Origin of the sequence: Desulfovibrio cuneatus DSM 11391, from assembly GCF_000430005.1 — a bacterium.
GTDB classification, from domain to species: Bacteria; Desulfobacterota; Desulfovibrionia; order Desulfovibrionales; family Desulfovibrionaceae; genus Frigididesulfovibrio; species Frigididesulfovibrio cuneatus.
Genome location: NZ_AUCY01000020.1, coordinates 1 through 57671, shown reverse-complemented (window position 1 = coordinate 57671; position 57671 = coordinate 1). Strand labels below are relative to the sequence as shown.

Here is a 57671-nt window from a genome sequence, read left to right as displayed (position 1 = left end):
GGTGTTGAGGAGGACGAATAATCATGTACAACGCAAAGTATATCTGGCCGGGCATCGTCATCTTCATCGTGCTGTTTTCCATGCCGTTCTGGATGAACACAGGCCAGGAACAATACACCCGCCCACAACTGGCCCTGCCAGCAGGGGAAAAAGAATGTGTTGAACCTGCTGAATGGATGCGGGCCAACCACATGCAGCTACTGAACACCTGGCGCGACATGGCCCTGCGTGAAGAGCAGCGCGTGTATGTTTCTTCTTCCGGCAAACAATGGGAAGTAAGCCTGCAAAACACCTGCATGAAGTGCCACAGCAATTATGTGGAATTTTGTGACAAGTGCCACGTGAGCAACAGCGTGAGCCCATACTGCTGGGATTGTCACGTTCTGCCAAAGGGGAACCAGTAATGAAAAAAGATAGACGCCAGTTTTTGAAGGTAGCCAGCCTTTCCTTCCTTGGCGTGGCTGGCTCTGCGGCCCTTGGGCCTGTGTGCCAGGCGGCAGCCCCCGGGGAAGGCTCCTTTACCACAGCAAAAAATGCCCTGCATGCCAAAAAATGGGGTATGGTTATTGATACCCGCAAGTTTGCCGAAAACCCGGAGCTGTACAACGCGGTCACTACCGCCTGCCACAGTTACCACAACGTGCCCACCATTGTGGAAAACGGAATGCCTTCCAAGCGGGAAGTAAAATGGATTTGGACCGATGGCTACCACCAGACGTTCACAGACCAGGTAGACAACTACCCCTCCCATGAAATTGAGCAGCGCCGTTACCTTATGCTGTGCAACCACTGCGAAAACCCCGCCTGTGTGCGCGTGTGCCCCACCAAAGCCACCTTCCGCCGTAAAGACGGCATTGTGGTAATGGACTACCACCGCTGCATTGGCTGCCGTTACTGCATGGCCGGTTGCCCCTTTGGTGCGCGTAGCTTCAACTTTATGGACCCGCGTGACCACATTGCCCAAGTAAACCCCACCTTCCCTACCCGCATGCGCGGCGTGGTGGAAAAGTGTACGTTCTGTTCCGAACTTCTGGCTGTTGGTAAAATGCCCCTGTGTGTTGAAGCTTCCGATGGGGCCATTGCCTTTGGCGATTTGACCGACCCTGAATCTTCAGTGCGCAAACTACTGGCGGAGAATTTTACCCTTCGCCGTAAACCCACACTGGGTACCGAACCCAGCGTGTACTACATTCTGTAGGGAGGCCGGCAATGATCGAAAAAGTGCTTAAAGGCTCTCCGCCTTTCTACATTTGGCTGCTTTCCCTGGGTGCCTTAGTGGGCCTTGGGGCCACCGTGTATCTGTTCCAGCTCTTTTTGGGCTTGCAGGTAACGGGCCTTTCCCGCGACGTTTCCTGGGGCTTTTACATTGCCCAGTTCACCTACATGGTGGGTGTGGCGGCCTCTGCTGTTATGCTGGTGCTGCCCACCTATTTCCACCACTATAAAAAGTTCAAGAAGATGATAATCCTTGGCGAATTCATGGCCATTGGTGCGGTTATTGTCTGTATGCTTTTTATTGTGGCTGACATGGGCCAACCCCAGCGCGTAATGAACGTTATTCTGCACCCAACGCCCAACTCTGTTATGTTCTGGGACATGATGGTGTTAAGCGGCTACCTGGTGCTGAACCTGCTCATTGGCTGGGTTACCCTGGAAGCAGAACGCCACCAGGTGGACCCGCCAAAATGGATTAAGCCCGTCATCTACCTTTCCATTTTCTGGGCGTTTTCCATTCACACCGTTACAGCCTTTTTGTATGCTGGCCTGCCTGGCCGCCACTACTGGCTCACGGCCATTCTGGCTGCCCGCTTCCTGGCTTCAGCCTTTTGTTCAGGCCCGGCCATTCTGCTGCTGCTATGCCTTTTGCTGCGCCGCCTTACCGGCTTTGACGCTGGCAAGGAAGCCATTCAAACCCTTACCAAGATTATTGCCTACGCCATGGGCATCAACATCTTCTTTTACCTTTTGGAAGTGTTCACCGCGTTTTACAGCGGCATTCCCGGCCACCAGCACCCCTTTGGGGCGCTCTTTGGCGGCGGGCATGGGCACCCCTTGTGGGTAACAACATGGATGTGGGCCGCCGTGGTTATGGCCATTGTGTCCTTCCTGCTCATCGCCTTCCCTTCCACCCGCGACAACAACAGCATTCTGCCCTTTACCTTGATTATGCTGGTTATTGCTTCATGGATAGACAAGGGCCTGGGCATGCTCATTGCCGGCTTCACCCCCAACCCGTTTGAGGGCATTACAGTTTACGCCCCCAGCTTTGCGGAACTCACCATTTCCCTGGGCATTTACGCCGTGGGTGCCCTGGTTGTTTCCCTGCTGTGGAAAATTGCCCTGGATGTGAAAAAGGAAGCTGGCACGTTTTAACAAAGCGCTGAGCTGTTCAGCGTTATCCGTTCCATTTCACGTATTCGCCTTGCACAACAACACCCGGCATTGTACAATGCCGGGTGTTGTTTTATTACAAACACACAGGCAAACAAATTTCCACACAAATGAGATAACTTGGTATATCACCCATCTATTACCCAAAAACAAGCACAAATTGTATACATAGGCATATATTTTGCATATCATCTATGTCACTAAACTTTGGGTGTTATTTGCCGATATGAACAATGACCAGCAGCACAATGAATATTATTTTTTCAGGAAACAGGCACATGAACAAAACGGTTAAACAATACACACTGTTCGGTGTGCTCTTTGGAGCAATGTTTCCACTTATGGCGTGGATTTTTCAGTTTTGGTACACAGAACTGCCCTACAGCTTTGGCAACTTTGTCGAAATCTACATCCGGTGCCCACTGCTGTATATGATAAGCTCCGCGCCTATTTTTCTTGGCCTTTTTGCCTATGTTATGGGCCGGTATAAAGCTGCTGCCGAAACCTACAATACGCAATTGCACGATCTGGTGGACGAACTGGAAGAACGCATTGCCCTGGAAGAAGGCCGCCGCCTGGAAGCCCTGCACCAACAAAAACTGGCAGAAACAGCCCGTCATGAAACTGACATGGCCAAAGCCCGCACAGAAGAAAGTTATGGCATTATTGTGGAGGTGGCTTCCAAGGTGGAAGGTGCCGTTGAAGGCCTGCTGGATGCGGGCAAGCGTATTTCCACTCAAATGGAACACCTGCTGGCGGGTTCTTCCGTGCAACAGCAAAAAATTGAATCATGCCTGCATTCCATGGAACACATGAACAGCAACCTGCTGGAAGTCACCCAAAGTGCCGGGCTTGTTTCCGATGCTGCCAACCACTCCAAAGGCACTGCCCATGAAGGCGACACCGTGGTGCGCCGCAGCGTGGACGCCATGGATACGGTACGGGAAGACATTGCCCGTATGCGCCAGCATATTGAAGATTTGGGAACCCAAATGCATGGCATTGGCACCGTTATTACCCTTATTGACGCAGTGGCTGACCAGACAAACATGCTGGCCCTGAACGCAGCCATTGAAGCGGCACGGGCCGGGGCGGCAGGCAAGGGTTTTTCCGTTGTGGCGGGGGAAGTAAAAAAACTGGCTACCCGTACCATGCAAGCTACAGACGAGGTGGAATCTGCCATTGCCGCCATGCAGCAAAACACCAGCAAAAGTATTGCAGCAGCCGAGCAGGTAGTAAAAAACCTGGAATATGCCACCGGGTGCATCAGCCAGTCCCGCGAGGCCCTTACCGCCATTGTCACAGAATCCTCCAAGGTGAACGACCAGATTCACACCGTGGCAGAAGCTACCCAGCGTCAAGCCGTGGAAAGTGGCACCGTTACGGCCATTTTAACGGAAATTACTGCCCTGGCAGAAAATACTACCCTGGCCATGCGTGAATCAGACAAGGCCGTGAAAGAAGTATTCCACCAAATTAACACCCTGCACGTTTTGGCGGGGAACCTGCGGGTGCATAATAAAGAGTAAATAGGCATGATGCCTGGGAAGTAAAACATGACCTGCATACTGCGGTTAGAGGAAATAGAATGGAGTAGTTCATCAAACTTGATCTGACAATCGGCTCCGTTTTGCTGGCACCTCTGTCCGATTAGTTAAGCTGTCCGACTTTTTCCTTCCAGATAGATTTTCCATCAAGAAGAGTTTGCATTTGAAGGTAACCTGATACAACTCTTGCAAAATGGTGTTGTGGAACACCTAAAAATACTGGTTCCCCGCCTGCGCGGGATGATGGTGTGGTCGCGGCGGCACGCCGCACAATTCCTCAGCGCTCCCCCACTGTTCTAAAACTCTCCCTTTCCCCTCACCCTCCCCCGGCAGGGGGAAACACCACCACCTCATCCTCCGCCTTCAAGGCAGTCCCCAACCCTTGCAGCAGCAGTACATTCTTCCCATTCACCAGAATCATCACCCCGCGCAGCAGTTCCCCTTGCGCATTCGTCAGGTGGGCCAGCACGGGCTGCCCCAGCGCTTCCTCGCATTGGGCAAGCACATCTCCCACCGTTGCGCCTGGGCGCTCCACCTGCATGGTATGCACCCCAAGGCTACGCCGCAATGTTGTCTGAAACGTGATGGTGACCATGGTATTCTCCATTGCATCATAACAAATAACCACCCGACCAACCGCATAGGCTGGCCGGGTGGAATTGTACGCTTACCGATAGGTTCCCAAATTGCTATGCGCCGTATAAATCCCGCGCTGCTTCAGGCAGGTTCAGGGCCAGCAGGGTTTCCTTTGTGGGGGCAGAGGTAGTTTTATCCCACCCGCGCACCGTGTAGTATTCATCCAGCATAGTGTCCAGCTTTTCCGGGCTTATCACCCCACCCTTGGAAAGGCCTGCCTTCAAGGGTTCGTGCATCACGCGCCAGGGCAGGGTGTCTTCCTTGCGGCTGAAGCCTTCACGGCAGTTAAAGGCCTTGGCAAGGTTGTTCACCCGTTCGCCAATGCGCCACACGTCATCCGCCGTAAAGGTAACCCCAGTAAGGGCGGTAGCCATGGCTGCCGTGCATTCCACAATGGTGTCGGGCATGGCAATGGTCAGCATGAAGGCGCAAATGGTGGCGCAATCACAGGTGCCGGTGCCAATGTCCTGGTTCCATTTGGTCAGGGCCCCTTTGCCTTCAATACTGTCTTTGTCCACCGGGTAGGGCACGGGCACGCTGAATATTTCCTGAATGGCATAGCCCCGGTTGTGGTCTGCCCCGGTGAAGGAGGTGGCGTAATTCAGGCCGTGGGCCATGGCACCGCGCACATCGTAAGCAGGCAGCTCCAGCCCCTTCACGTGCATGGCATATTTCCAGGCCTCGCCCCCCAGCTTTTTCGCAGCCTGCCGGGTGCCGTTGGTAAGCAGTTCCCCAAGGCCCGGTTCACGCAGGGCCATGCGGCGAATAAGTTCGTACTGTGTTGTGGCATTGCCAAATGAAAGGTCCAGGCCTTCATGCTGTTCTTTGGGCAACAAGCCTTTCTGAGCCAGCTCCATGGCAAACCCCACGCATACCCCGGCGCTCATGGTGTCTAGCCCAAGTTCGTCGCACAGGCGGTCGGAAGCGCTTATTTCCCCAACATCGCTTACCCCGGTGGTGCTGCCAAGGGAGTAGAAGGATTCATATTCCGGCTCGCCCAAAATGCCAGCGCGGGGACCTTTGCGGGTAATCAGTTGCTGGGTGCAGCCCACAGGGCAGGAGTGGCAATGCTCTTTGCCCACCTTCAATTCTTCCTGCTTGGCTACCCCAATGTTCTCTTCCACGGGGGCGGTGCCTGTTTCGCTCCAGTTGTTCATGGGCAGCATGCCCATGGCGCTTAAGTGGTCCACCACCATGGCGGTGCCCAGCTTGGAAAACTGGGGGTACAGCACCGGGCTGGCCTTCATAGCTTTTGCCATGGTGCTGCGGGCTTCTTTCAGGGCTTCGGCATTGCTAATGGGCACTTGCTGGTTGCCACGCACCACAATGGCTTTCAGGTTTTTGGAACCCATAACCGCTCCAAGGCCCTTGCGGCCTGCGGCGCGGCGTTCATTAATAATGCACGCCATGTGGCTGAGTTTTTCCCCGGCAGGGCCAATGCAGGCAATGCGCACGTTCTGGTCCCCCAGGTCGTGCTTTATCATTACCTGGCAGTCGGAAGTGGTGCTGCCCCACATGCGCTGGGCATTACGGAACAACACTTTTCCGTCTTGAATAAAAATATAGGTGGGTTTTTCTGCCTTGCCTTCCACAATAATGCCGTCAAACCCGGCAAACTTCAGTTCCGCCGGGAAATACCCGCCGGAAAGGGCCACCCCAAGGGCCCCGGTGAGGGGCGACTTGGCAGCAAAGGCAATGCGGCTGGAACAAGGCACATTGGTGCCTGTGAAGGGGCCAGGGAACACGGCCAGTTTGTTTTCAGGAGAAAGGGGGTCTATGCCGGGGGTCAGTTCCTTGTACAGGTAATGCACGGCAAACCCCATGCCGCCAAGAAACTGGTTGGCTGTTTCGCGGGGTAATTCTTCAACAGCATACGTTTTGTTCGTCAGGTTCACGCGGAGTATTTTACCCCAATAACCGCCAGCAAACATAGGCTCCTCCCAAGAGATACAGGTTGGAAAACAGGTACAGGCATACTGGTAAAAGGAAGGCCATTGCCAGGCCTGTCTTGCCATGCAGGTGCCTGTGCAGGCATCTGGTGGCGTTGTGCAGGAAGCAACTGCGGTGAAAGAAAAAAAATGTCCTAAAAGTAACATATCATACATCAAATTTTTGGGCAAGAAAGCGGTGTTGTTTGGTAGTTTCCTGATATGTATCGACAAAAAAGGTGAGTTGCTTGTGCGCCTTGGTGTTTAAAAAATGGCACCATGAAGGCGTATTGGTACACGATAAATTTTATGCCAATGGCGATATCTGCCAACGGTTACGATGGATCCTCTGCATTCTTGGGCGCAGTTTTATGCAACCCCCGCACACCCACAAACGTAAGTGCTGCCAGCAGCCCACACGTACCAGAAAGCAGCAACGCGAAGTTGCCCGGAACCGTTATGGCCATGCTAAACAGCATGGGGGCAAGGGCCTGGGCAAAGCGGGCAGGCATAAGCAGCCAGCCTATGCGCAGGCCATACCCTTCTGCCCCGTAAAGCTCCAGGGGCAGCGCCCCCTTCACAATGGTAATTATGCCATTGCCAAGGCCGTGCAGTATGGAAAAGGGGAATATGGCGGCAACCCCGCCAAGCCACAGGGTAAGTATGCCCAGGGGGTGCCCCATGGCAGCGGCAATGGCGGTGGGCAGGGCACCTTTGCCGCGTAGCATTACTACCTGGAACAGCCTGCCAGCAACTTGGGCCGGGCCAATAAGCATACTGGCCCAAAGGGCTGCCCCTTGGGTGGCCCCAAGCCCCACAAGCAGGGCAGGCATGTGGGCTGCCATGGCGGTGGCGGTGAAGCTGGTAAGCATAAAGGCAAAGGCCAGCAGCGGGAAAATGGCTGGGTGGGGCGGCGTGGCAGGGGTGGGGTGGGGTTGCAAGGTGGTTTGTGCAGGGCTGGGCTGCGGTGCTGGCCCGGGGGCAGTTGGGGGAAGTGCCACAGGGGAAGAAGAAGCCACCAGGGGGGCCAGGCGTTTTGGGCGGGGCAGCAGGGAAGGCGTGCGCCCTGTTGGTTCTGGCAGCAGGTAGTTTAAGGGTAAGGCGATGGCAAGCTGTATGCCTGCCCACATATACAGCGTGCCTTGCCAGCCCAAATGGTCATGGAAAAAGGCGGTAAGGGGCCAGCTTATGGTGCTGGCAAAACCTGCCACCAGAGTTATACCGGAAATAATGGCAGGTGCCTCTTGCTCGTGCAGTTGCACCACCGTGGCAAAGGCTGTTTCAAAAAGGCCAATGCTCATGCCTGCGCCCATAAAAAGCCAGGCTATGCATAAAGAAACGGGGCCCGTGGCCCAGGCCATGCTCACCAGGGCTGCCGCCAGTACAATGTTGGAAATAACCAGCAGGGTTCGGCCGCCGTAGGTGTCAACCGCTCTGCCTGCTACGGGGCCGGCCAGGGCTGTAACAACCAGGCCAAGGGTGAAGGCGGTGAACACCATGGAGGGGGAAATACCCATGGCCTGGGCCATGGGGGCTGCCAGCAGAGCCGGCAGGTAGTAGCTGGCACCCCAACCCATAATTTGAGAAAACCCAAGCTGCACCACAAGGCGCGTTTGGTGGGGAGGGAGCGGGGAGAGGTGCATGGGCGTGCCTTGGCAATGGGAAACGCTGATTTATTTCGTTTGGCGGCGTTGCTTGCATTTTTGCAACGGGGGCAGGGCCAAAGAGCCCTGCCCGCCCTTGCAAAAACACTGCGCGCCTTGCCAAGCGAAATAACTGCGCGTTTCTACAATATTATTTAATCAGCGTTTCCTAAAACAGAATATTTTCCGGGGGTCTGCGCTCCGGCACAGTGGTGTGGGGAATGCTGCCTTCGTTCCATTCCTTGGAAGCGTAGAGCCCGCAAAAGCACACGCCGTATTCGCGCACGTCTTCTTCGCGGTATACGCAGGGGCAAATAATATCGTTATCTGCTTCCCTGGTGCCATTGGCCAGACGGCACGGGCATGGGGCATAGCCCATGCTTTTGCGCAAGGCAATAAGCTGCTCTATCAGCCCCTTGGCTAAGGCTGTGTCTTTGTTGAAGTAGTAACCTTTGGGTTCTTGCAGGGTGCGCAGCTTTTCAAACAGGGCGTCAACGTCCTGCGGGGTTACCCCGGTTTCTTCATGGCTCATAGCTTAAGCGCCTCCTTCAACTCCGTTTCCTGAAAGCCGATAACCACATACTCGCCATCGTCAATGACCAGAGTAGGGAAGGAAAGGCGCGGGTTGTGGCGTTTTATGGTGGTAATGGTGGTACTGCGTTCTTCGCCTTGCAGCTTGTCCACATACACGCAGTTGTAGTCAACACATTGGCCTTGTAGAAATTCCATGGCTTTGCGGCAGTGCAGGCAACTGCTTAAGGCATATACGGTAACAGAATGGGTGTTCATGGCTTCCTCAGCAAAAAAGAGGGTGCCCGTGCATAAGGGGGCGGGCACGCGGTTGTAAAATGTTCAGGCTGAACGTGTTGCAGGACAATAAAAAAATGGGAATAAAAAGGGTTTTGAGTGTGGCTTGTGCCCTGTAACCATAGCCGAGAGGCCAAGCGTTTGGCAACAGATAATCGCCTGATTAGGGGCAGTGTGGGGCACGAATTTGGGCTGAACGAGGGAAGGTGCAGCTATTATGCATGCTGCCTAGCTCTTTTTAGGTTTCATACCTTGACAATAAAGGGAATGCCTCTTTACAGTACCCATAAGGCTACCTGCCCTCTTCGTTCTTCCAACGCAGCGCGTTCACCGCGCAGGGTAGTCTTCCCGCATTTGAGGCGTTTCGAGTTAATAATCCTTTCTGGCAAAGGACTCGCTGTGACACTCTTACGGTAGGGAGTTTTGTATGTCTCAATCTCTTCATTCACAAAGAACCTATGCGATTGTTGGCACTGGTGGGTGTGGCAAAACCACGCTGGCAGAAATGATGCTGCTGAGCGCGGGCGCCCTTACCCGCCAGGGAAAAGTGGAAGAAGGCACCACTGCGCTGGACTATGAGCCGGAAGAAGTGAAACGCCGCGGCAGCATTCAGCCCGGTTTTGCCACCTTTGCGCACGGCGGCTCCAGGCATTTTCTGGTAGACACCCCCGGCGACGGTAACTTTATTGGCGACCTTGACATGCTGCTGGCTGGCATGGACGCCTCCCTGTTCGTGATAGACGCTGTAGACGGCGTGCGCCCCCTGACCAAACGGCTATGGAGCTCGGTACGCAATGCCGGGTTGCCTGCCGTGTGCGCCATTACCAAGGTAGACCGCGACAGGGCAGATTTTTTCGCAGCACTGAGCGGCCTTTCCGCCGTGTTGGGCATGCGCCCGGTACTGCTGTTTGCCCCTATAGGGGAAAAAGAAGCCTTTGCCGGAGTTGTGGATGTGCTGGGGCAAAAAGCCCTTGTGTTTAAGGAAGACGGCACCACAACCGAGCAGCCCATTCCGGCAGATATGACCGATGAAATGACCCTGCTGCGCGACACCATTGTGGAAAACATTGCAGAAAGCAACGACGACCTCTTGGAGCTGTACCTGGAATCGGGTGAGCTTTCCGAGGAAGATATTCAAAAAGGCCTGCGCGCTGGGGTGCTTTCCGGTGCTTTGGTGCCTGTGGTGGCTGTTTCCGGGCTGGAAGGCAAGGGCGCAGCCCCGCTGTTTCAGTGTATTGAAGCCTTGCTGCCTTCCGGGCTGGAGCGCGCCCCCTTTACCGGGAAGGAAGGCAACGCCCTTACCCCGGCGGAAAAAGGCCCTGCGGCCTTGTTTGTGCTGAAAACCCTGCAAGACCCGTTTGCCGGGCAACTTGCTGTGGCCCGCGTGCTTACAGGAAGCGTAACAGCCGATCTTTCCTTAAAAAATATGACCACCGGAGAAATGGAGCGGCTGGGCGCGCCTGTGCTTATGCTGGGCAAAACCCAAACCCCCACCAAGGAAACCCTTGGCCCAGGGGCTGTGGTGGCCCTTGCCAAACTCAAAGGCACCCGCACAGGCGACACCCTTTCGGATTCGGCCCTTGGCTTTGTTCTGCAACCCCCAACCTTACCTGCGCAGCTTATTTCCTACGCTTTGGCCCCCAAAGAAAAAGGCGATGAAGATAAAATTTTTACCGCCGTGCAAAAACTTCTGGAAGAAGACATTACCCTGAAGCTTTCGCGGGAAGAAGAAACAGGCGACATTCTGCTTTCCGGCATGGGGCAGTTGCACATTGAAACGGCAGTGGAAAAGGCCAAGCGCCGCTCCAAAGTGGAAATTGTGCTGAAAACACCCAAGGTGCCTTACCGGGAAACCATTCGCAAAAAAACCGAAGTGCAGGGACGCCATAAAAAGCAAAGCGGCGGGCGCGGGCAGTTTGGCGACTGCTGGGTGGCCTTTGAGCCCATGTCGCGCGGTTCCGGCTATGAATTTGTCGATGCCGTTGTGGGCGGGGTAATTCCCCGGCAGTACATTCCTGCGGTGGACAAAGGCATTCAGGAAGCTTCGGTGCGCGGCTGCCTTGCCGGGTTCCCCATGGTGGATTTCCGGGCAAAAGTGTATGACGGCAGCTACCACACGGTGGATTCTTCGGAAATGGCTTTTAAAATTGCGGGCTCCTTGGCCTTTAAAAAAGCCATGGAACAGTGCAGCCCTGTGCTGCTGGAGCCTGTGGTCATTCTCACCATATCCATTCCCGATGAATACATGGGCGATGTTATTGGCGACCTTTCCAGCCGCCGGGGCAAGGTTTCCGGTTCAGACAGCCTTGCAGGCCTAACAGAAATAAAGTCCCTTGTGCCCATGAACGAAATTCTGCGCTATGCACCGGACTTACGTTCTATGACAGGCGGGCAGGGCAGCTTTACCATGGAGTTTTCCCACTACGAAGAAGCACCACCACCTGTGGCAGATAAGGTGGTTGCGGAGTACGGTAAACCAGCAGAATAGTAACGATGTTTTGAATATATGCACAAAACGTGGGAAGGGGAGTACCCCCCTTCCCACGTTTTGTATTTGCAGCCGTGGCTATTAATAATTACTTAGTTCCAAGCGTCGCAGCAGCTTTTGGCGTTGCTTGGGGGAAGTACTTTTAACATTACCACAATGCAGCCACTGGAATTTTTTCACGCCAATACTTACCAGCACTCTGCGCACGGTGCCTGCCACCGGGTTGCCGCAAAAAAAACGAAGGTACCATTTTGGGGCTCCGGCTGTTGTAACAACCGTTGCTTTTTCAATATTCGGGAGCAAGCCAGTTAACAGGCCCAGTTTTCCTTCCTCGTAGGCAAAATGAGGCAGGAACACCTTGTCAAAAAATCCTTTGAGCATGGCAGGCGGAAAAGACCACCAAATAGGAAACAGAAGCACAAGCTCGGTGGAGCGCTTGAGAATGTCATGGTACTTCTTTACCAACGGGTCTGTGCTTTCCCCTTTGGCAAAAAGGGCCAGCTCCCCTTCTGTCATCACCGGGTTAAAGCCGTCCTTGTACAGGTCAATAATGGTATATTCTTTCTGTTGGGCGGTTATGCCTGCTATGGTGGCATCTAGCAATGCCTTGTTAAAGCTTCCGTGCCAGGGGTGGGAAAGGATAATGGTAATCATGGATACTCTTTTTTAGTCAAGAAGTGTATGTGGTTGTGGGGTATGTATACGAAACAAATATAAGAATAAATAGGATATTAATAAAGTCCAGCTTCAAGGATTCAGAAAAATAATCTGGTTGTGGGGCGGTAGGTTCTGTCCCTCTTGCTTGTGCAGGTATGGCAAGTGCATTAGTCAACAGAATGCTAATGCATTTCATTGTATTGCCGATATGATTCTTATGCATTGATGCATTGAAGGACGTATGGAAACTATGGAGGGCCGTATGGACATTATGGCGTTGGTGGGTGGCAGTGGCCTGGACCTTATGCGCATGAAAAAAATGATGCGCAAAGGAAATAAAGAGGAAGGTATGCTTGCTGCGGGTGATGCAGCCCCGGCAGAAACCCCTCTTTCAGCTGTGCAGGCAGACAGCCTCATGGCCAAAAATGGGGAGCAACCGCCACAGGACGATGCAAAAGATTATGCCCAGAAAAAGCTTGAGGGCATGCAGGCTGCTTCGGCCCTGCAAAGCCGGCAGGACGCCATTTTAAACGCGGGCCTGAACCAGGTGGGCAATGGCACTTCCTATGCCACAAAAACGCTGGCAGGCAACAAAGCTGCCAGGGTCATGATGCAGGACATGCACAGAACTGTGCAGGAAGAAGCTGAAAAGATTTTGGAAGAGAATAGAGATGATCTTGATGCCGCAGCAGAAAAAGCAATGCAGCAGGATGCAGCTTCAGCAACTGAACCCGTGGCAGAAGAAGTTGCCGTGCCTGCCCCTGATGGCAGTGGAAGCATTACTGCGCCTGCCAGTGAGTCTGTTGATATTATTGTATAGGCATATTCCGCAAAGGTGCATCGAATACGAAACGCTCTGTTTTAGCAGGGCGTTTCGTATTTGCAGGGGGCTGCTCTGGGTGCCCCGCTTCTGCGTATTTTCTATGCCGTATAACGCTCCCGCAGCAAGGCAATTTCCGCCTTGTACCCCGGCAGTTCATTGGGGGTTTCCAGAAAAAAGGGCAGGCCGCGCAGGGCGGGGTGGTTAATCACCCGCACCACAGCTTCCAGCCCAAGGCTGCCACCGCCAATAACGGCGTGGCGGTCTTTAAAGCTGCTTATGGGGTTCATGCTGTCATTCAGGTGAATGGCCTTCAGCCTTTCCAGACCAATGGTGGCATCAAACTGGGCCAGCACGCCGTCCAGGTCGTTCACAATGTCGTACCCGGCAGAATAGACGTGGCAGGTGTCCAGGCACACCCCAAGGCGCTGGGGGTGCTGCACCCCGCTGATAATGGCGTGCAATTCCTCAAAGTTGCGCCCTACCTCACTGCCCTTGCCAGACATGGCTTCAAGCAGTACCCAGGTGCTCTGGTCCGGCTTCAGGGCTTCGTCCAGGGCCTCAATAATCAGGCGAATGCCTTCTTCCGCGCCCTGCCCCACGTGGCTGCCTGGATGAAAGGTGTAGTAGTTGCCCGGCAGGTATTTTTCCAGCGTGGCAAGGTCTTCTTGCAGCACCATGTGGGCAAAGTCGCGCACTTTCAGGTCGGCGGAACAGGCGTTGAGGGTGTAGGGCGCATGGGCCAGCAGGGGGGCAAAGCCGTTGGCCTGCATCAGGGCCACCAGGGCGGCTGCGTCTTTGGGGTTCACCGCCTTGGAACGGCTGCCGCGCGGGTTGCGGGAAAAAAACTGGAAGGTGTTGGCCCCAATGGAAAGGGCGGTTTCACCCATGGCCTTGAAACCGTCAGCAGTGGAAAGATGGCAACCTATAGTAAGCATGGTGGGTATCCTTGTGGGAGTTGGGTGGCGGAACCGGGCAACGCAGCGCTGCCATATGCTGGCCCTTGGGGTATTGTTACTGTTTTTTGCAGGCAAGGCAAGTGCCCTGGGGGAAAGAGCAGAACCCGTGTTTTGGTGCCCAGAATAAAAAAGCCTGCCCAAGGAAACTTGGGCAGGCTATGGCAGCAATGCAGTAACGGTAAAACTTAGGAAGAAGCGCGCAGGGCAATTCCCAATTTTTCTATTTCGTCCAGCAGGGCCTTATGGTTGATGGGCTTGATGATGTAGCTGGTGGCTTCCCCCAGGAAGAAGGCGTCGTGCACTTCCTTGGAGTCGTCCAGGCCGGAAATAATTATGGCCCGTACCTGCTTGGCTGTGGGTGTGGCCCGCTCTTTTTCAATTTCACGAATTTCGCGCAGGGCTTGTTGACCATTGCTGTTGGGCATTAAAATGTCCATGGTCACAAGGTCGTATGGTTCGTTGTCTTTCAACGCGGCGCAAAAGGCTGCCACGGCTTCTTCACCGTCTGCGGCGGTGTCAACCGTGCCAAAAGGGCGCAGCAGTTTTTGCACCAGCAAACGTGTTTCAAAGTCGTCGTCAACAACAAGAAAACGCATAATGAACTCCTCTCACCAAGCTGCGGTGCAGCAAGTAGGGGGATAGGGTGTAGGCAATGAGAATTGCTTCCTAATACTACCGCTCATGGTGTTTTGGGTCAAGCTGGAAGTTAGAGAACCCCCACCTTGCCACCCGAAAATAAACACAGTTTTTTCTGGCCTGTGTTGCAAGGCCTGCACAGCGCACAGCGGTTATTTGCCCGTGCTGCTGCGGCGCATTGCCGGGCATGCGGGTTTTGTGTATACTGTTTTTCGCTCATGGGCGGCTGCCTGTGGTGGCTTTCGTGCGTGTGCGTCCTCTTTGTTTGCCCTGTGCCCCAGGGCTTTGGTGCCAAATGTCTGTATTTGCCCTTTCCCCTGACCCCCTGCTTTTTCCCCAGCCGCACTGGGCAGAGCCTGATGGCCTTTTGGCCGTGGGGGGCGACCTTACCCCCCAGCGCCTTGTGGCAGCCTACCACCAGGGCATTTTCCCGTGGTATAATGAAGATTCCCCCATACTGTGGTGGTCACCCGACCCGCGCTGCGTGCTGTTGCCCCGTAACCTGCATGTGCCCCGCTCCCTGGAACGTACCTTGCGCCGGGGAACATTCCATTTTACCTTTGACCATGACTTTGCCGGGGTTATTCGCCAATGTGCCGCCCAGCGGGAAGCTTCCGGCACGTGGCTGTTGCCCCAAATGCAGGAAGCGTATTGTGCCTTGCACGGCCTTGGGTTTGCCCACTCCGTGGAAGCATGGCACCAGGGCAGGCTGGTAGGCGGGCTGTATGGCGTTAGCCTTGGCAGGGCGTTTTTTGGGGAATCCATGTTCTACCATATGCCGGAAGCTTCCAAGACATGTGTGGTGTTTTTGGCCCGCGCCCTTGCCGGGGCGGGGTTTACCCTGCTGGACTGCCAGCAGACCACGGCCCACATGGTGCGTTTTGGCGCACAGGAAATGCCCCGCAAACAATTTTTGCACCTGTTAACCCAGGCGCTTGAAGCGCCCACCCCGTTGCAAAGCTGGAAGGATGGAATACCGCATGAGCACGCATAAACTCCCCGCAACCCCTGCGGTTTTTTCCCTGGAAACAGAGTACTCCCCCCGCGGTGACCAGCCTGAAGCCATTGCCATGCTACTGGAAAACCTGGAGCAGGGCGTGCGCGACCAAGTGCTTTTGGGGGTTACCGGTTCTGGCAAAACATTTACCATGGCCCAAACCATTGCCCGTTCCGGCAGGCCTGCCCTGGTGCTGGCCCCTAACAAAACCCTGGCGGCGCAGCTTTACAGTGAATTCAAGGGCCTGTTCCCCCACAACGCCGTGGAATATTTTGTCAGCTATTACGACTATTACCAGCCGGAAGCCTATGTGCCTTCTTCCGACACCTATATAGAAAAAGATTCAGCCATTAACGACAACATCGACAAACTGCGCCACGCCGCCACCCATGCCCTGCTCACCCGTTCCGATGTTATCATTGTGGCGTCAGTTTCTTGCATTTACGGCCTTGGTTCGCCAGAATATTACGCCCGCCTGGTTATTCCGGTGGAGGTGGGCCAGCGCACCAGCATGGATGCCATTATGCAGCGCCTGGTAGACGTGCAATATACCCGCAACGACTACGACTTTCACCGGGGCACCTTCCGGGTGCGTGGCGATGTGCTGGAAATTATTCCGGCCTATGAACACGAACAGGCCATTCGCCTGGAATTTTTTGGCGATGAAATTGAATCCCTCAGCGAGGTAGACCCCCTGACGGGTGACGTACTGGCCCGCATTGGCAAAACCGTTATTTACCCTGCCAGCCACTACGTTTCCGACCGGGAAAACCTGACCCGCGCTATTTCCGACATTCGGGTGGAATTACAGGAGCGTCTGGCGTTGCTCAAAGCGGAAAACCGCCTGGTGGAAGCCCAGCGCCTGGAACAGCGCACCATGCTGGACCTGGAAATGATGGAAGAAATGGGCTACTGCACAGGCATTGAAAACTATTCACGCCAGTTAGATGGCCGCGCCCCCGGTTCTGCCCCTTCCTGCCTGCTGGACTATTTCCCCGACAATTTTCTGCTGTTTGTGGACGAATCGCACATCACCATTCCTCAGGTGGGGGCCATGTTCAAGGGCGACCGTTCCCGCAAGGGCACCCTGGTGGAGTTTGGCTTTCGTCTGCCTTCTGCCCTGGATAACCGCCCCTTGAGTTTTGAAGAATTTCTGGAGCGCATTGGGCAGAGCATTTATGTTTCCGCCACCCCTGGCCCGTGGGAACGCGAAAGGGCCCAAGGCATTGTGGTGGAACAAATTATTCGCCCCACAGGGCTTGTAGACCCACAGGTGGAGGTGCGCCCCACCAAAGGCCAAATGGAAGACTTGCTGGGAGAATGCCGGGCCAGGGCGGAACGGGCCGAGCGTGTGCTTATTACTACCCTTACCAAGCGCATGGCAGAAGATTTGACGGAATATTGCAACAGCATGGGGGTGCGTACCAAGTACCTGCACTCCGACATTGACACCATGGAGCGCATGAGCATTATCCATTCCCTGCGCAAAGGGGAATTTGACGTGCTGGTGGGCATTAACCTGTTGCGGGAAGGCCTGGATATTCCTGAAGTGACCCTGGTGGCTATTTTAGATGCCGACAAGGAAGGTTTTTTGCGCTCGGCTGGCTCGCTCATTCAAACTTTTGGCCGGGCAGCCCGTAACGCTTCCGGCAGGGTTATTCTGTATGCCGACGCCATGACCAAATCCATGAAGGCCGCCATGGGGGAAACCGCCCGGCGCAAGGCCCGGCAGGAAGAGTATAACGAAGTCAACGACATTACCCCCATAACCGTGCGCAAAAATGTGGATTCCGCCTTTGATACGCTGTTTTCTGCCAATGAAGGCAGCGGCAAAGGCCGGGGCAGAGGGCGCGGCAAGGGGCAAAACCTGGCCGCAGCAGAGCCGGAAGCCGCACCAGCCTACTCCTCCCCCCGCGAGCTGGCCCGCCTCATTCAACGGCTGGAACGCGAAATGCGCGAAGCTGCCAAAGAACTTGAATTTGAACGGGCCGCAGAACTGCGCGACCGCATTCACCACTTGCGGAGCCAGTTGTTAGTGGCTGACACGGATGGGAAACGCTGATTTATTCCGTTTGGGCTTCGTTTCTTGCTTTTTTTGAGGCGGGGCAGGACCGAAGAGTCCAGCACCCGCCTCCAAAAAAGCTCGTGCCTTGCCAAACGAAAAAACTCACCGTTTCCAAAGCGAGTAACTACACATTTCTCTATGCAATACTCTCAATGAAGGAGTGCAATATGTATCATCATGTAATCCGACAATTTCTGTGTATTGTGCTTGCCGCCCTTGGTGTGGGCAGTGGCATGGGGTTTGCCCGTGCCGCAGGACAGGAACTGCGTACTGCCCAGAACAGGGGTAATGCGGTGGAAATGCAGGTTGGCCCCAATACCACCCATAGCGATGACGACAGCGCGGATACCATGCGCGTTGGGCCGGGGAGCAACAGGTCACGCAATGCAAACCGTAACGAGAATAACCGCAATCTGTACCCGAATTTTGCCAATGACGTACGGGTAGAGGTGCAGATCCAGCCGGATATGCCCTTCTGGCATTGGGGGCAAACCCGGCCTGATAACTCCCTTCCCCCGGCCACTCCAATGGCCCCTGAACGACGGCGTTAATTTTGGGGGGAATGCTCTCCCCATACAACAGGAATGAGCAATTGATTATCTTATGAATACTATGGAAAACCAGAAAGAACCCACAGCGGCACAAAAGGCCCGCGCCCAGGAATTACACACGGTGCTGGAGCATCATATTTGGCGGTACCATGTGCTGGACAGCCCGGAAATTACCGATGCCCAGTATGATGCGCTGTTCCACGAGCTCAAGGCGCTGGAAGAAGCATTTCCCGGCCTGCGCAGTGCCACTTCCCCCACCCAGCGGGTGGGCGGAGCGGTGCTGGGGGAGCTGCCTTCCATGCGGCACACCCTGCCCATGTACAGCCTGGACAACCTGTTCGCCCCGGCAGACTGGAACGAATTTGTGGCCCGGCTGCAACGCCTGATGCCCGCTGTGCACCCCGCTGCCATGGACTTTTGGCTGGAGCCGAAAATGGATGGCCTGGCCATGGAGCTGGTGTATGAGCAGGGCCAACTGGTGCGTGCCCTTACCCGTGGGGACGGGGAAACAGGCGAAGTGGTTACGGAAAATATCCGCACCATTCGCAACGTACCCCTGCGCTTGCGGGGGGAGAATATTCCAGAAATTCTTGAGGTGCGGGGCGAGGTGATTATTGCCCGGCAAGATTTTTCCCGGCTGAACCAGCGGCAGGAAGAAGAAGGCAAAAAAACGTTTGCCAACCCGCGCAATGCGGCGGCAGGTTCGGTGCGCCAGTTGGATTCCCGCATAACCGCCAGCCGCCCCTTGCGCTTTATTGCCTATGGGGTGGGTCAGGTGGAATGGCAGGAGACGCTTGAGGGCAATGTGGCTGACCCGTGGGATACCCAGGAAGCCACCATGCAGGCCCTTGGTACGGCGGGTTTTTCCTTGGCTGAAGGCGCTACCGTGTGCCACGGGGCCGAGGCTGTAGTGCCGTGGCTACAGGCCCTGGAAGCACAGCGCCACTCCATGCCCTATGATATTGACGGCGGCGTGGTAAAGCTGAACCGCCTGGACTGGCAAGAAGAGCTTGGCTTTACGGCCCGTGCCCCGCGCTTTGCCGTGGCCTGGAAGTTTGCAGCGGAACAGGCCCAAACCACGTTGCTGGATATTCAGGTGCAGCTTGGCCGCACCGGGGTGCTTACCCCAGTGGCGGTGCTGGAACCTGTGGAAGTGGGCGGCGTGACTGTTGACAGGGCCACCCTGCACAATGAAGACCAGATTGCCGCCAAAGACGTGCGCGTGGGCGACACCGTTATTGTGCAGCGGGCAGGCGATGTGATACCCGAAGTGGTGGCCCCGGTGCTGGAAAAGCGCCCGCAAGGGGCTGTGCCCTATCGCTTTCCTTCCCACTGCCCGGAATGCGGCACGGCAGTGCGGCAGGTGGCAGGGGAAGTGGCGTGGCGTTGCCCCAATGCGGGGTGCCCTGCGGTGCTGCGCGAAGGGGTGAAGTATTTTGCTTCCAAGGGGGGGCTGGACATTTCCGGCCTTGGGGCCCGCTGGGTGGAGCTGTTCATTGCCAATGGGCTGGTACGCACCGCAGCAGACCTGTTCCGGCTGGACATGAAAGCCCTGCTTTCCCTGGAGCGCATGGGGGAAAAGTCTGCCAGCAACATGCTGGAAGCCTTGGAAGCCGCCCGCGTAAAAGCCACCTTGCCGCGCCTGTTGTGTGCCCTGGGCATTCGTCACGTGGGGGAACAAACGGCCAAAGCCTTGGCAAGGCAGTTTGGCTCCTTGGATGCCTTGCAAAACGCCACGCTGGGGGCGCTGTGCGCCGTGCCGGACGTAGGCCCGGAAGTAGCCGGGGCCGTGCAGGACTATTTCAGCCAGCCCGCCAACAAGGCCTTGCTGGAAGATTTCCGCAGCCTTGATTTGTGGCCTGTAATGGCAGCGAAGAAACCGCGCCCTGTTGCGGCTGTCAGGCCACAGGCAGGACAAAATGCCGGGCAGGCTATTTCTACCACCCAGCAGGGCAGCCTGTTTGGGTTGCTTGGGGCACAGGGCACCCAGCAAATTCCTACTGAACAGGAAGATGCCAGCGAAGCGGCCCCCCTGGAAGGCAAAACCTTTTTGTTCACCGGCAGCTTGCCCACCTTGAAACGCTCGGAAGCGGAAGCCATGGTGGAAGAAGCCGGGGGCGAGGTACTGGGCAGTGTGTCCAAAAAGCTGGATTTTCTGGTGGTGGGGGAAGCTCCGGGCTCTAAACTTGCCAAGGCGGAAAAGCTGGGTATTGCCGTGCTTTCGGAAGAGGCCCTTTTAGCCTTGCTCCGGGGCTAGTTTGCACGCACTTTGCTGTTGGCCTTATCAACGGGAACAGTGCCCTTTATATCGCTCGCAATTTTTGGGGAACGCGTTGGAATTTGACAGTGCTAAGGGGTACGCGGCGGCACCCCGCACCCCCCTCCCCTCTAAACAGGTAAAGGCGGCTTGCGCCGCCTTTGTTTCTACGATTTCGCCAACGCCGAAAGCGCCGCAAAACTCTGCTCCAATGTGGCACCATCCTCCACATCTTGCTGCAAAAATTGATTAATATCCGGCATACTCACAATGGCCTTGTCAATTTCCGGGTTGGCACCCGGCACATAAGCCCCAATGTTCACCATATCTTCCACTTTACGGAAGGTCGCCATACGGGAAAGCACAATACGGCTGGCATCTCTGTCTACTTGCTGGCAAATATCATTCCGCAATCGGCTAATGGACCGCAACACGTCAATAGCAGGAAAATGCCCCTGATCAGCAAGGTCGCGGGTCAGCACAATGTGCCCGTCCAGAATGGAACGCACGGCATCGGCAATGGGTTCGTTAAAGTCGTCGCCATCGACCAGCACGGTATAAATGCCGGTAATGGTTCCGTGCGCGTTTGTTCCTGTACGTTCCAGCAACCGGGGCAACTGGGCAAACACCGAAGGGGTGTACCCTTTTGTGGTAGGGGGTTCCCCCACGGAAAGGCCAATTTCCCGCGCAGCCATGGCAAAGCGGGTGACGGAATCCATCATGAACAGCACGTCTTTGCCCTTGTCGCGGAAGTATTCGGCCACTGCCGTGGCAGCATAGGCGGCACGGGTACGAATGAGGGGAGACTGGTCAGACGTTGCCACAATAAGGACTGAGCGGGCCAAACCTTCCGGGCCTAAATCTTTTTCAATAAATTCAACAACTTCTCGGCCTCGTTCACCTACCAGGGCAATCACGTTCACATCAGCCTTGGTGCGCCGGGCCATCATCCCCATAAGGGTAGATTTACCCACACCGGAACCTGCCATAATGCCCATGCGCTGCCCTTTGCCAAGGGTAAGCAAGGCGTTAATGGCCCGCACGCCCACGTCCAAAGGTTCATGAATGCGCGGTCTTGTCAGGGCCTGGGGTGGGTCGGCAAAAATGGGCTGCACGTCGGAAGAATCCAGCACTTCATCTTCCTCCCTGCCTGTTTGCAGGGGTACGCCAAACGCATCCAGCACCCGGCCCAGCAGGCCTTCGCCCACAGGGAAAAGGGGAGGCAGGCTGGAGTTGCGCACAAGGCTGCCGGGCTGCACGCCGCGCAAATCGCCATAAGGCATAAGCAGCAGCTTGCCTTCACGAAAGCCCACCACTTCCACGGGCACCCCTTCATCCATTGTGGTGGGGTTGGAATGGGCGCTTTCTTCGGGTAAAATATGGCACAAGGAACCAAGAGGGGCTTTAATACCACTGCTTTCCGCCACAAGCCCCACCACCTTGCTCACCTTGCCAAAGGCGGTCACAGGGGAAATGTCTTCAAGCATGCGGCGTATGCCGTGTGGGTCTGGGCTCATGGCATTTCTGGCAGTGAAAGGTGACGAAGGACGCTATCTACCGCAGCAAGGCGGCTTTCCACAGTGCTTTGGGCCATGGAAGAACCCGTATCAAGCTTCAGGCCCCCTGGGGTTATGCTGGCATCTGCCACCACCTTCCAGGTGCCAATATCCGTGCGGCGCTCGGTGGTGGACTGCATAATGTCTGTAATGGCGGGCTCGTCTTCCGGGTGAACACACAGGGTAATAATGCGGTGGTCTTCCAGGGCGGAGAGGGACTGCTCAATAAGGCTGCGCAGCACGGCTGTGCGTTCTTCCGAAATGGTAATGGCTGTGGCTTTTTCCACCGCAAGGCGGGCAACCCCCACAATATCGTCCTGCCAGTTGCGAAACACCTGGGTGCATTGCCCTTCAATGGCTGAAAGGACAGAAGCCACGTTTTCCGCAATGCTGGTACGAAATACTTCCAGCTCTTCCTTGGCTTCTGCAAGGCCGTTGGTATAGCCTTCCTGGCGGGCAGCTTCACGTATGTCTGCCACCTCGGCCTGGGCTTTGGCCAATAGTTCGCTGGCCATAGCACTGGCCTTGCTTTTTACCCGTTCAAGGTAAGCGGCCTCGTCTGCTTCTGTCCAGTAAACAGAGCGGGACTGTTCAATGCCACCAAAGGCAACTTCCCTGCCGGATGCATATACAGTGCCCCAATATTCTTCGGTGCGGCTTTCCAGGTCGGCGCCCTGTTCTTCACCGGGGGCGTGTGTGTCGCCTTCTTCGGGCATGGGCGCTTCCCCGGCAAATGCGGCCTGGGGGCTGCCCTGTGCCACTGCGGGGTCCGCTGCGGGCTCTGCCGGCATGGTAATGGGGGGGTGGGGGTTAGACGAAGACATCGCCGCCTCCACGGCTTATGGTTACCCTGCCGTCACCTTCCAGTTTGCGTACAATGCGTACAATGTTTTGCTGAGCGGCCTCTACATCTGCCAGGCGGGTTGGTCCCATAATCTCCAGGTCTTCCTTGATCATGCCGGAAGCGCGTTCCGACATGTTGCGGAAGAAGATGGCGCGCATATCTTCGGCAGCACCGCGAAGAGCCATGGTAAGGTCTTCGTTGGAAATTTCCTTGAGCAGCTCGCGAATGGAGCGGTCGTCCAGGCCGGAAACGTCGTCGAACACGAACATGAGGTTGCGAATTTCTTCTGCCACGCTGGGGGAATCTTCTTCAATTTCTGCCAGCACTTCTTCTTCAGTGGAACGGTCAACGGCGTTAAGAATTTCTGCAACGGCCTGCACACCGCCCACTTTTTTGCCTTCCTTGCCACCCATGGCAATAAGCTGGCTTTGCAGCACTTTGTCCACTGCCATAAGCATTTCCTCTGGCACCGCTTCCAGCCGGGCAAGGCGCATAAGCACTTCCACCCGCACACCAGCAGGCAGCCTTGTCAAAAGGTCTGCGGCATGGTCGCTGGGCAGGTTGCCAAGAATAAGGGCCAGGGTTTGCGGGTGTTCGTTGCGTAAAATTTGGGCCAGCAACTTGGGGCTTACCTTGCCAATTTCCCGGAACGGCACAGGCCCGGTATCCAGGTTCAGGTAGTCGCTTACGTATTTGGCTGTGTCGCTGTCTACGTTTGGCAGCAGCAGGCGCTTCACCGCTTCTTTACCGCCGCGCACCAGTTCGCGCCCGGTTACCAGGTCGTGGTAGTATTCACGCAGAACAACTTCCACCATTTCTTTGGGAACAGTTTCAAGGTCTACCATGGCTTGTGAAACAGCAGCAAGTTCATGGCGCTCCATGCGCTTGAACATTTCAGAAGCAAACTGTTCGCCAAGGGCCAGCAAAAGCACCGCAGTTTTTTGCGCGCCATTGAGCGTGGTGGCTGGAGTGTTGTCGTCGCGTGCCATATCAATTCCTTTCCGTTTTCCATATTCCCTGGCAGGGGGTGCGCTGTATGTACTACGCATGTGAATGCCGGGTGCGGCATGGTGCCGCCGTGGCAATAAATCTAAGCAAAAATGCTATTGCAAATTGTGTGCCTACGAACAAATTCCTCGTTGCCCTAAGGGGAAACAGCACACCACACGTGCCCCCGGTACCGGGAACAAAAAAATGACAAGTAAAATACCAATACAAAAAACCGGGCAACCTTGCCTGAATACACTTGTTTACGAAAAAGTAAAAAGAGTGTACCCCGTTGATACGTAAAAAGCAAGAAACAGCCCTTTTGGTACGTGTTATCACGCATCGAGGGCATAGCCCCTGAACATTTTCCTGGTAAAAGGTATGGAGATAGAACGCGTTGTTGTGGAGCAAACCGTAAGCACATTTGTTACCTGGCTGAACAGCGCGGGTATTGTGGTGTTTGCCATTAGTGGTGCTTTAGCGGGCATTCGCCGCCAAATTGATATCTTTGGCATTTTAGTGCTGGCATTTATCACCTCCAGCTTTGGTGGTATTTGCCGCGACGTTATGCTGGGCATACCCCCTGCTGTGGTGCAAGACAATTACCAGCTTGGCCTTTCCCTGGGGGCAGGGTTGCTGGCCTATGTAGCATACCCGCTCATGAACAAGCTGCGTAACCCCATTGAATTTTTTGACGCCTTGGGCCTTGGGGCGTTTACCGTACTGGGTGCGGAAAAAGCCCTTTCCTTTGGCATAACCCCCTTGTGGGCCGTTACCCTTGGGGTGGTTACAGCAGTGGGGGGCGGCGTTGGCCGCGACCTGCTGGTGGGGGAAGTACCTTCCGTGCTGCGGCGTGAAGTGTATGCCACGGCTGCCTTTCTTGGGGGCGGGGTGCTGGTGCTGGGCACGCTATGGCTGCCAGAATGGCAAAAACTGTTCATGGCTTCCGGGGTGCTGGCCTGCTGCTGGCTGCGGGTGTATTCCTTGTACAGAAACTGGAACCTGCCCCGCCGCAAAGGCGTTTAGGGGGAAACGCTGATTTATTCCGTGTAGCGGCGTTGCATCACTTTCTCCGCTCTTGCGGCGAGTTACATACTTCGGCGGCATCGCCGCCTTCGGCTCCCGCCTTGCAGGCAGTTCCCAATTCCGCTTATAAGGATTTTCCCCCTACTCCCGCCGGGCTGCACGGGTGGCATTAAGCACCGCCAGCAGGGCCACGCCCACATCGGCAAACACAGCTTCCCACAGGTTGCTCATGCCCACAACCCCCAGGGCCATGAACAGGGTTTTAATACCCAGGGCCAGGCAAATATTCTGCACAACAATGGCCCGCACCCTGGTTGCCAAGGTAAACAGGGCAGGCACGTTCATGGGGGAATCGTTCACAATCACAGCATCTGCCGCTTCAATGGCAGCTTCCGCCCCCACGCCGCCCATGGCAACCCCCACCCTGGCGGTGGTTAAAATGGGGGCATCGTTAATGCCATCTCCCACAAACATCACACGGTCTGCCCCTGCCAGTTGTTCCATGGCAGCCACTTTACCTTCCGGCAAAAGTCCGGCGGTGTAGCCGCCAATGCCTGTGGCTGTTGCCACGCGCCCGGCTGCGGCAGCATTGTCGCCCGTAAGCATAAATGTTTTTTTGCCCATGGCGTGCAAAGCAGCAATGGCCTTGGCCGCTTCCGGCTTAATGGTGTCTGCCAGCACAACGCACCCAAGGTAGGTGCCGTTTTGCGCCACATGCACCTGCGCCCCGGCCAAAATACCGTCCTCGTCATACCCTGTACCGCCGGATGCATCTTGCAGCATGGGCACGGCAATGCCGTGTTCCGCCAACAGGGCTGCCGTGCCTGCCAGCAGGATTTCTGCACCCTGCTCCACCAGCAACCCCTTGCCGGGAATTTCCGTTATGCGGGCGGCATCCGGCCCTTGCGAGTCCTCCTGTTGTTCTGTGGGTGCATGGCTTTGCACTGGAGCAGTAACCAGCCCCAAACCTTCCACATGGGCCACCAAAGAACGGGCAATGGGGTGGTTGGAATGGCGCTCCGCCCTGGCAGCCACTTCCAGCAGGGTATTTTCTGCCACACCAGGGGCAGGGGCACTGTGGGTAACGGAAAACTGCCCCTGGGTCAGGGTACCTGTTTTGTCAAATACCACGGTATCCACATGCAGCAGGCTATCCAGCACGGTGCCGCCTTTCACCAGTATGCCCTGGCGTGAAGCCGCCCCAATGCCCCCAAAGTACCCAAGGGGAATGGAAATAAGCAGGGCGCAGGGGCAGGAAATAACCAGCAGCACCAGGGCGCGGTAACCCCACTGGGCAAACGTGGCCCCCGGCACAATCAGCGGGGGCAGCAGGGCCACCAGCACGGCTGCCGCCACCACAGCAGGGGTATAGTACCGGGCAAGCCGGGTAATAAGCCGCTCCGTGGGGGATTTATTGGCAGCAGCACTTTCCACAAGGTGCAGAATGCGCGCCATGTGGCTTTGAGCAAAGGGGCCGCTGGCCTGCACCAGCACCACCCCGGAAAGGTTAATGGAACCGCCAAGGGCAGTGCTGCCCGGCTCCAGCAGCACAGGCATGGATTCCCCGGTAAGGGGGCTTTGGTCGGCCTGGGTGGACCCTTCCAGCACCGTACCATCCACAGGGAATTTCTCCCCGGCCTTCACCACCACCACATCCCCCTGCACCACGGCTTCCGGCGGCAGCACTTCTTCCTGCCCGCCCCGGCGCACACGGGCCACCGTGGGGCGCACTGCCAGCAGGCTTTCCACTGAACGGCGGGAACTGGCTGTGGCTTTATCCTGCACATACTCCCCTACCCGGTAGAACAGCATCACACCCACCGCTTCCGGCAGTTCCCCCAAGGCAATGGCTGCCACGGTGGCTACGCACATCAGGCTAAATTCATTGAACAGGCTCTTATGGCGCACCAAAGCAATGGCCTGCCGGAACACCGGAACACCACAAAGCAGATAGGGCACGGCGTACAGCCCCACACGCAGCCAGGGGGACAACAGCCCCGGCTGAAAATGCTCCAGGGCAAGGGTGGGGAAAAATAGCAGGGCAGCCAGGGCCAGAAGGCGACCTTCCTGCCCGCCGTGTTCGTGGCTGTGGTCATGGCCTTCTTCAGGGTTCCCCCCAGGCTTGGTCGCACAGCAGGCGCAGGCCGGCCTGCCCCTTGCTGGCCCGGTTGAAGTGCTGCCAGCCGGGGCTGCTGGGCCGTTATGGGAAGAAGCCGCCGGGGTGGGGCAAGAAGCCGGGGAACAAGGTTCCTGCGGGGTGGCCTGCCCTGGGGCACAGCACCCGGTGGCGCAACTGGGGGGGGAGGTTGGAGCAATCATAGAGATCCTTTCAAAACAACACGTCTTTTACGCACAGCGCTTGGCACACTTCGCTATTTCAAGCCACCTATATAATTGTAATGGCATCGTCCTCTTCTGCATCCGCTGCAAGGCTGTGTATGGCAAGAGAATGGCAAAGTTCGCGGCCCTGCCCTTCCGGCGCGTCCGGGCACAGGCGTTGTTCTTCCGCCAACATGCGCTGCAAGCGGGTGCGGTCTGCTTCTATTTGGGGTGTTGCTTCAAGGCTTTGCACCACCCAGTTCAGGGCTTGTTGAATATATGCCGGGGCTGTGGCCGGGTTTACCGGGGCGTAATACACCCACTTGCCATGTTTGCGGCTTTCAATAAGCCGGGCCTGGCGCAAAATGGAAAGATGCTTTGAGGTAGTGGAAGGGGCAAGGTCTAAAAGCGCGGTAATTTGGCACACGCACAACTCCTGCTGGTGCAGGGCCATAAGCATACGCACCCGGTTTTCATCTGTCAGGGCTTTGGTCACGAACATAAACGCAAACATGGCAGCCTCCGCTGTCTTTTTTTCATTTCGTCATATGCCGAATTGTAGCGAATGAAAATGAGAAGTCAAGTGCTCAATGCGTTATTTCGCCAAATAGCGAATTGTTATGTGGTAGCCATGCTTCTGGTTCAAGTTCTCGACTCATATCTTTGTACCCATGGTTCCCATCCCTACGCACGTCAAACTCTTGGCACAAAAGGGCATACATTGCCTGGCAGGGGGAATGCCGCGGGGCATTGTTGGCTGCTTTACATAGAGAGAGAATACTTTTGCACTATTGGCAAGCTAATTGCAAAAGGCAGGCATACCCTAGCGCTAAGGCCCCCTGCACAGCAGGGAAGAAATAATCAATTCGGTAAAGGAGTGAATCATGCTGTTTTTACTTGGTGGAGAAAAGAAGAAGCAACAGGCTGCTGCCCGGCGTGTTGAAAACGTGGACCGCGTAAGAGATTTGTTCAACACAGGCCGCTTTCCTGTGGTAACCACCAACGCCCTAGACGACAACCGTAAGATAGGCAAAGTACTTGGCCTTGTGGTGTGCCGTGGCTACGATTCCGATGAAACCTTTTTTGGCATGGCTGCCCGTGCAGTAAACAAGGGCGCACAGGCCATTGTTGGCTACCAGGAAAGTGTGGCCTTCCACCCGGACGGCAGCAAATACTTTACCTGCTACGGGACGGCTGTGCAGTTTGAAGGTGCAGGCCAGCGTTCCGGCACTGGCACCGGCTTTGAATTGAATTTATAACCAGACACTGCGTTCCCATAAGGAGTGATGCATGAAAGGCAAGGTGGATAACAGCACAAAGCCCATGTGCGCGGTTGCCCCTTCCTGCAACAAGGAGGAGGCAAGCACAACGGGTGTTCGTTGGTGGCTTCCCTTACTTCTGTTAGTTGCGGCCCTGGCCGTTTCAGGGTGTTCATTGCACAAGTCTTCCCCTGGCAAGGGCAGCACTGCCTCTTATGGCAAGCGCGGGTTCAAGCCTTATACCATTCGGGGGAAAACCTATTACCCTCTGCAATCAGCTCATGGGTTTAAGGAAGAAGGCATTGCTTCCTGGTATGGCAGGGATTTTCACGGAAAGGCCACAGCCAGCGGTGAACCCTATGACATGTACGGCATGACCGCTGCCCACAAAGTACTGCCCCTTGGCACACAGGTGCGGGTGACCAACAAACGCAACGGGCGCTCCATTGTGGTATACGTTAACGACCGTGGCCCGTTTATTGATGACAGAGTGATAGACCTGACCCATTCAGGGGCCAAGCAACTTGGCATGTTGGGGCCAGGCACCGCCCATGTGGTGGTGGAACATGTGGCTTCCGCCACAGATGCCCCGCCCCCCGCGCCAACGCCTGCCCCCTATGTACCCCCTGCCCCGCAAACCGCCCCGGCAGCCCCGCGCCCTGTGCCTGAACCTGGCCCCATGGTGGCACACAATTCTGGCGGGCAAGGCTATGGCACGCAAGAATATCCTGGGCAACGTTCCGGCGGGCGCCCGGTGCCAACCCCTGTGGGCAGCCCTGTATATGGTGCAGCGCATACCCCTGGGTATGGCACCAGCGCTGGCACCACGGTGCAAAACCAGGGGCAGGCAGGTTCTTCTGCTGCCTACCGCACGGCTGCCACACAAGGGAAAGGACAATATTTTGCGCAAATCGGGGCCTTTTCCGTACAGGGCAATGCTGAGCGCCTGTGCGAAAAAATACGCCAAACCGGGGTGCCTGCCCGCAGCTTGTATGACAGCCAGAAAGGGTTGTGGCGGGTTCAGGTTGGCCCGTACCGCAGCGTGAATGAAGCGAACCAGGCCGCTGCTACAGTGCGCAAAAGCCCCACCCTGCTTTCCAGCATGGACAGGTAACCTGGCGCACCCCAAAAGTTTACTGCCCCCTGCATGCCGTTGTGGCCATGCAGGGGGCAGTGCTGTTTAGCTCTTTTTTCACCATTCCCTTGAGCCTTGGGAGCAGAAACGGTATAGTGCGGCTTACGGCAAGGTGAATGAGCACCTATTTACCCCGTGCCAGCAGTGCAGCAACAATGACGTGAACGGATAAACCATTACTGCACAACGCTGTTACCAGCGTAAAATACACGAACAACCATGCAGGAGCAGTTATGAAAGTTGTAGCAATTAACGGCAGCCCCAAAGTAAAAGGCAACACCTACCAGGCGCTGGAAGCCATGGCAGGCGTGCTGGCAGAGCAAGGCATTGAAACCTCCATTTTGCAGGTAGGCAAAGAGCGTGTTAGCGGCTGTGTAGGGTGTAATACCTGCGCCGTGCGCCAAGACCGCCAGTGTGTTTTTAAAGACGATATTGTGAACGAATCCGTAGAACTGCTTGCCGCTGCCGACGGTATTATTATTGGCTCCCCTGTGTATTATGCAGGGCTCAACGGGTCATTAAAGTCATTTCTGGACCGCGTGTTTTATGTGTGCGGTGCCAACCGTTCCCTGCTGCGCCACAAGGTGGGCATGGCCGTGGCTGTGGCCCGGCGTGATGGCGGCACCCCCACGGTGGATCAAATCAACAAATATTTCCAGATTACGGAAATGATTTTGCCTAGCGGTAACTACTGGACATCCGTGCATGGCGGTGCCCCTGGGGAAGTGCTGCAAGATGATGAAGGCATGTCTACCCTGCGTACCGCTGCTGCCAACATGGGGTGGGTAATGCGGCTTATTGAGCATGGCAAGCAGGCTGTGCCTGCGCCAGCGTTTGAGGCGCGCCCCCGTACCAACTTCATCCGTTAGTGAGGAAACACGGATTTTTTCCGTTTGGCGACTTTTATCCGCTCGGGCTTCGTGGAGATGTGCGGGCAGCAAAGCTACCCGCACTTTACGGTAAAGATTTCGCGTTGCCACCGTTCACCCTACCATACCCTTTCCCTTTTACCCCATATTCCCCATGCCCTATTTTGAAATTATGCTTCTTGCCCTGGCCCTTTCCATGGACGCCTTTGCCGTGGCCATTGCCACGGGCGTGCGCCTGCGCAAAATAAACCGCCGCCAGTTTTTCCGCCTGTGCTTTCACTTTGGCCTGTTCCAGTGCCTTATGCCCATTATTGGTTGGGCCCTTGGCCTTACTGTGCGCCATTATATTGAAGCATGGGACCACTGGGTGGCCTTTGCCCTGCTTAGCCTTGTGGGCATAAACATGATTCGCGAATCACTTGGCAATGAAGATGACGAACAGGAAGACACCCTTGACCCCACAAAAGGCTGGTCCCTTGTGCTGCTTTCCGTTGCCACAAGCATAGACGCCCTGGCTGTTGGCCTTTCCATTGCCGCCCTTGGCTACAGCATTTGGCTGCCTGCCGCCATTATTGGTGTGGTGTGTGCCGGGCTTACCTTTGTGGGCCTGCACATTGGCCGCATTACCGCCGGGGCCGCTGTGCTTGGTTCGCGCGCTGCCCTTTTGGGGGGGCTTACCCTGCTGGGCATTGGGCTGAACATTTTACGTGAACACGGTGCCATGTCATTTTAGAGCAATTTCACTTTGAAATTGCTCTAAAAATAGTGTTGCCTTACATTGGGGGACGCTGTCCCCCAAGCCCCCTGCAAGGGACGTTTCGCCCCTTGACCCCTTTTGGGGTTACGTAAAAGAATCCCCCATACACAGTGTATGGGGGATTCTTTTATAAAAATCTTGCAAGTTAAAAACCCACTCATGTAATTGCGGCAGGAAACGCGCAGTTATTTCGTTTGGTAAGGCGCGAGGTTTTATTGAAGCAGGAGTGACAATTCCGCAGGAAAGCGGAATTGGGAACCGCCCATAAGGCGGGAGCCGAAGGCCGAGGCCCAGGACGGGCCGAGTCAACTCTTCCGTCCTCGACTGTTTCCTTTATCCGCTCGGGCTTCGGGGAGGTATGCGGGTAGCAAAGCCACCCGCATACTCTGCCCTCACTCCACGGCTCGCGATGCTCGCGACTGCCGTCGGCTTTAGGGGTATAACACCGCCAAACGGAATAAATAAGCGTTTCCTCGGCAACGATTATACGCCAAGCTTATCCCGTATAACAGCCAGTGCCTCCAGGGCCTCGGCAAAATTAAAGTCGCTGGCCGCATCCACCACTCGTTTGCCTGCCCTGCCATCCACAACGCGCAGTTGTGGCCCAAGGCGCATGGCCACCTCTCGGGCATCTGCGTCATCTTCTTCCAGCAAGGCAGCCAGGGCAACCACTTCTTTTGCAAGGGCACCCGGCGCAGCCGGGGCAGCCACCACCACGTTTACAGAATCAGCCATGTGTTGCTTTGCAGGCATACTGCTGCCACAATGAAAGAGCCATCGTTCCAGACGCTCCTGCACAGCCGGGGCAGGAAATTCTGGGTTCAGGCAGCCACTCAGCCCCTTAATACGGCCAAAGCACACATGATCCTGGGCAGAACACCCCGCATACACAAGCAGTGGTAAGCGTTCCCCGACCCGTTGCAAGCGCATACTTTGCACAAAGTGTACATATTCTGCAATGCGGTTAACAGGCACAACCACAACAATTATATCAAAGCGTTTCTCTTCATCACAGGTTTGCACAGCACCAAGGGCTTCCTTGGCAGAATGCACCGTGGTTACATGCAGTTGCATTTGTTCAATGGCGGTTGTCAGCGGCGCGTAACTGCCTGCCTTTTCGTCTACAACCAGTAGCAGGCTTTGCCCGGCAAAGGGTTTATCTGCCACATGCACCCATTCAGGCAGGGGCTGCAACGTGCCCCCTTCCAGTTCGCACAGGCCCTCGGGGCTGCTGGTGTTGGAAATTTTCAACCGCAGGGTAAATGCCACCACAGTGCCAAGGCCCGGCTGGCTGCGCAGGCTAATTTCCCCGCCCATGGCTTCCACCAGTTTGCGGGTTAAGGCAAGGCCAACCCCGGTGCCCCCATACCTTCTGGTATCGGAAGCATCGCGCTGGTAAAAGGGCTCAAACAAATGCTCTTGCCCCGCTTCGTCAATACCAATGCCGGAATCTTCCACCTGGCAGGCCAGCAGAACCTCACTCCCCAGGTTTTCCTGCAACACGCAGCACACCCGCACGCCGCCAGTTTCCGTATATTTTATGGCATTTTGCACCAGGTTTTTAAACACAACCCCAAGGCGGTCCACATCTCCTTTCAGAATATGCGGGATAACGGGGTCAATGTACACTGTACATTGCAACTTTTTGCTTTTCCGGTACTCGTCAAAAGTCCTAACAGCGGCATACACCACGCTTTCAAACCGGAACGGGACTTCTTCAAAACTCACCTTGCCGGTGCCGGTGTTGGCATATTCCAGAATGTTGTTGAAAATACCCAGTAACGCTTCACTGGCTTTTTGTATTTTTTCTACAAATTCGCGCTGCTCTTCACTCAACGCAGAACGCGAAACAAGATAGGCCATGCCCGAAATAACATGAATAGGCGTGCGCACTTCATGCCCAATGGTGGACAAAAACGTGCTTTTTGCCTGGTTTGCCGCCTCTGCTTCGTTGCCCAAAAGTTCTGTAAGCCGGGCGTAGGCAGCAAGTTCTTCATTGGCGTGGCGCAGGGCCGCCAGGGTTTCCTGCAAATGCGTGCGCCGCTCCTGTTCCTGAGTAATGTCTACGCTGGTAAAACGAATGCCCTGGGCCTGCCCCTGCTTGTCGTAAAAGGGTGCGCCAGAACTACGTAAAAACCGCTCTTTCCCGGCCTGGTCAAGAATGGCATGTTCCACACCACGAAAATAGCCCGCGCTGGTATTCTGGCGCTCAATTTGAGTAAAAAACTGTTCCGCATAGTCCTGCCCACCCAAGAGATGAATAAAATCCATCCCCTTAACGTCATCAGGCTTAATGCTGAACACCTCTTGTGAACGCTCTGAAATGTACCCTACATCACCATTGGTGCTTACTTCACAAATAACTTCCCCGGTGGCCAAAGAAACATCGTCAAACCGGGTATACGCTTCCGAAAGTTTTTCTGCGGTGTGAGCAAGGGAAAAGGCCGCTCCCATCAGGGTGCCCACCATACCCAAGGCTTCTTTTTCCGCATCGCTCCAGAGCTTTTCTTCCTGGTATGAAACAAAAACAACAGCCCCCAAAAAACGTCCTTGCCCAGAAACAGGGGCACAGCACACAGAACGCATCAGACTTTCCCGCAAAAAGGCCTTGGTTTCGGAACGGGTTTCCGGGCTGTGGGAACCCACCACCTGCCCGGCCAACAAGGGGCCTTTCCATTCTGAAAACTGCACCAGAAACTGCCCCCCATCAGGCAGGGGGCCGTTGGCTGCCGGCAAGCCTTCCTTTTTCCAGAAGCATGCGCCTGCAACCTGCTGGGCAAGCATGGTTTCAGCAGGGGTTACCCAAAGCTGCACCGCGTCAACCCCAACCCCTTCGCCCAGCAATTCCAGCACAAGGGCAAGGCTGGCGCTGTAGTTGCCACCACAGCCAAGCAAAATATCCACTGCCCCTTTAAGGCCTGAAAAAAACACCGGGGAAAGGCTACGCTGGTGCCCGGGCTGCTCACTTTCCAATTCCGAAGAAAGGGCATAGGCGCGGGAAGGTGCAGGGGTAAGGGCTGGCCCCTGTGCCGCAGTGGGCGGGGCCATTTGAACAAGCACAAAACTTTCCTGCGCGGCCAGCACCTGTACTTGTAGCGTAAGGGAAGAGGCCCGCAGGTCTGCCCCGGGGATAGAGGCGTTCACACTGCCGCGAGGCGGGGAAACAAACAACTTGCCCAGCGCATGGCGTGAATCATGAGAGGAAAAATATTGCAACAGATCAGTTTGCTGGGGAAAAATTGTAGAAAAAGACGCCATGAACTGATCATTACAATCTAAAAGAGTAGGGGGTGACACTTTCCAGAGAGATAACGGCAATGGCAACGCTTCAAACAGTTTTTTTTCCATAAACAGCGAAACAGGGTCCTGTGGTTGCCCGACAACCTGAGCAGCATGGGCGGCACGACAGCCCAAAACACCCCACACGTTCCTGGCAAGCTTCCGCAAAGTATATATAAAAAACAAACCCATACTATTACTCCATAAGGGAAATCTTGTTCCAGGACAAGTTATTTGTCAAGCTCGAGTTTCCCTGTACGCAGAAGTTCGTAACGAAGTAATCATAGCATATAACATAAATCATGCCTATCAAAATATGTGGAGACCTTTTTCTTTGATTCTTTTCGCTCGGGCTGCGGGTTCCATGCTCCGGCAGCGAAAAGTAAAGTGGTTTCACTCAAGGGAAGTTCTTTGCGTTTCCATCCGTTCAAAAAAGCGAAGCCGTTGCGAGCATCGGGACGCGGCTTTGCGCGTTCACGATGCGAGCAAGGGGGCTGTGCTTGGGCGGGGCGTTGGTGAAAAGATAGTATTTTTTGTGCAGGCAAGGCGGCGGCGGATTTTCCTAGGGGCTGACCTCACGGTCTGCCCTGACGGAAAATTTGCCGCCAACGCAGCATGCATAAAAAAGCCTAGTTTTACCAACGTGCCACGCCCAAAACAAAACACAAAAATAAAGCACGCAGCTTGCACTAAACGGAGTCAGACCGTTCCCCTCTCTGGCGAGGGTCATAGCCCTGCCCCACTAAAGCGACCAGCCCTTGGCATGCACCCGCCGCCACACCACCGTGGCAAGGCCAGCCAGCACACCGCCATACACCAAAAACACCCCGGCACTGGCAGCCACCCTGGCTGTTTCCTGCGCAAACAAGGCAGCCGCCACAGCCCCAAGCCCTGCGGCAACCACATAAAACAACACCCCGCAACAGGCAATAAACACAAAGGACAAAAAATTGGAAACCCCAATAACCCGCCCTTTTTCAGAAGGGGCCGGGCGCACCTGAATAAAGCTTGCCAGGGGAATAAGGTACACCCCGCCGCACACCCCGCACAGGAACAGCCACACAAAAAACCAGCCCGCCTGGGCCATGGGTACCCAGGGCAACAGCGTTGGTGCCAACGGGGTGGCAGCCACTGCCCACAGGCACAGCCCCATGCCAAGGGATGCAGGGGCCAGCAGGCGCTGCCAGCTTTCCGCCGGGGTGCGCCCGGCAAACAGCGCCCCCACGGCAATGCCCACCATAAGCGCGGAAGAAAGCATACTGCTGAAGGTATCGCTGTAGCCCAGGGCAGCGCTGAGATTGCTCACGCTGATAACGGCAATGGCGGCAATGCCATAAAAAAACGCTTCCGCACACAGCACCAGAAACAGGGCACTGTCCCCGCGCAAGGCCCAAAAATGACGGAAAGAATCCACAGGCCCGGCCCAGGGAAACGGGTGCTGCTGTGTGTGTTGCTGGCGCGGGGGCTGGCGCATGGTAAAGGCCACCAACACACCCACTACAGCCACCAGTATAATGAACAGGCCTGCCATGCCCCGGCCAAAGGCCAGTTGCCCACCAGCCCCTTGCAGGGCAGGCATCCAGGCCAGAACCGCATCAGGCATGTGCACAACGTGCAGCCCTGCGGCTTGCTCCGGGGCCAGCACATAGCGAAAATCCAGAAAAAAGCCTGCCCCGGCAATGCCTGCCAGCACCGCCACAGTGGAGGCAAGCTTGATAAGAGAATTTACCCTGGGCACAGCGGGGGCTTCAAACAGTTCAGGAATAGCGCCGTTCAAGGCCGGGCTGAAAAACGTGGCCTGTAACCCCATAAAAAACAACACGGCCAGCATGCCCGCCCACAAGCCATGCAGCAATGCCCAGGCCCCCAGCAACAGGGCTACACATTCCACAGCTTTTGCCCCCACCACAATATGCTTTTTAGGTACTTTGTCTGCCAGCCACCCGGCCCAGGCCGAAAACAGAATAAAAGGCAGGGAAAACAGCACAGTGGCATAGCTTTGCATGGAAGTAAGCCCGGCGGAAGCTGCCAGCAGCACGGCACACTGCTTATAAAAATTGTCTGTAAAGTTGCCAAGGGCAAAACAGCCGCCCATGCTCAGCACGGCGCAAACACCTGCGCCCCTGCCCCCATCTCCATTTTTTTGCAAATGTGCCTGTTTGTTATTCATGCAGCGTACAGCCTTCTTTTTAAACAGAATCAATATGTTATCGTTTAATATAAAACCATCGGCCCGGTAAGACAATAAAAATTTCGTGAAAATGGGTGGCTATCTCTAGACGCTTCCAAAAAAGAACTTATCTTTCCTGATGAATACGTAAATATACCTGCGGTGCATTTGCGCCGCAATTGATGAGCGAGGAGGAACTGCGCATATGGGTAAGATAATTGGAATTGACCTTGGTACCACCAACTCTTGTGTTTTCGTTATGGAAGGCAAAGAGCCAAAGTGCATTACCAACCCCGAAGGTGGGCGTACCACACCGTCCATTGTAGCCTTTACAGACAAAGACCGTCTCATTGGCGACATTGCCAAACGCCAGGCCGTTACCAACCCGGAACGTACTGTGTTTGGTATCAAGCGCCTGATGGGCCGTAAATTTGACACGCCTGAAATTAAAAACTGGAAGACCCACAGCCCATACCACATTGTTGCCGATAAAAACGGCGACGCTGCGGTGGAAGTTGAAGGCCGTACATACACTGCCGCTGAAGTTTCTGCCATGATTCTTGGCAAGCTGAAAGCAGACGCGGAAGCCTACCTTGGGGAATCCGTTACCGAAGCGGTTATTACCGTTCCGGCCTACTTCAACGACTCCCAGCGCCAGGCCACCAAAGACGCTGGCCGCATTGCCGGGCTTGAAGTGAAACGTATCATCAACGAACCCACGGCCGCTTCCCTGTCTTACGGGGCCGATAAAAAGGCAAACGAAAAAATTGCCGTATTCGACCTTGGGGGCGGTACCTTCGACATTTCCATTCTGGAAGTGGGCGACAACGTGGTGGAAGTGCGCGCAACCAACGGCGACACCTTCCTTGGTGGTGAAGACTTTGACCAGCGCGTTATTGAATGGATATCTGCTGAATTCAAAAAAGAAAGCGGCATTGACCTGACCCAGGACCGCTTGGCCCTGCAACGCCTGAAAGAAGCTGCGGAAAAGGCCAAAAAAGACCTTTCCACCGCTCAGGAAACAGAAATAAACCTGCCCTTTATTACGGCAGACCAAACGGGCCCCAAGCACCTTACCATGAAGCTTTCCCGTGCCAAACTGGAAAGCCTTGTGCAAGATTTGGTGCAGCGCACCATTGAGCCCTGCAAAAAGGCCCTTGCCGACGCAGGCCTGAAAGCTTCTGACATTGACGAAGTGGTACTGGTGGGTGGCATGACCCGTATGCCCCTGGTGCAAAAAACCGTCACCGACTTCTTCGGCAAGGAACCCAACCGTTCCGTGAACCCGGACGAAGTAGTTGCCATGGGCGCAGCCATTCAGGGCGGCATTCTTACTGGCGATGTGAAAGACATACTGCTGCTGGACGTAACCCCGCTTTCCCTGGGTATTGAAACCCTGGGTGGTGTTATGACCCGTCTTATTGACCGCAACACCACTATTCCGGCCCGGAAAAGCCAGGTGTTTACTACTGCGGCAGACAACCAGCCTTCAGTTTCCATTCACGTTCTGCAAGGGGAACGGAACATGGCTGGCGACAACATGACCCTTGGCCGCTTTGAACTGACGGGCATTCCCCCGGCACCACGTGGCCTGCCACAAGTTGAAGTAAGCTTTGACATTGACGCCAACGGTATTGTGAATGTTTCTGCCAAAGACCTTGGCACAGGCAAAGAACAAACCATTCAGATTACCGCTTCTTCCGGCCTTTCCGAAAAAGAAATTGAAAAGCTGGTGAAAGAAGCTGAATTGCACGCTGACGAAGACAAAAAGCGCATGGCTGTTATTGAAGCGCGCAACAAGGCTGACTCCCTGATTTATGCCACAGAAAAATCGTTGGCAGACCTGGGCGACAAAGCCGACGCTTCCATGAAAGCAGACATTGAAGCAAAAGTAACCCTGGTGAAAGAAGCCATGAAGGGTGAAGAACTGGAAGCCATTGAAAAGGCAACCGAAGAACTCTCCCAGGCTTCTCATAAACTGGCAGAACAGCTTTACGCACAAAAAAGCCAGGAAGGCGCAGGCCATGCCGAAGCCGACCCGCACGCTGGTAAGCCAAAAGACAAAGACGACGACGTTGTGGACGCAGACTTTACTGAAGTAAAGTAAGCAGCCTGCCCACGCAGAATACAACAACGCCCCTGAAAGGTATTCCTTCAGGGGCGTTGTTTTTATGCAGCGCAAACAGGCGGTGCAGGCGAATCAATTTTCCAGAAATTATTTACCCGTTATTGGCAGCATACACCTGCTGTTTCAGGGCCTCTGCTTCCTGCTCCAGACGGAACTTTACTTCTGCCGAAATGTGCAGGCTTGCAGCCAGGCCGTCCAGGTAGCTGCGCTCCATAAAGTGGTCTACGTCTACAATAAGGCAGGAAAGCTTGTAAATGTCGTATCCCTCTTCTTGTGAACCCACTTTTGCCGCAATGGAAGCCGGGTCAAGGGGCTTGTGCAGCAATTCTTCAATAAGCTTGGTGGGTTCTTGGCCTGGGCACAATTTTGCCACTGTTTCGTAAATTCTGCTTTGTTCCGTTTCATCAATGTGCCCGTCTGCCCGCGCCGCAAACACCATGGCTTCCACAAGCATCAGGGCTTTCACGCTTGCATCCTGAACAGTTACGGGCTGGCTGCCTGGGGCTGCCACAGGCATGTTGCCTTGCGCGGCTGTGCCGGGCTGTGCAGTGGGGGCAGGACCGCCAGTTTGGGCAGTGCCGGGTTGCGCCCACTTCTGGTAAAACTGCCATGCCAGGGCACCCACGGCGGCAGTACCACCCACAACCAAAGCGCCTTTGGCCACCTTTTGTACCGACTTTCCGGTAACAAGCGCCCCCAACAGGCCACCAAGGGCACCAGCCCCCAGCAGGCCACCAAGGCTATTGCCCCCAAGGTTTTGCTTTAACGATTCCATTGCACCGCTGCCACTTACTTGCCCCAGTGTTTCCTGCGCCTTATTTTTTATGTCATTCAAAGCCGGGTTGTTCAGCAGGCTGTCAAATAGATTGCTTATTGATTTCTCCTTATAAAAACTTTTATTCGTCATATAATGCGTGCTTGCCTCCCACCTGTCAAGGCAAAGGCAACCACCATGCCCACAGTGCCCACAACACTGTAAGCCCAACGGGTCGCTTTGCACATTCTCCCTGGAACAGGAACTTCTCGTTCAGAAATAAACCATGCGCGAAACACGTTACACAAAACGCACTCATTTTACTGGAAAATTAGTTTCCAGCATTCATACTTTTTGGGACGTCTTCCCTGCCAAGGCTTGCTGCGCATGTGAAAAAGCCCCCCACATCAAACGATGCAGGGGGCTTTTTCACATGCGCTATAAAAGCGGCATGTGTGCTTGCGTGGTTATTCCACCCAAGCCTTATATTCCAGTGGGTTCAGGCGTTGGCCGTTTTTAAGCACTTCAAAGTGCAGGTTGGCACCTGTTGTGCGCCCGCTGCGGCCCACTGTGCCTATCAACGTGCCTTCCTGGACTACAGCGCCATTCTTGATATAAAAACGGTCCAGGTGGGCATAGCGCGTTACAAAGCCATTTTGGTGTTCAATGTCTACGGTTTTGCCGTAGCCACGCTGCCCTTTTCCCACAAACACCACTTTGCCGGGGGCTGCGGCAAGCACTTCAGTGCCGCGTTTTGCGCGAATATCAATACCCCAATGAAATTTGGTTGCCTTGCGTTTAGCAGAAAGCTTGCGCGGCCCGAACAGTGAGCACACTTCACCGTGCTTCACCGGACTAGCCACCAAAAATTTGGCATTCTGCAACGAATTTTGTGAGGCAATATAAAGCGGTTTACCGCTTGTGCCTTTGGCAAGGTAGCCAGGGGCAGGTTCGGTACGCTGGGCGGGCTGGGCAGGAGGTTGTTTTTTTACACACCCAGGAAGGACCAAAAGAGCGAGAAGTGAGCAAAAAACCAATCGGGAATTAACCATGCGAACTCCTTGGTAAACGTAACGCGCTGCCCTCAATCAAATAAGAACATGAGGGAGCGTGGCCAAAAACCACCTCTATATTTACCACAAGGGGGCCATATCAACAATAAAAAGTATCCCAAGTTATTTCAATGCATTAAATATATTTTTGCCCATTTATAAATATGTTGGTTGCCATTTTCAGGGTAAACCTCATTTCTCCCCTTGCCGAAACCCATGGGTAAATTCCTTAGCATACAGCCGGGAAGCCGGGGCCTGCTCCTTGCGTTCCCCCGGCAGTACCAAAAACACAGTTTGCCGGGTAAAGCCATGGTCTTGTGCGGCCTGCACCAGCCCTGCAAGGGTGCTGTGCACCACGGTTTCATCCGGCCAGCCCACCCGGCTTGCCAGCACCACAGGGGTGTCTTCATGCACGCCCCCGGCCCGCAATTCTTCTGCCACAGCTTGGGGGTCGCCTGCGGAAAGGTAAATGGCCAAAGCCCCGCCAAGCCGGGCATAGTCGCGCACGCGCTGCCCTTCCGGCACGGGGGTGCGCCCGGCAACACGGGTAAAGGCCACGGCCTGCACCACTTCCGGCACGGTAAAGCCCACCCCGGCTGCCGCTGCCGCAGCAAACCCGGCAGTAACCCCCGGCACCACCCGGCTGGGAATGCCGTCCGCATCCAGCAAGGCCTTTTGCTCCCGCATGGCCCCATACAGGGCAGCGTCCCCGGTATGCACCCGTGTCACCATTTTACCCGCGCGGGCTGCATCACGCATTATGGCGTGGGTTTCTTCCAGGTTCAGCGGAGCAGAATCCACCACCTGCGCCCCAGGCTTGGCACAGGCCACCAGGGCCACGGGCACAAGGGAACCTGCATACAGCACCACATCAGCTTCTTCAATAAGTCGCTTGCCCTTCACCGTAATCAGCTCCGGGTCGCCAGGGCCCGCACCCACAAACCACACCATGCCCATGCTCGTTTCTGCCATGTATAAACTCCCAAATTATTTGACGCGCCCATGCGCGCTGTTGTCATTTTGATAAGGGGGACGCTGTCCCCCAGCCCCTGCAAGGGACGTGACGCCCCTTGACCCCCATATTTGCGCTTGCCTCCCGCAAAGCGGGAAAGCAAGCGCTGATAGGGGTTCCAAGGGCATCATGCCCTTGGCGGAGGGGGTTGGGGAGGCAGAGCCTTCCCAAGAAATCACTCAGCCTTCTGCGCAGCTACCAAAAACACCGGGGGCAGGGGGGCAAGGCGTACATCTGTGCCCAAGGGCTCGGCATGGCTTACCTGCATGCAGGTGATTTCCACGCTGGCACCAAGGCTTGCCAGCACTTTGCGGCAGCGCTCCAGGGAAGAAAGCAGCACACAATGGGCCACCAACCACCCGCCGGGGGCAAGGGCTTCCCATACCCCATGCAGCAATTGGGTGGCATCATTCTCTGCCCCGCCAAGGCCACCGCCAATAAACACCCGGTGGGGCGCAGGCAGACCTTCCAGCCCCAGGGGCAAGATAGCCTGCACAATTTCCATGTTCACGGCAGCAAACCGTTTGCGGTTTTCCCGCATCAGGGCAAGGCGGCTTTCATGGCGTTCCACACTATACACACACCCCTGCCGCACCAGGCGGGAAGCTTCCACTGCCATTGCCCCGCTGCCACCGCCCAAATCCCACATGGTGTGGTGCGGGGAAAGACGCAAGGCCGCAAACCCTGCCGCACGAATAACACTTTTGGTGATAAGCCCTTTTTCCTTGGCAAACAGGGCATCATCTATACCAAACAACGGGTACTGCTGCCCTGCCCGGGAATGCAGGGCTGGTGGTTCCAGCACAATCACCCGTGGTTTTGCACCACGAGCACATGGCACTTCCTGCCATGATTCTTGCGGTTTTGAATCTTCCGGGGCAAGGCGCAGCACATGTTCAGCCTGTACCCGGCCTTCCAGCGTGGTATGCAAGGCTTCCATTTGGTGCAGGGTATACCCTGCGGCCCCGCGTTCCTGTAAAAATTCGTTCACCTCGGCAAGGCCTGTGCGGGCATCCACAAGAACTGCCACAGGCCCACCCGCCAGCACCGCATGGGCAAGGGGCAACCAGTTTTCCCGCCCATGCAGGGAAACGGCCTGCCATTCCTGCCACGGCTGCCCCAGCAATGCCGCAGCACCCTGCAAGGAACTTACCCCCGGCAACACAGAAACCGCTGTCCGACCAAACCAGGCCAGAACAGAAGCACCAAGGCCAAAAAACAAGGCATCCCCACTGCACAGCACCACTTGGGTAAGACCCCGCTGCTGGAAAACAGCCATCTGCTTCAGCACATCAGGCACGCTTTTGCTCACCGTAATTTTTTGGGCCGGGTGGTCGGCAAAAGGCGCAAGCTGCGCCTTGCCCCCCACAAGCACCTGAGCACTGGCAAGCATATTTGCCACCCCGTGGGGCGGGTGGTCTGCCCAGTGTTGCGGTGGGGTAAGCCCAAGGCTGAGAATGTGAATACGCGGCATGGCGATACTCCTTAACTAAAGATCATGACAAAATTACACTGTTACACTTTACTTGGGGAGAATCTACCCCCTAACCCCGTACTGTTCTCCCCTTCTGCGGCGGGATACATACTTCGGCGGCAAAGCCACCTGCGCCCCGCCTTGTCGCGCCACGGCTCGCTACTGCCGTCAGTTTGAGGGGCATAATGCCCTTGAAACCCGCATCCACGTTCACTTTCTTGTTTTGCGGAAAAACGAACGCAAACGAAGGCTTAAAAAAGATAATTGTGCCATACTCCTGAATACAGATCATTGTAACACTAGGTGTGGTGTGCTTTTTCCGGGTACGTATACAGTAATTTACCTTCAATACTGAGCACGTGCAACACCACAGGGCTGGCAGAACTGGCGTTGCTGGAAGAACTGGCCGCATACCACCTTGCAAGCACGGCATACGCCTTTGCTGCAAGGACACGCAACACAGCCTGTGCCACAGGGGGAGAGTGTTCCTGCATAATGGCAAACGCCCCCTGGGCCGTGGGCATGGCTGCCACCTGTGCCACCAGGGCCGCACTGCCCCCTGCCTGCTGGCACAGGGCCACCAGCATGGGCATATCTGCCGGGGCTGAATGAGCGTGGGTGTATTCCAACCCTTGGGCCAGTTTCAGTAATTTGCCCACAAAACACCCCCATACAATATGGGGGAAACCGCGCAGGGCAGCCTCTTTTATGGAAAACTGCGCAAAATCTGCCGCCTGCACCCCGGCAGCGGCAGGCAAATGCGGGTAAAGGGAAAATAACAGCCGCTCACTGCGCCGCCCGGTACTGAGCAATAGTGTGTCCACCCCTACGGCCTTTGCCACTTCCAGGCCTTGCACAATGGTGGCCTGCCACGCATCGTGGCTATAGGGCTTTACCGTGCCCTGGGTGCCTAAAATGGAAATGCCGCCCACAATGCCCAACCGCGGGTTCAGGGTGTTGCGGGCAATGCCTTCCCCCTGCTCCACCCACAGCAACACATGCATCGAAACAGGTAGTTCTGTTCTTGTTTGTGCGGTACGCACACGTTGCTCACAGGCGGTTGCCACGGCAAGGCTAATTTGCTGGCGCGGCACCGGGTTTACCGCAGGTTCCCCCACAACCACAGGCAAACCGGGCAAGGTAACGCGCCCAATGCCTGCCCCGACATACAGCACCACCTGCACACCCGGCACCATTACGGGCAGCAACACAGGGCAGGGTTGCTGCGAGCATGGCTCTGCCGTGGAACATTCTGCTGCATGCTGCCATACAAAAGGCTGGGCACAAGCACATGCCACAATGCCTGCCTTGTGGGTGGCATCCGGGTCGTCGCCTCCGTCCTTCACTACACGGGCCACGGCGCACACGGCATGGGGCTGGGGCAACCAGCCGCCGCCTTGAAAGGCACATGGCGCTGTGGCAGGACTATCCTCAGGGGCTGAGGCAACAGGGCACACGCCCGCCTCGTGCAGCATGGCTGCAAGCGATTCAGGGGAAGGAACAGACCCGGCGCACAGCACTTTCCCCCCTGCCAGGGGCACGTCATAGGGGCCAGTGGGGTTGCCCTGCACATCAAAGGGAGGAAGCCCCACCGTTATGTGGCTGCCAAGGGCTGCCCCGTACAGTAAATGCACTGCCGCTGCGCTGGCGGCACTGGCGGCTGTGCCAGTGGTAAAGCCATGGCGCAAGGGAGCATCCGGCGCGGGGGAATCACTTTCCCGGCGCTTTCTACGGCGAGGCGGGCCTTCCTTTCGGGCCGGGGCCGCGCTGGCGGCCTGGTGTATTTCTGAATTCTCCACTGTGTCCATACGCTTACTCATGCTGTGCGGCGGCTTCTGCCTGCAAAAAGGCCAGGGAATCCAGGGCGGCTATCAATTCCGCATACACTCCCCCGGGCCGCATGGGCGGGCCGAACAACCCTTGGCGCTGCTGTTGCAACATGGCATCTGGCACCGTGCCGGGCAGCGATTTAGCAAGGGTCATGGCTAGGCGCTCTGCCAGAAAATACTGCACACAACCATCATGAAACAAGGTGGTGGCACGGGCTATGGCATCCTTCTGTTTTTGCCACAAGGCCACGGCACCGGGGCTGGGGGGCAGGCTGCGTATGCTGTGAATGGCAAGGCGCAATGAATTCAAGGAAGCCCCCGGAATACCCGTGCGCCAGCCCAAAAGCCATGGGGTACGGTGAAACAGCAGCCCATGCTCAAGCCCCACTCTGGCTAGGTCCTCAATGGCATTGGCCACAGCTTCCAGGGTGGCATCTTCCCACAGGGAAGGGGCTTTGGCCGGGTGCCACTGGGCAATGCCCTGGGCTGGGGGCGTTGCAGGGGCTGCCACGCCGCCCTGTTCCCGCAAAATATGGGCAAACCAGGTATTGGCAAAGGGGGAGGCTGGTGTTTCCAGGTGGGAATAACTCAAAGTATAGGCCCCCTTGCCATACGTGCCATGCACCATGCAGGGTTGCCCGCGCAAAAAGTCCGGCACAGCGGCAAAGCCATACATGTCGCGCCACACATCAAAAGTACCGGGAGGCAAGGTGGCAATGGGCAAATCTGCCAGCCAGAAATCGTCGGCAGGGTCACTGTAGGTGGCAAGCACGGTCAACCCGCCTTCTTCCATGGGGTCAAAGCGCCCAGGCCACCACACGGGTAGCAGGGGGGCATGGCCTGTGGCCCCCGGCACAAACCCCAAGGCTGTTGCCGGGGTGTGTACCTGCAAGTGCCCGCTCATAAAATGCTGCATGCGGTCGTCATAGCTGCCACGCCCGCTGGGGCACAGGCCAAGGCCCACATCTTCCTGCCCTTCCTTGCCCCAGGAAAGGGCCAACCCCGCCCCGCCGCAAAAACCAAGGTACTGCCCGCCCCCGGCCACAAAGCCGCGCACGGCCTCGCGCCCTGCCGGGCCAAGGCGGCGGGCTTTATACCGGGCATTGCCCCCCGGCACAAACACCATGCCCCCTTTACGGGCGGCTAAAACCTGCGGCAAATGGGCTGCCTGGCACACGGTGTGCGGCACCCCAAGGGCACGCAAAGCGTACACAGCTAAAAGGCCCCAAAGCTGGGATTCATCCCATACTATAAGAAGGGTTGACATTATCGTACCACTCAATGAAAATGTTCCGCTATGGAAACGCTGATTTATTCCGTTTCACTGCGTTACTGCGCTTTTTTTGAAACAGTCGAGGGCGGAAGAGCTGACTCGGCCCTTCCTGGGCCTCGGCCTTCGGCTCCCGCCCTTTGGGCGGTTCCCAATTCCGCTTTCCTGCGGTATTGTCACTCCTGCTTCAAAAAAAGCTTGCGCACAGGGCCTGTGTCCCCGACCTTGTCAAACGAAATAACTGCGCGTTTCCAAAATGCCATTTAATAAGCGTTTCTCTCAACAACGATAGAATTATCGCCGTTTGTCCACTCATGGTACGTTCCCATGCCTGCTTTGGCAAGCGGGGAACAGCAACACCTTAGCCCTAGAGCATTATATGTCTGAAACCACACCGCAAGATACCCTGCCCAAAGGCTACGAGCCCAAGGACATTGAAGACCATTGGCGAGCCTTTTGGGAAACAAACCGCACGTTTACCCCCACCCCGGAAACCAATGGACACAAGGCGGAAGCCTATTCCATTGTTATTCCGCCGCCCAACGTAACAGGCAACCTGCACATTGGGCACGCCTTAAACCTTACCCTGCAAGACGTGCTGTGCCGCCACGCCCGCCAGCTTGGTAAAGACGTGCTGTGGGTGCCGGGTGAAGACCACGCAGGCATTGCCACCCAGAACGTGGTGGAGCGCCGCCTTGCCCAGGAAGGCAAAACCCGCCACGACCTTGGCCGGGAAAAATTTATTGAGCGCGTGTGGCAGTGGAAAGAAGAATACGGGGAAAATATTCGCCGTCAGATTAAAGCCATGGGTGCTTCCGTTGACTGGACGCGGGAACGCTTTACCATGGACGAAGGCCTTTCCCGCGCCGTACGCCGGGTATTTGTGCGCTTGTACAAAGAAGGGCTTATCTACAAAGGTTCCTACATCATCAACTGGTGTAACCGCTGCCACACTGCCCTGGCAGACGATGAAGTGGAACACGCCAACCAGAAAACCCACCTGTGGCACATTCGCTACCCGCTGGAAGACGGCTCCGGCAGCCTGACCATTGCCACCACCCGCCCGGAAACCATGCTGGGCGACACGGCAGTGTGCGTGCACCCGGAAGACGAACGCTATACCGCCCTGGTGGGCAAAAAGGTGCGCCTGCCCCTGACAGACCGCCTTATTCCCGTGATTGCCGACGCCTACGTTGACCGCGAATTTGGCACAGGTGCGCTGAAAGTGACCCCCAGCCACGACCACAACGACTGGCACCTGGGGCACAAGCACAACCTGGAATTTTTGCAGGTTATTGACGACGAAGGCTGCATGAATGCCGAGGCCGGGGCCTATGCCGGCATGCCCAAGGAAGAAGCCCGCAAGAAGATTGCCGCCGATTTGGAAGCCCAGGGCTTTCTTGTGCAGGTGGCAGACTATGAAAACAGCGTGGGCCACTGCTACCGTTGCCAGGCCATTATTGAGCCCCACGTTTCCCCCCAGTGGTTTGTGGCCGTAAAAACCCTGGCCGAAAAGGCCCGCAATGCCGTGCCGGATGAAACCGCCATTTACCCCACTTCCTGGCTGAAAACGTATTACAACTGGCTGGACAACATTCGCGACTGGTGCATTAGCCGCCAAATTTGGTGGGGCCACCGCATTCCTGCCTGGACATGCCCTGCCTGCGGCGAGGTGATGGTGGAAGAAGAAGCCCCCACCACCTGCTGCAAATGTGGTTCTGCCAGTCTGGTACAGGAAGATGACGTACTGGACACCTGGTTTTCTTCCGCCCTGTGGCCGTTTTCCACCATGGGCTGGCCCGATGAAACGGCTGAACTCAAGCGCTACTACCCCACCAGCGTGCTGGTTACCGGGTTCGACATCCTGTTTTTCTGGGTGGCCCGCATGATGATGATGGGCCAGCACTTTATGGGGCAGGTGCCCTTCAAGCATGTGTACATTCACGCCCTGGTACGCGACGCTGAAGGCAAGAAAATGTCCAAGTCCACAGGGAACGTTATTGACCCCCTGGTGATGATTGACAAATACGGCACCGATTCCTTGCGCTTCACCCTCACAGCCTTTGCCGCCATGGGCCGCGACATTCGCCTTTCAGAAGACCGCATTGACGGCTACCGCCACTTCATGAACAAAATCTGGAACGCTTCGCGCTTTGCCCTGATGAACTTAGAACCGGGCAATGCCCCGCAAGCGGTGAACCTTGAAGGCGTGGCAGGCCTGCACCACCAGTGGATTCTGCACCGCCTGGAAGAGCTCAAAACGGCCCAGAAGGAAGCCCTGGCAGAATACCGCTTCAACGATGCGGCCCAAAGCCTGTACAAGTTTGTGTGGAACGAGTTTTGCGACTGGTACCTGGAGCTTATCAAGCCAGACATGCAGGCAGGCGGCCAGCGCCAGCAGGAAGCCCGCTTCGTACTCTGGAGCGTGCTGCGCGAAACCCTCATTTTGTTGCACCCGGTAACGCCCTTCATTACCTCTGCCGTATGGCAGGCCCTGCCAGGGCATGGGGAAGGGGCAAACCTTGCCGCAGAACTGTTCCCGCAGATACGCCCCGGTTGCGTGCGCCCTGCCCAGGCCGACAGCATGGAAATGGTGCAGGACGTTATTATAGCGGTGCGCACCATTCGGGCAGAGCTGAACATTAGCCCTTCCCTGCGCCTGAACGCCCTGGTGCGCCCGGCTGACGCCGCAGCAGCACAAGCCCTTGAAGGAGCGCGGGAAATGATTATGACCCTGGCCCGACTGGAAAGCCTGACCCTAGACGCCGCAGCAGAAGCACCCAAGGTAAGCGCCAGCCAGGTGGCCCGTGGCAATGAAATTATTGTGCCCCTCACCGGTGCAGTAGACTTTGCCGCAGAAGTGGCCCGCATCGAAAAAGAACTGGGCAAAATGGAAAAAGAACGCGGCATGCTGCAAGGCAAGCTGGGCAATGCCAACTATGTGGAAAAAGCCCCGGCTGAAGTGGTGGAACGCGACAGAAACCGCGTGGTAGAACTGGCCGACGCCATTGCCAAGCTCCAAGCCCTGAAAACCCGTTTTCAGGAAGCCCTGTAATTGTGCATTTATTGGTGAGGCTCTGCCTCCCCAAGCCCCACCGCCAAGGGCATGATGCCCTTGGAACCCCACATCAGCGTTCAGTTTTTCGCATTGCGAAAAACTGAACGCATATGAGGGTCAAGGGGAATCATTCCCCTTGCAGGGGGCTGGGGGACAGCGTCCCCCAATAAAAAACAATAAATTCATCTTGCGACACGCTAAAATGAGGCTGCTATGAAAGTGTATCTTATTGGTGCTGGCCCGGGCGACCCTGGCCTGTTTACCTTGAAGGGCAAGGACGTTCTTTCCCGTGCGGATGTGGTGGTATACGACTACCTTGCCAACGATGCCTTGCTGGCCTTCGCCCGGCCTGGGGCAGAGCTCATTTACGTAGGCAAGAAGGGGGGCGACCACACCCTTTCGCAAGACGGCATTAACCGCCTTATTGTGGACAAGGCCAAAGAAGGCAAGGTGGTGGCCCGCTTGAAAGGGGGCGACCCCTACATGTTTGGCCGTGGCGGGGAAGAAGCGGAAGAACTGCTTGCCGCCGGGGTTGCCTTTGAAACTGTGCCGGGGGTGACCAGCGCCATTGCAGGCCCGGCCTATGCGGGCATTCCTTTAACTCACCGTTCCCACGCTTCTTCCGTGTGCTTTGCCACGGGGCATGAAGACCCAGACAAGCCGGAATCGGCCCATAACTGGGCGGCCTTGGCCAAAGGCGGGCATACCCTGGTGTTCTTTATGGGTATGAAGAACCTGCCAGATATTTCCCACAAGCTCATTGCCAGCGGCATGCCGGGGGAAACCCCTGCCGCCTTGGTGCGCTGGGGCACCACCCACCAGCACCGCAGCCTGGTAAGCACCCTGGAAAAACTGCCGGAAGAAGCGGTGAAACAGGGCTTCGCCTCCCCCAGCATTATTGTGGTGGGCAGCGTGGTAAGCCTGCACGACCAGCTTAACTGGTTTGAACAGCGCCCCCTGTATGGCAAAACCGTGGTGGTTACCCGCGCCCGTGAACAGGCCAGTGAAAGCGCCTCCCTGCTGGCGGAAGAAGGGGCACACGTTATCCAGTTTCCCACCATTGACATAACCCCCATGCCGGACCAGGCCCCCATTCTTGCGGCCCTTGGCACGCTGAAAGACTATGGCTGGGTGGTGTTCACCTCTGTTAACGGGGTACGCCACTTTTGGCACGGGTTGAAGGCCCTGGGGCTGGACGCACGCGCCCTGGCCCCGTGCAAGGTGGTGGCTGTTGGCCCTGCCACGGCAAAAGCCCTGGAAGAAAAGGGCATTCTGCCAGATTTTATTCCGGAAAAATTTGTGGCGGAAAGCATTGCAGAAGGCATGCTGGCCCTGGGCATGCAGGACCAAAAAATATTGCTGCCACGGGCGGAAGTGGCCCGCGACGTGCTGCCCGAAGCCCTGACCAAGGCCGGGGCCACCGTGCAGATACTCCCCATTTACCGCAATGTGCCCTCCCACGGGCGCAAGGATGAAGTGCTGAAAGGCATTACAGACGGCAGCATCCACTGCATTACCTTTGGCTCCAGCTCCACTGTGGAAAACTTCCTTTCCCTTGTGCCAGCCCAATTGCTTAAGCAGCACCCGGAAGTGAAGCTGGCCTGCATTGGCCCTGTCACCGCACAAACATTGCAGGAAGCCGGGCTTACCTGCCACATTCAGCCGGAAGACTACACCATTCCCGGCCTGGTGGCAGAACTGGCAAAAAAGTTGTAGGCAACAGCTATGGAAAACTTGGTGGAAACCACAGGCCTGTGCCGCTCCTTTACCGGGCGGGGCACGTTGCTGCGGGGGGCGGAAACAACCCGCGCCGTGGACAATGTTTCCCTTACCATTCCCAAGGGCCAAACCCTGGGGCTGGTAGGGGAATCGGGCTGTGGTAAATCCACCCTGGGCCGCATGGTGGTAGGGTTGCTGCCGCCTGATTCCGGCGACGTGCTGGTAATGGGGAAACCGCTGTGGAACGCCGCAGCGCATGACAATTACAGGGCGTTTCGGCAGGAAATGACCCGCCATATCCAAATGGTATTCCAAGACCCGTATTCTTCCCTGACCCCCCGCATGACCGTGCTGGAAAGCGTGCAGGAGCCTCTTACCTGCGCCCCTGCCCCGCTCCCCAAAGCCCAGCGCCGCGAAGGGGCCCTTGCCATGCTGGAGCGGGTGGGTATTGAACCGGAACAGGCAAAACGCTTTCCCCACCAGTTTTCCGGGGGGCAGCGCCAGCGCATTGCCATTGCCCGCGCCCTGGTCAGCCGCCCGGCCTTTGTGGTATGCGACGAGCCAACGTCTTCACTGGATGCTTCGGTGCAGGCCCAAATCCTCAACCTGCTCCTTGATTTGCAGGATGAACTGGGCCTGACATACCTTTTTATTTCTCACGACCTTGCCGTGGTGCGGCACATGAGCGACCAAGTGGCAGTAATGCAGCGGGGCAAGGTGGTGGAACAGGCTCCGGCCAATACCCTGTTCACTGCGCCGCAAACGGAATATACTCGGTTGTTATTGCACTCCATCATGGAACTGGGGAAATGATGATTTATCCCGTAAAAAATCTCATGCCTTGCCAAACGAAATAACGGAGCGTTTCCAAAACATCCCGCATACAATTGTTTCTTTAAGCCATATGAATCAAAACACTTACCACCCAAAAGGAAGCCATGAAAACCTCGTTCGAAACCGCCTTTGACCGCATTGTGGAAGTGGTTATGTTTGAAAACTGGCTGCGCTTTTACTTTATTGCCGAAAAAGGCGACAAGCTCATTATTTCCCTGCCAGAAAAGGCGGTGGAGCGCATTAAAACCGATTACCCCACCTTGTTTGGCCTGGCGGAAATGCTGGATGGCCGGGAAATTGACCACCAGTCTTCCGTGGAAGCAGTGTGCATGTTCGTAGCAGGCCGCCTTGAAACAGCCAGCCCGGAGCACACCATTAAGGAAGTGTTTGATTCTGCCCGCTTCCACATGGAGCTGAACCTGTTCGGCATGTGGGTGCAAAACCATGAAGACCAGTTGGACGAAGCCTTCATTCCCTTTGCCCGCTGGCAACAACTGTATGCTGAATGGCGCAGCACCCCGAAAGTACAGGAACAAATTGCCGGCATTGAAGAACAGGCAGCCCGCGTTGCTGGCAACGCCACAGAAACCACCCAATAGCCTGCCGTGCGTTTTGCCTATCCTTCCCATTTGGAGCTTGCCAAAATAGGGGTAACACGGGCTCTTGGCATGGTGGCAGCCGCTGCCCAGCAGGGGCAGCAGGCAGCAGGCCCTGCTCCCTTATGGGCAGCGGTAGACGCCACCTGCGGCAACGGGCACGACACCCTTTTTCTGGCCCAGGCCATGCACGAAGCGTTCCCTGCCGCACCGTGGCAGGTGCTGGCGTTTGACATTCAGGAAAAAGCCCTGCATGCCACCCGCACCCGGCTGGCAGAACAGGGCTTTGCCCAGCACCTTTCCCTGCACGGGCAAGGGCACCAAACCGCCGCAGAAACACTGGCCCCAAACATGCCCCTGTGCGTGGCCATGTTCAACCTGGGCTACCTGCCCGGCAGTGACAAAACCGTCACCACCCGGCAGCACAGTACCATGCAGGCCATAACCACACTTGCGGCAAAGCTGGTGCCCTATGGCCTTTTCAGCCTGCACGCCTACGGGGGGCATGAAGGCGGCAAGGAAGAAATGGATGCGGTGGAAGCGTGGTGCGCGGCCTTGCCTTGCCCTGCGTGGCGGGTTGTTCGTTATGCCTGCTGCAACAAACAATACCACCCGGAAACCCTGTTTTTGGTCCAAAAAATGGAAGCCTGATGGGAACCACACCCACACACACCGGCCCCACAAAGGCTGCCCCCAGCATGCACCCCCCACGCATACTCATTGCCCCGCAAACGCTGGTGTACCCTTCGGTGGAAGAAGATTGCCTGTGGGAAAACACCCTGCATGCGCTGGTGGCCCAATACGGGGCAGAACGGGTGGTGCCGGAACATGTACAGCAAGCCTTTGACGCCGTGTGCGACAACAACCTGGAGCGCATTCCTTTCCACGATTTTTTGCGCAAAGTGCGCCTGGCCTGGTTGTGGCAACGGCCAGCCCTGGCAAGGGGCATGAAGTAAGGGGCCAAAACCCTTGCAATGCCTCCCCCCTGTCTGCCTCACCTATCGCCTGCTTAAGAAAATTCCCATGGCTACATACTGTTGAGAATGCTTGCCCTGAAAAAAGCGCGCAAATGGGGCAGCGGAAAGCTTGCAGCTTCCGCTATAATACTCCAATGTTGCTGCACGTAGGCATCAAATATGTTTGCAAATCATGCCTCATTTTTTTATGAGATAGTACACACTGCCCATGCTCACTTTATTGATATTTCCTGGGAGTTCGTTAAAATTGTAATCCAGTATGTTCCAGTTTTTTGCAAGAATCATTTTATGGAAACTTTCACGACTATAGCGTGAGCCCCAACTCCAACCCGGTGCGGGAGCTTCAAAATAATCTTCAGAATTATTTTCCATGGAAACGACGGATTGTACTATCAAAAAGCTCTTGGCCACAGCATAACTCTCAACCAATATCTGTTCAGGGTTTGAAACATGATACAAGCCACCAAGGTTGGCTACTATGTCCACAGGCTTGAATGTGCCAATATCCTGCACATCTTTTTCAAAGAAATGAATATTGTCTACGCCTAAAGCGGAAGCTATTTGGCTCGCTTTAGCAAAAAAACCATCTCGGTTATTGTCAACCCCATAGGCAATAGTCGCCCCCAACTGCCTGGCAACCATAGCATAATACCCATCTGCGCAAAAAAGCTCCATAAATGAAATGAGCATGTTTGTCTCTTTCAATATATTGACTGCGCGGGTAATATACGGGATGAGGAATTCCTCCTTTGCCTGCTGATTCAATTTGAATATGCCAGGCAATTGCTCGTTATGAACTCCAAACAAAGAGTAATTGTGATACAAAGGGCCAAATTGAGACAACACATTTTCTTTCATGACAAATCCTTTTTTGGGGAAATTGCTGACGAAGTATTCTTTCAGCCCCTTGGCTTTGCAACACATTTTTATAGGAAGGGTCGCCGCCTCCACCATACCATTGGTTTTTAAGTCACTGCCGGCCCGGTGCCGTAATGCCAATAGGCCAATAGGCATTGCGGATTGGCGGTGCCCCAGGAAATGCGACAAACTCTTTTCCACTTGCAAAAAGAGGACCAAGCAAGCCTGTTTTTGGGCCAATGCCTGATGCTTCGCATGACAATGGCACAGGAAGTATACTAGGAGAAAAGCGAATTCCCCTTTCTAGTGCATAAGGAAGGGCATAACGAAAATACAGCACTGACTATACACCCACCCGCGGTAGCCATGCCTGCAACTGGTTTTATGTCCTGTGCACAGCCTGCATCATGGCTCTATACAAAATATATGCGATATGCTAGTGTATTAAAGAATCATGAGGGAAAACCTTGTAATGCAGCAATAACAGCTCGGATTACTCCTCAAATTTTCCATGCCAAGGAAATAAAATATCATTTTTTACCTTTGTACTATTCCCTTGGCAACCGTAAAAAGGAATACCCTTCCATGTCTGAAAAGCAACGAAAGTATGAATTTACCTGGGACGTTATAGGCAGTGACCTTGCCCTTGCCCGCCCTAGTCTGGGGGGCAACACCAGCATTGAGGTATACCGCCTTTTTCAGTTTACCATGCGTGATGTTATTGAACAAAATTACGGCACCGAAGTGGCAGACACATTATTCCGCCATGCCGGTGTACTGGCAGGCAAAGCCTTTTACGATAAGTTTTGCACTGAAGCTACCGATGTAAACACCCTTGTAAAGCGTGTGCAGGACCTCTTCAAAGACCTTGGCATTGGCATTTTCCGCGTGGAATCGTTCAACCCGGAAACCATGGAAGCCATGTTCACCGTAGATGAAGACCTGGACTGCTCTGGCCTTCCTGATATTGACGACCAGATATGCGTGTACGATGAAGGGTTCATTGCAGGCATTCTACTTGGTTTTACTGGCAAGACTTTTGAAGTGAAGGAAGTGGATTGCTGGTGCACTGGCGCAAGAACCTGCCGCTTCAGCGCCAAACCTACCGAGTAACACTTCATGACTGGCACTCCCAAGGATCCTATGGATCTTCTTGTGTGGCTTGTGAACAGCCTTATTGAGAGTGCCTCGCCGCCCCCAATCCCTGAAGAACTTCAAGACGTTGCCAACATTGAGGAACTGCACCAGAAATTGGTAGTCTTGCGGGGAATTCTTTCAGACTTCACAAAAGGCAACCTTTCTGCCGACATTCGCATGAAAGGGTTCATGGCTGGCTCGTTCAAAGCTTTGCAGTCACACCTGCGCCACATGACATGGCAGGTACAGCAAGTGGAGAGCGGCGATTTTACCCAGCGCCTGCAATTTCTTGGTGACTTTTCTGAAGCGTTCAACAACATGGTCATGCAGCTTGATACCACCATGAGCGCCCTGCGCCTGAAGGAAGAAGCCCTGACCACCCTTGCAAAAACGTTGCAAAAAGAAGTGGAATTGCGCACTGCCGCTGTGTATGCCTTGAAGCAGAGCGAAGCCAAGTTCAAATACCTGGCAGAACACGACGCCCTTACTGGCGTGTTAAACCGTCGCTCCTTCCATTCCCTCACCACTGTGGAAATCCAAAGCGCCAGCTTAGCTGGTATGCCCTGCTGCATTGCCATGCTGGACATTGACCATTTCAAAAAATTCAACGACACATACGGCCACCCTGAAGGCGACGAAGCCCTGAAGCACATGGTAAGTACTGCGCAGAAACATTTGCGCCAGTGTGATATTTTTGGCAGGTACGGCGGGGAAGAATTTATCTTTTTCTTTAGCGGGGCAGACCTGCAACAAGGCTACGCAGCGGCAGAACGCATACGCGCCGCCATTCAGGAAACCCCGGTGCCCACAACCGACAAACGCACGGTACCCATTACTGTAAGTATGGGCGTTGCGGTTATTTTGCCCGAATGGTACAGCACAGAACACACTGGTGCCCTCATGCAGCACATTACCACCAATGCAGACAGCGCCCTGTATGAAGCTAAAAAATTAAGCCGCAACCGCGTGCTCACCGCTGCGGTTACCCCTCCTCCTTATTTTACCGGTGAAGCAAGCGCCCTTGCTTCCTTAGTCCCGCACCCACCTTCACGCCACAGCCTGTAACCTGCGCTGGCATGTGAATAACGCTCCCTGGTGGCACACGCTTGCCCCAGGCAATTTCAGCGTCACCTTGCTTTTTATTTGTACTGCATATGCGCACTGCCCTGCGTACAGCTTCCATTCGGTTTCCCGCACAATGGCTAACGCCCGCCTTTAAAAAAATGTGCATACCTTGCCAAGCAAAAATTGCGCGCTGCCACAATTTTCTTTCATCAGCACGTTCCTTGCAATACACCCACCTGTACTTCATAATGCAAGATAATCTTTTAGCGTTTTCCCGCAGGGAAGACGCTCCAAAAAGTACGAATAAGGAAAATTTATTTTCTCGTTAACTGAGTGCTTTTTGTGGCTTAGGCCATGTTTCGGTTTGCGCAGGTAAAACGAAGCATGATGGAAAAAGCACGCAAAACTGAGTTTTGCAATAGCCTTATTAGGGTAACCACCATGCGTTTACGTGATGCTTTTCTTATTCTGGTTGCTTTTGCTGGCATTGGCGCTGGCATTTTTCTGCCTCAATGGGGAAAACCCCTGGAATGGTTCCCCCGCGTCAGCCTGATGATTATTCTGTACCTGAGCTTTCTTGGCCTGAAAACAGAAGCCCTGTTTTCTTCTGCAAAAACACTGCGCCCAAAACTTACCATGCTGGTCGCAGGCAAATTACTGCTGGCTCCCCTTGTAACGTTTTTACTCCTTTCCCTCATCTTGCCACAATTTGCCCTGGGGGGGCTGCTTTTGGCTGGTGCCCCGGCCGGGGTCACCTCTTCCGTGTTTGCCGCTATTGTGGGCGCTGATTTTACCCTGGCCTTGATGGGGGTAGTGCTAACCTCACTTCTTTCCCCTTTCACCCTGCCTGTGCTGGCAAGCTTCGCCCTGCACTGGCTGGGGAAAAACCCCAACGCTATGGCCCGCTTTTCGCCCCTGGATATGAGCGTAACCATGGCAACCGTAATTCTTGTCCCCTTTGTGCTAGCAAAAGTCATGTACCCCCGGCAAAGCCGGGGGCTTGAAATGCTGTGAACCGCTCAAAGCGGTTAGAAACGCTTGAACCGCCTAAAGGCGGCTGCCTCAAAACAATTGCAACTGGTCTATTCGCTGGTCTTCTTTTTCCTGATGCTTGATGTACTCACGCACAGAAGCTTCATCGAGCCCAACAGTTGAAACATAGAATCCTCGTGCCCAAAAACTTTCGCCCACAAAATTGCGACGCTTTCCCAAAAAATTGCGAGCGATATAAATGGCACTTTTCCCTTTGATAAAGCCAACAGCAGAAGAAACTGCCATCTTTGGTGGAATTGAGATAAGAATGTGCACATGGTCTGTGAGCAAAT

50 protein-coding genes (1 of these 50 running past the window's edge) are annotated in these 57671 nt (G+C 55.4%); 27 read left to right on the top strand and 23 right to left on the bottom strand.

The features are described 5' to 3' along the window. From dsrK to G497_RS0106350, 5 genes are all read left to right on the top strand, one after another. Positions 1 to 21 carry the 3' end of a sulfate reduction electron transfer complex DsrMKJOP subunit DsrK gene (dsrK, locus tag G497_RS0106370; protein WP_027187531.1) on the top strand. It extends 1596 nt beyond the left edge of the window, so the window shows 21 of its 1617 coding nt (coding positions 1597-1617); its start codon lies off the left edge, out of view; its stop codon occupies positions 19 to 21. Between the two features lie 2 nt (positions 22 to 23). Then, the gene (gene dsrJ / locus G497_RS0106365; protein ID WP_027187530.1) at positions 24 to 404 is read left to right on the top strand and encodes a sulfate reduction electron transfer complex DsrMKJOP subunit DsrJ; all 381 of its coding nucleotides are present in this window, start codon (positions 24 to 26) and stop codon (positions 402 to 404) included. Beyond that, the gene (gene dsrO / locus G497_RS0106360) at positions 404 to 1198 is read left to right on the top strand and encodes a sulfate reduction electron transfer complex DsrMKJOP subunit DsrO (protein WP_027187529.1); all 795 of its coding nucleotides are present in this window, start codon (positions 404 to 406) and stop codon (positions 1196 to 1198) included. Before dsrJ ends, dsrO begins: the two co-directional genes overlap by 1 nt. Positions 1199 to 1209: 11 nt before the next feature. Next, the gene (gene dsrP / locus G497_RS0106355) at positions 1210 to 2373 is read left to right on the top strand and encodes a sulfate reduction electron transfer complex DsrMKJOP subunit DsrP (protein ID WP_027187528.1); all 1164 of its coding nucleotides are present in this window, start codon (positions 1210 to 1212) and stop codon (positions 2371 to 2373) included. A 296-nt stretch (positions 2374 to 2669) separates the two neighbouring features. Next, positions 2670 to 3920 carry a methyl-accepting chemotaxis protein gene (locus G497_RS0106350; RefSeq protein WP_211228745.1) on the top strand — a complete coding sequence of 417 codons (1251 nt, stop codon included), beginning with the start codon at positions 2670 to 2672 and terminating at the stop codon, positions 3918 to 3920. Between the two features lie 334 nt (positions 3921 to 4254). On the opposite strand, the gene G497_RS0106345 is transcribed toward G497_RS0106350, so the two are convergent. Then, on the bottom strand, positions 4255 to 4533 hold the full coding sequence (locus tag G497_RS0106345) for a MoaD family protein (RefSeq protein ID WP_027187526.1): 279 nt from the start codon (positions 4531 to 4533) through the stop codon (positions 4255 to 4257). A gap of 94 nt (positions 4534 to 4627) precedes the next feature. Beyond that, the gene (locus G497_RS0106340; protein ID WP_027187525.1) at positions 4628 to 6505 is read right to left on the bottom strand and encodes an aldehyde ferredoxin oxidoreductase family protein; all 1878 of its coding nucleotides are present in this window, start codon (positions 6503 to 6505) and stop codon (positions 4628 to 4630) included. Positions 6506 to 6599: 94 nt separating this feature from the next. On the opposite strand from G497_RS0106340, the gene G497_RS20330 reads away from it, so the two are divergent. Continuing rightward, positions 6600 to 6770 (top strand): hypothetical protein, encoded by a 171-nt coding sequence (locus G497_RS20330; protein ID WP_169726976.1) that lies wholly within the window; start codon positions 6600 to 6602, stop codon positions 6768 to 6770. Between the two features lie 67 nt (positions 6771 to 6837). On the opposite strand, the gene G497_RS17050 is transcribed toward G497_RS20330, so the two are convergent. The 3 genes from G497_RS17050 to G497_RS0106315 form a co-directional block, all read right to left on the bottom strand. Next, complete coding sequence (locus G497_RS17050; RefSeq protein ID WP_051257900.1) at positions 6838 to 8145, bottom strand: MFS transporter; 1308 nt, start codon at positions 8143 to 8145, stop codon at positions 6838 to 6840. 169 nt (positions 8146 to 8314) lie between these two features. Further along, a complete protein-coding gene (locus tag G497_RS0106320; protein WP_051257899.1) occupies positions 8315 to 8677 on the bottom strand; it encodes a ferredoxin-thioredoxin reductase catalytic domain-containing protein in 363 nt (120 codons plus the stop codon). Further along, entirely contained in the window at positions 8674 to 8934 is a 261-nt protein-coding gene (locus G497_RS0106315) for a glutaredoxin family protein (RefSeq protein ID WP_027187522.1), read from the bottom strand. The genes G497_RS0106320 and G497_RS0106315 overlap by 4 nt, the downstream gene beginning before the upstream one ends. 445 nt (positions 8935 to 9379) lie before the next feature. Here G497_RS0106315 and G497_RS0106305 point away from each other — a divergent pair, with 445 nt between their 5' ends. Then, positions 9380 to 11440, top strand: a complete 2061-nt coding sequence (locus G497_RS0106305) for an elongation factor G (RefSeq protein ID WP_027187521.1) — start codon at positions 9380 to 9382, stop codon at positions 11438 to 11440. Positions 11441 to 11521: 81 nt separating this feature from the next. Here the strand turns inward: G497_RS0106305 and G497_RS0106300 are convergent, their stop codons facing one another. After that, complete coding sequence (locus G497_RS0106300; protein WP_027187520.1) at positions 11522 to 12094, bottom strand: NAD(P)H-dependent oxidoreductase; 573 nt, start codon at positions 12092 to 12094, stop codon at positions 11522 to 11524. Between the two features lie 244 nt (positions 12095 to 12338). Between G497_RS0106300 and G497_RS0106295 the strand changes: the two genes are divergently transcribed. After that, positions 12339 to 12917 carry a hypothetical protein gene (locus G497_RS0106295; RefSeq protein WP_156907965.1) on the top strand — a complete coding sequence of 193 codons (579 nt, stop codon included), beginning with the start codon at positions 12339 to 12341 and terminating at the stop codon, positions 12915 to 12917. Positions 12918 to 13018: 101 nt separating this feature from the next. On the opposite strand, the gene G497_RS0106290 is transcribed toward G497_RS0106295, so the two are convergent. Then, complete coding sequence (locus tag G497_RS0106290; protein ID WP_027187518.1) at positions 13019 to 13855, bottom strand: deoxyribonuclease IV; 837 nt, start codon at positions 13853 to 13855, stop codon at positions 13019 to 13021. Positions 13856 to 14061: 206 nt separating this feature from the next. Next, on the bottom strand, positions 14062 to 14472 hold the full coding sequence (locus G497_RS0106280; RefSeq protein ID WP_027187517.1) for a response regulator: 411 nt from the start codon (positions 14470 to 14472) through the stop codon (positions 14062 to 14064). 335 nt (positions 14473 to 14807) lie between these two features. Here G497_RS0106280 and aat point away from each other — a divergent pair, with 335 nt between their 5' ends. The 4 genes from aat (at position 14808) to ligA (ending at position 20382) form a co-directional block, all read left to right on the top strand. Further along, positions 14808 to 15506, top strand: a complete 699-nt coding sequence (gene aat, locus G497_RS0106270; RefSeq protein ID WP_027187516.1) for a leucyl/phenylalanyl-tRNA--protein transferase — start codon at positions 14808 to 14810, stop codon at positions 15504 to 15506. Then, positions 15493 to 17571: an excinuclease ABC subunit UvrB gene (gene uvrB, locus G497_RS0106265; RefSeq protein WP_034636941.1), complete on the top strand. Its 2079-nt coding sequence runs from the start codon at positions 15493 to 15495 to the stop codon at positions 17569 to 17571. The genes aat and uvrB overlap by 14 nt, the downstream gene beginning before the upstream one ends. Positions 17572 to 17741: 170 nt before the next feature. Next, on the top strand, positions 17742 to 18125 hold the full coding sequence (locus G497_RS0106260) for a hypothetical protein (RefSeq protein ID WP_027187514.1): 384 nt from the start codon (positions 17742 to 17744) through the stop codon (positions 18123 to 18125). Positions 18126 to 18177: 52 nt separating this feature from the next. Continuing rightward, on the top strand, positions 18178 to 20382 hold the full coding sequence (ligA, locus tag G497_RS0106255) for an NAD-dependent DNA ligase LigA (protein WP_027187513.1): 2205 nt from the start codon (positions 18178 to 18180) through the stop codon (positions 20380 to 20382). A 167-nt stretch (positions 20383 to 20549) separates the two neighbouring features. On the opposite strand, the gene G497_RS0106250 is transcribed toward ligA, so the two are convergent. The 3 genes from G497_RS0106250 to fliG are packed head-to-tail and all read right to left on the bottom strand — an operon-like array spanning position 20550 to position 23771. Continuing rightward, positions 20550 to 21899 carry a FliI/YscN family ATPase gene (locus tag G497_RS0106250; protein ID WP_027187512.1) on the bottom strand — a complete coding sequence of 450 codons (1350 nt, stop codon included), beginning with the start codon at positions 21897 to 21899 and terminating at the stop codon, positions 20550 to 20552. Beyond that, on the bottom strand, positions 21896 to 22762 hold the full coding sequence (locus G497_RS0106245; protein WP_051257897.1) for a FliH/SctL family protein: 867 nt from the start codon (positions 22760 to 22762) through the stop codon (positions 21896 to 21898). The genes G497_RS0106250 and G497_RS0106245 overlap by 4 nt, the downstream gene beginning before the upstream one ends. Continuing rightward, positions 22749 to 23771 (bottom strand): flagellar motor switch protein FliG, encoded by a 1023-nt coding sequence (gene fliG / locus G497_RS0106240; protein WP_027187510.1) that lies wholly within the window; start codon positions 23769 to 23771, stop codon positions 22749 to 22751. The genes G497_RS0106245 and fliG overlap by 14 nt, the downstream gene beginning before the upstream one ends. A gap of 379 nt (positions 23772 to 24150) precedes the next feature. Here fliG and G497_RS0106235 point away from each other — a divergent pair, with 379 nt between their 5' ends. After that, a complete protein-coding gene (locus G497_RS0106235) occupies positions 24151 to 24795 on the top strand; it encodes a trimeric intracellular cation channel family protein (RefSeq protein WP_051257896.1) in 645 nt (214 codons plus the stop codon). 141 nt (positions 24796 to 24936) lie between these two features. Here G497_RS0106235 and G497_RS17045 read toward each other — a convergent pair whose 3' ends face one another. Both G497_RS17045 and G497_RS0106225 read right to left on the bottom strand, forming a co-directional pair. Then, the gene (locus G497_RS17045) at positions 24937 to 27114 is read right to left on the bottom strand and encodes a heavy metal translocating P-type ATPase (protein ID WP_084516044.1); all 2178 of its coding nucleotides are present in this window, start codon (positions 27112 to 27114) and stop codon (positions 24937 to 24939) included. Between the two features lie 67 nt (positions 27115 to 27181). Further along, positions 27182 to 27628 carry an ArsR/SmtB family transcription factor gene (locus tag G497_RS0106225; protein ID WP_027187508.1) on the bottom strand — a complete coding sequence of 149 codons (447 nt, stop codon included), beginning with the start codon at positions 27626 to 27628 and terminating at the stop codon, positions 27182 to 27184. Positions 27629 to 27998: 370 nt separating this feature from the next. On the opposite strand from G497_RS0106225, the gene G497_RS17040 reads away from it, so the two are divergent. From G497_RS17040 to G497_RS0106205, 4 genes are all read left to right on the top strand, one after another. Further along, positions 27999 to 28373, top strand: a complete 375-nt coding sequence (locus tag G497_RS17040; protein ID WP_051257895.1) for a hypothetical protein — start codon at positions 27999 to 28001, stop codon at positions 28371 to 28373. Between the two features lie 31 nt (positions 28374 to 28404). Then, on the top strand, positions 28405 to 29487 hold the full coding sequence (locus G497_RS20860; RefSeq protein ID WP_084516042.1) for a septal ring lytic transglycosylase RlpA family protein: 1083 nt from the start codon (positions 28405 to 28407) through the stop codon (positions 29485 to 29487). 254 nt (positions 29488 to 29741) lie between these two features. Further along, on the top strand, positions 29742 to 30377 hold the full coding sequence (locus tag G497_RS0106210; RefSeq protein ID WP_027187507.1) for a flavodoxin family protein: 636 nt from the start codon (positions 29742 to 29744) through the stop codon (positions 30375 to 30377). A gap of 154 nt (positions 30378 to 30531) precedes the next feature. After that, positions 30532 to 31110: a manganese efflux pump MntP gene (locus G497_RS0106205; protein WP_027187506.1), complete on the top strand. Its 579-nt coding sequence runs from the start codon at positions 30532 to 30534 to the stop codon at positions 31108 to 31110. A 507-nt stretch (positions 31111 to 31617) separates the two neighbouring features. On the opposite strand, the gene G497_RS0106200 is transcribed toward G497_RS0106205, so the two are convergent. After that, on the bottom strand, positions 31618 to 34392 hold the full coding sequence (locus G497_RS0106200; protein ID WP_169726975.1) for an ATP-binding protein: 2775 nt from the start codon (positions 34390 to 34392) through the stop codon (positions 31618 to 31620). 763 nt (positions 34393 to 35155) lie between these two features. Continuing rightward, positions 35156 to 36583 carry an MFS transporter gene (locus G497_RS17030; RefSeq protein WP_156907963.1) on the bottom strand — a complete coding sequence of 476 codons (1428 nt, stop codon included), beginning with the start codon at positions 36581 to 36583 and terminating at the stop codon, positions 35156 to 35158. Positions 36584 to 36788: 205 nt separating this feature from the next. On the opposite strand from G497_RS17030, the gene dnaK reads away from it, so the two are divergent. After that, positions 36789 to 38690: a molecular chaperone DnaK gene (dnaK, locus tag G497_RS0106190; protein ID WP_027187504.1), complete on the top strand. Its 1902-nt coding sequence runs from the start codon at positions 36789 to 36791 to the stop codon at positions 38688 to 38690. Positions 38691 to 38802: 112 nt separating this feature from the next. Here dnaK and G497_RS17025 read toward each other — a convergent pair whose 3' ends face one another. From G497_RS17025 to G497_RS0106150, 6 genes are all read right to left on the bottom strand, one after another. Continuing rightward, on the bottom strand, positions 38803 to 39618 hold the full coding sequence (locus G497_RS17025; protein ID WP_084516040.1) for a tellurite resistance TerB family protein: 816 nt from the start codon (positions 39616 to 39618) through the stop codon (positions 38803 to 38805). Between the two features lie 314 nt (positions 39619 to 39932). Next, on the bottom strand, positions 39933 to 40517 hold the full coding sequence (locus tag G497_RS17020; RefSeq protein WP_051257893.1) for a M23 family metallopeptidase: 585 nt from the start codon (positions 40515 to 40517) through the stop codon (positions 39933 to 39935). Between the two features lie 192 nt (positions 40518 to 40709). After that, on the bottom strand, positions 40710 to 41489 hold the full coding sequence (gene cobM / locus G497_RS0106170) for a precorrin-4 C(11)-methyltransferase (protein ID WP_034636934.1): 780 nt from the start codon (positions 41487 to 41489) through the stop codon (positions 40710 to 40712). Positions 41490 to 41704: 215 nt separating this feature from the next. Beyond that, positions 41705 to 43003: a precorrin-6y C5,15-methyltransferase (decarboxylating) subunit CbiE gene (cbiE, locus tag G497_RS17015; RefSeq protein ID WP_051257892.1), complete on the bottom strand. Its 1299-nt coding sequence runs from the start codon at positions 43001 to 43003 to the stop codon at positions 41705 to 41707. A 299-nt stretch (positions 43004 to 43302) separates the two neighbouring features. Next, positions 43303 to 44823 carry a cobalt-precorrin-5B (C(1))-methyltransferase CbiD gene (gene cbiD, locus G497_RS17010; protein ID WP_156907961.1) on the bottom strand — a complete coding sequence of 507 codons (1521 nt, stop codon included), beginning with the start codon at positions 44821 to 44823 and terminating at the stop codon, positions 43303 to 43305. Continuing rightward, a complete protein-coding gene (locus G497_RS0106150) occupies positions 44816 to 46099 on the bottom strand; it encodes a hypothetical protein (RefSeq protein ID WP_034636931.1) in 1284 nt (427 codons plus the stop codon). Before G497_RS0106150 ends, cbiD begins: the two co-directional genes overlap by 8 nt. A gap of 382 nt (positions 46100 to 46481) precedes the next feature. Here G497_RS0106150 and G497_RS0106145 point away from each other — a divergent pair, with 382 nt between their 5' ends. The 6 genes from G497_RS0106145 to G497_RS0106120 all read left to right on the top strand — a co-directional run bounded on the left by G497_RS0106145 (position 46482) and on the right by G497_RS0106120 (position 53265). Next, a complete protein-coding gene (locus tag G497_RS0106145) occupies positions 46482 to 49157 on the top strand; it encodes a valine--tRNA ligase (protein WP_027187500.1) in 2676 nt (891 codons plus the stop codon). A gap of 216 nt (positions 49158 to 49373) precedes the next feature. Then, positions 49374 to 50876: a uroporphyrinogen-III C-methyltransferase gene (gene cobA / locus G497_RS0106140; protein ID WP_027187499.1), complete on the top strand. Its 1503-nt coding sequence runs from the start codon at positions 49374 to 49376 to the stop codon at positions 50874 to 50876. A 9-nt stretch (positions 50877 to 50885) separates the two neighbouring features. Beyond that, a complete protein-coding gene (locus G497_RS17005; RefSeq protein ID WP_051257890.1) occupies positions 50886 to 51692 on the top strand; it encodes an ATP-binding cassette domain-containing protein in 807 nt (268 codons plus the stop codon). 125 nt (positions 51693 to 51817) lie between these two features. Next, on the top strand, positions 51818 to 52312 hold the full coding sequence (locus tag G497_RS0106130) for a hypothetical protein (protein ID WP_027187498.1): 495 nt from the start codon (positions 51818 to 51820) through the stop codon (positions 52310 to 52312). Positions 52313 to 52318: 6 nt separating this feature from the next. Next, positions 52319 to 52960: a tRNA 5-(aminomethyl)-2-thiouridylate-methyltransferase MnmM gene (gene mnmM, locus G497_RS17000; protein WP_051257889.1), complete on the top strand. Its 642-nt coding sequence runs from the start codon at positions 52319 to 52321 to the stop codon at positions 52958 to 52960. Then, positions 52960 to 53265: a hypothetical protein gene (locus G497_RS0106120; RefSeq protein WP_027187497.1), complete on the top strand. Its 306-nt coding sequence runs from the start codon at positions 52960 to 52962 to the stop codon at positions 53263 to 53265. Before mnmM ends, G497_RS0106120 begins: the two co-directional genes overlap by 1 nt. Positions 53266 to 53463: 198 nt before the next feature. Here the strand turns inward: G497_RS0106120 and G497_RS0106115 are convergent, their stop codons facing one another. Continuing rightward, the gene (locus tag G497_RS0106115; protein ID WP_027187496.1) at positions 53464 to 54384 is read right to left on the bottom strand and encodes a methyltransferase domain-containing protein; all 921 of its coding nucleotides are present in this window, start codon (positions 54382 to 54384) and stop codon (positions 53464 to 53466) included. Positions 54385 to 54729: 345 nt separating this feature from the next. Here G497_RS0106115 and G497_RS0106110 point away from each other — a divergent pair, with 345 nt between their 5' ends. The 3 genes from G497_RS0106110 to G497_RS16990 all read left to right on the top strand — a co-directional run bounded on the left by G497_RS0106110 (position 54730) and on the right by G497_RS16990 (position 57360). Next, positions 54730 to 55257: a V4R domain-containing protein gene (locus tag G497_RS0106110; RefSeq protein ID WP_027187495.1), complete on the top strand. Its 528-nt coding sequence runs from the start codon at positions 54730 to 54732 to the stop codon at positions 55255 to 55257. A gap of 30 nt (positions 55258 to 55287) precedes the next feature. After that, the gene (locus G497_RS19055; protein ID WP_051257888.1) at positions 55288 to 56346 is read left to right on the top strand and encodes a sensor domain-containing diguanylate cyclase; all 1059 of its coding nucleotides are present in this window, start codon (positions 55288 to 55290) and stop codon (positions 56344 to 56346) included. 384 nt (positions 56347 to 56730) lie between these two features. Then, a complete protein-coding gene (locus G497_RS16990) occupies positions 56731 to 57360 on the top strand; it encodes a bile acid:sodium symporter (protein ID WP_051257887.1) in 630 nt (209 codons plus the stop codon). Between the two features lie 48 nt (positions 57361 to 57408). Here the strand turns inward: G497_RS16990 and tnpA are convergent. Continuing rightward, positions 57409 to 57671, bottom strand: a 263-nt coding sequence (tnpA, locus tag G497_RS0106095; protein ID WP_027187494.1) for an IS200/IS605 family transposase, incomplete at its 5' end; no start/stop codon positions are given.

Coding starts and splice junctions, on each gene's coding strand:
- aat (WP_027187516.1), top strand. CDS start 14,808: ATGTCTGTATTTGCCCTTTCCCCTGACCCCCTGCTTTTTCCCCAGCCG.
- G497_RS0106200 (WP_169726975.1), bottom strand. CDS start 34,392: ATGGCGTCTTTTTCTACAATTTTTCCCCAGCAAACTGATCTGTTGCAA.
- G497_RS20860 (WP_084516042.1), top strand. CDS start 28,405: ATGAAAGGCAAGGTGGATAACAGCACAAAGCCCATGTGCGCGGTTGCC.
- G497_RS0106250 (WP_027187512.1), bottom strand. CDS start 21,899: ATGAGCCCAGACCCACACGGCATACGCCGCATGCTTGAAGACATTTCC.
- G497_RS0106295 (WP_156907965.1), top strand. CDS start 12,339: ATGGAAACTATGGAGGGCCGTATGGACATTATGGCGTTGGTGGGTGGC.
- dsrJ (WP_027187530.1), top strand. CDS start 24: ATGTACAACGCAAAGTATATCTGGCCGGGCATCGTCATCTTCATCGTG.
- cobA (WP_027187499.1), top strand. CDS start 49,374: ATGAAAGTGTATCTTATTGGTGCTGGCCCGGGCGACCCTGGCCTGTTT.
- G497_RS17020 (WP_051257893.1), bottom strand. CDS start 40,517: ATGGTTAATTCCCGATTGGTTTTTTGCTCACTTCTCGCTCTTTTGGTC.
- G497_RS0106320 (WP_051257899.1), bottom strand. CDS start 8,677: ATGAGCCATGAAGAAACCGGGGTAACCCCGCAGGACGTTGACGCCCTG.
- G497_RS17045 (WP_084516044.1), bottom strand. CDS start 27,114: ATGATTGCTCCAACCTCCCCCCCCAGTTGCGCCACCGGGTGCTGTGCC.
- G497_RS0106210 (WP_027187507.1), top strand. CDS start 29,742: ATGAAAGTTGTAGCAATTAACGGCAGCCCCAAAGTAAAAGGCAACACC.
- G497_RS0106350 (WP_211228745.1), top strand. CDS start 2,670: ATGAACAAAACGGTTAAACAATACACACTGTTCGGTGTGCTCTTTGGA.
- cbiD (WP_156907961.1), bottom strand. CDS start 44,823: ATGAGTAAGCGTATGGACACAGTGGAGAATTCAGAAATACACCAGGCC.
- G497_RS17050 (WP_051257900.1), bottom strand. CDS start 8,145: ATGCACCTCTCCCCGCTCCCTCCCCACCAAACGCGCCTTGTGGTGCAG.
- G497_RS0106290 (WP_027187518.1), bottom strand. CDS start 13,855: ATGCTTACTATAGGTTGCCATCTTTCCACTGCTGACGGTTTCAAGGCC.
- G497_RS0106300 (WP_027187520.1), bottom strand. CDS start 12,094: ATGATTACCATTATCCTTTCCCACCCCTGGCACGGAAGCTTTAACAAG.
- G497_RS0106340 (WP_027187525.1), bottom strand. CDS start 6,505: ATGTTTGCTGGCGGTTATTGGGGTAAAATACTCCGCGTGAACCTGACG.
- G497_RS0106280 (WP_027187517.1), bottom strand. CDS start 14,472: ATGCGTTTTCTTGTTGTTGACGACGACTTTGAAACACGTTTGCTGGTG.
- G497_RS17040 (WP_051257895.1), top strand. CDS start 27,999: ATGCTGTTTTTACTTGGTGGAGAAAAGAAGAAGCAACAGGCTGCTGCC.
- dsrO (WP_027187529.1), top strand. CDS start 404: ATGAAAAAAGATAGACGCCAGTTTTTGAAGGTAGCCAGCCTTTCCTTC.
- G497_RS0106150 (WP_034636931.1), bottom strand. CDS start 46,099: ATGTCAACCCTTCTTATAGTATGGGATGAATCCCAGCTTTGGGGCCTT.
- G497_RS0106315 (WP_027187522.1), bottom strand. CDS start 8,934: ATGAACACCCATTCTGTTACCGTATATGCCTTAAGCAGTTGCCTGCAC.
- G497_RS0106245 (WP_051257897.1), bottom strand. CDS start 22,762: ATGTCTTCGTCTAACCCCCACCCCCCCATTACCATGCCGGCAGAGCCC.
- G497_RS0106205 (WP_027187506.1), top strand. CDS start 30,532: ATGCCCTATTTTGAAATTATGCTTCTTGCCCTGGCCCTTTCCATGGAC.
- G497_RS0106145 (WP_027187500.1), top strand. CDS start 46,482: ATGTCTGAAACCACACCGCAAGATACCCTGCCCAAAGGCTACGAGCCC.
- G497_RS0106235 (WP_051257896.1), top strand. CDS start 24,151: ATGGAGATAGAACGCGTTGTTGTGGAGCAAACCGTAAGCACATTTGTT.
- G497_RS0106120 (WP_027187497.1), top strand. CDS start 52,960: ATGGGAACCACACCCACACACACCGGCCCCACAAAGGCTGCCCCCAGC.
- G497_RS0106305 (WP_027187521.1), top strand. CDS start 9,380: ATGTCTCAATCTCTTCATTCACAAAGAACCTATGCGATTGTTGGCACT.
- G497_RS0106345 (WP_027187526.1), bottom strand. CDS start 4,533: ATGGTCACCATCACGTTTCAGACAACATTGCGGCGTAGCCTTGGGGTG.
- dsrP (WP_027187528.1), top strand. CDS start 1,210: ATGATCGAAAAAGTGCTTAAAGGCTCTCCGCCTTTCTACATTTGGCTG.
- G497_RS19055 (WP_051257888.1), top strand. CDS start 55,288: ATGGATCTTCTTGTGTGGCTTGTGAACAGCCTTATTGAGAGTGCCTCG.
- G497_RS17025 (WP_084516040.1), bottom strand. CDS start 39,618: ATGACGAATAAAAGTTTTTATAAGGAGAAATCAATAAGCAATCTATTT.
- G497_RS0106260 (WP_027187514.1), top strand. CDS start 17,742: ATGTATCATCATGTAATCCGACAATTTCTGTGTATTGTGCTTGCCGCC.
- cbiE (WP_051257892.1), bottom strand. CDS start 43,003: ATGCCGCGTATTCACATTCTCAGCCTTGGGCTTACCCCACCGCAACAC.
- G497_RS17005 (WP_051257890.1), top strand. CDS start 50,886: ATGGAAAACTTGGTGGAAACCACAGGCCTGTGCCGCTCCTTTACCGGG.
- G497_RS0106110 (WP_027187495.1), top strand. CDS start 54,730: ATGTCTGAAAAGCAACGAAAGTATGAATTTACCTGGGACGTTATAGGC.
- G497_RS0106130 (WP_027187498.1), top strand. CDS start 51,818: ATGAAAACCTCGTTCGAAACCGCCTTTGACCGCATTGTGGAAGTGGTT.
- fliG (WP_027187510.1), bottom strand. CDS start 23,771: ATGGCACGCGACGACAACACTCCAGCCACCACGCTCAATGGCGCGCAA.
- dnaK (WP_027187504.1), top strand. CDS start 36,789: ATGGGTAAGATAATTGGAATTGACCTTGGTACCACCAACTCTTGTGTT.
- G497_RS0106225 (WP_027187508.1), bottom strand. CDS start 27,628: ATGTTTGCGTTTATGTTCGTGACCAAAGCCCTGACAGATGAAAACCGG.
- cobM (WP_034636934.1), bottom strand. CDS start 41,489: ATGGCAGAAACGAGCATGGGCATGGTGTGGTTTGTGGGTGCGGGCCCT.
- G497_RS16990 (WP_051257887.1), top strand. CDS start 56,731: ATGATGGAAAAAGCACGCAAAACTGAGTTTTGCAATAGCCTTATTAGG.
- uvrB (WP_034636941.1), top strand. CDS start 15,493: ATGAGCACGCATAAACTCCCCGCAACCCCTGCGGTTTTTTCCCTGGAA.
- G497_RS17030 (WP_156907963.1), bottom strand. CDS start 36,583: ATGAATAACAAACAGGCACATTTGCAAAAAAATGGAGATGGGGGCAGG.
- ligA (WP_027187513.1), top strand. CDS start 18,178: ATGAATACTATGGAAAACCAGAAAGAACCCACAGCGGCACAAAAGGCC.